The organism is Janthinobacterium violaceinigrum (assembly GCF_009208555.1).
In the GTDB taxonomy this organism is placed as follows: Bacteria; Pseudomonadota; Gammaproteobacteria; order Burkholderiales; family Burkholderiaceae_D; genus Janthinobacterium; species Janthinobacterium violaceinigrum.
Genome location: NZ_WFLI01000002.1, coordinates 1 through 55,383, shown reverse-complemented (window position 1 = coordinate 55,383; position 55,383 = coordinate 1). Strand labels below are relative to the sequence as shown.

At 63.0% G+C, this 55,383-nt stretch carries 53 protein-coding genes, 4 tRNA genes and 1 pseudogene (1 of these 58 only partly in view); 41 read left to right on the top strand and 17 right to left on the bottom strand.

Translation table 11 applies throughout. The features are described 5' to 3' along the window. The 15 genes from ispG to GCN75_RS01835 all read left to right on the top strand — a co-directional run. Positions 1-1,231 carry the 3' portion of a flavodoxin-dependent (E)-4-hydroxy-3-methylbut-2-enyl-diphosphate synthase gene (gene ispG / locus GCN75_RS01905; protein ID WP_152281113.1) on the top strand. 38 nt of this gene lie to the left of the window's left edge, so the window shows 1,231 of its 1,269 coding nt (coding positions 39-1,269); its start codon lies off the left edge, out of view; it ends in the stop codon at positions 1,229-1,231. A 32-nt stretch (positions 1,232-1,263) separates the two neighbouring features. Further along, on the top strand, positions 1,264-2,625 hold the full coding sequence (gene hisS / locus GCN75_RS01900; protein ID WP_077407312.1) for a histidine--tRNA ligase: 1,362 nt from the start codon (positions 1,264-1,266) through the stop codon (positions 2,623-2,625). Between the two features lie 54 nt (positions 2,626-2,679). Then, a complete protein-coding gene (locus tag GCN75_RS01895; RefSeq protein WP_152281112.1) occupies positions 2,680-3,348 on the top strand; it encodes a tetratricopeptide repeat protein in 669 nt (222 codons plus the stop codon). Positions 3,349-3,433: 85 nt separating this feature from the next. Next, positions 3,434-4,579 (top strand): outer membrane protein assembly factor BamB, encoded by a 1,146-nt coding sequence (gene bamB, locus GCN75_RS01890; RefSeq protein WP_152281111.1) that lies wholly within the window; start codon positions 3,434-3,436, stop codon positions 4,577-4,579. Positions 4,580-4,583: 4 nt separating this feature from the next. Further along, on the top strand, positions 4,584-5,930 hold the full coding sequence (gene der, locus GCN75_RS01885; protein ID WP_070221915.1) for a ribosome biogenesis GTPase Der: 1,347 nt from the start codon (positions 4,584-4,586) through the stop codon (positions 5,928-5,930). A gap of 249 nt (positions 5,931-6,179) precedes the next feature. Further along, entirely contained in the window at positions 6,180-6,416 is a 237-nt protein-coding gene (hfq, locus tag GCN75_RS01880; protein WP_008450615.1) for an RNA chaperone Hfq, read from the top strand. A 114-nt stretch (positions 6,417-6,530) separates the two neighbouring features. Next, complete coding sequence (hflX, locus tag GCN75_RS01875) at positions 6,531-7,754, top strand: GTPase HflX (RefSeq protein ID WP_152281110.1); 1,224 nt, start codon at positions 6,531-6,533, stop codon at positions 7,752-7,754. Between the two features lie 2 nt (positions 7,755-7,756). Then, positions 7,757-9,049 carry an FtsH protease activity modulator HflK gene (gene hflK, locus GCN75_RS01870; protein ID WP_152281109.1) on the top strand — a complete coding sequence of 431 codons (1,293 nt, stop codon included), beginning with the start codon at positions 7,757-7,759 and terminating at the stop codon, positions 9,047-9,049. Continuing rightward, positions 9,049-9,936, top strand: a complete 888-nt coding sequence (hflC, locus tag GCN75_RS01865) for a protease modulator HflC (protein WP_099667091.1) — start codon at positions 9,049-9,051, stop codon at positions 9,934-9,936. The genes hflK and hflC overlap by 1 nt, the downstream gene beginning before the upstream one ends. 270 nt (positions 9,937-10,206) lie before the next feature. After that, on the top strand, positions 10,207-11,367 hold the full coding sequence (locus GCN75_RS01860) for an ATP phosphoribosyltransferase regulatory subunit (protein WP_152281108.1): 1,161 nt from the start codon (positions 10,207-10,209) through the stop codon (positions 11,365-11,367). A gap of 3 nt (positions 11,368-11,370) precedes the next feature. Then, entirely contained in the window at positions 11,371-12,684 is a 1,314-nt protein-coding gene (locus GCN75_RS01855) for an adenylosuccinate synthase (RefSeq protein ID WP_086147765.1), read from the top strand. A gap of 66 nt (positions 12,685-12,750) precedes the next feature. Continuing rightward, complete coding sequence (locus GCN75_RS01850; RefSeq protein ID WP_034752020.1) at positions 12,751-13,296, top strand: phosphoribosyltransferase; 546 nt, start codon at positions 12,751-12,753, stop codon at positions 13,294-13,296. A 65-nt stretch (positions 13,297-13,361) separates the two neighbouring features. Then, positions 13,362-13,871, top strand: coding sequence for a GNAT family N-acetyltransferase (locus GCN75_RS01845; protein ID WP_152281107.1), 510 nt, complete (start codon positions 13,362-13,364; stop codon positions 13,869-13,871). Next, positions 13,868-14,794 carry a WD40 repeat domain-containing protein gene (locus GCN75_RS01840; protein WP_152281106.1) on the top strand — a complete coding sequence of 309 codons (927 nt, stop codon included), beginning with the start codon at positions 13,868-13,870 and terminating at the stop codon, positions 14,792-14,794. The genes GCN75_RS01845 and GCN75_RS01840 overlap by 4 nt, the downstream gene beginning before the upstream one ends. Next, a complete protein-coding gene (locus GCN75_RS01835; RefSeq protein ID WP_152281105.1) occupies positions 14,791-15,096 on the top strand; it encodes an NIPSNAP family protein in 306 nt (101 codons plus the stop codon). The genes GCN75_RS01840 and GCN75_RS01835 overlap by 4 nt, the downstream gene beginning before the upstream one ends. A gap of 19 nt (positions 15,097-15,115) precedes the next feature. Here GCN75_RS01835 and GCN75_RS01830 read toward each other — a convergent pair whose 3' ends face one another. The 3 genes from GCN75_RS01830 to GCN75_RS01820 form a co-directional block, all read right to left on the bottom strand. Further along, complete coding sequence (locus tag GCN75_RS01830) at positions 15,116-15,775, bottom strand: glutathione S-transferase family protein (protein WP_152281104.1); 660 nt, start codon at positions 15,773-15,775, stop codon at positions 15,116-15,118. 120 nt (positions 15,776-15,895) lie between these two features. Then, positions 15,896-17,329 carry a Dyp-type peroxidase gene (locus tag GCN75_RS01825; RefSeq protein WP_152281103.1) on the bottom strand — a complete coding sequence of 478 codons (1,434 nt, stop codon included), beginning with the start codon at positions 17,327-17,329 and terminating at the stop codon, positions 15,896-15,898. A gap of 71 nt (positions 17,330-17,400) precedes the next feature. Continuing rightward, positions 17,401-17,859 carry a hypothetical protein gene (locus GCN75_RS01820; protein WP_152281102.1) on the bottom strand — a complete coding sequence of 153 codons (459 nt, stop codon included), beginning with the start codon at positions 17,857-17,859 and terminating at the stop codon, positions 17,401-17,403. A gap of 475 nt (positions 17,860-18,334) precedes the next feature. On the opposite strand from GCN75_RS01820, the gene GCN75_RS01815 reads away from it, so the two are divergent. Genes GCN75_RS01815 through GCN75_RS01805 form a run of 3 tightly spaced genes read left to right on the top strand, consistent with a single transcriptional unit; the run spans position 18,335 to position 23,981 of the window. Next, complete coding sequence (locus GCN75_RS01815) at positions 18,335-20,458, top strand: tellurite resistance TerB family protein (RefSeq protein WP_152281101.1); 2,124 nt, start codon at positions 18,335-18,337, stop codon at positions 20,456-20,458. 2 nt (positions 20,459-20,460) lie between these two features. After that, a complete protein-coding gene (locus GCN75_RS01810) occupies positions 20,461-21,756 on the top strand; it encodes an ATP-binding protein (RefSeq protein WP_152281262.1) in 1,296 nt (431 codons plus the stop codon). Further along, entirely contained in the window at positions 21,753-23,981 is a 2,229-nt protein-coding gene (locus tag GCN75_RS01805; RefSeq protein WP_152281100.1) for a DEAD/DEAH box helicase, read from the top strand. Before GCN75_RS01810 ends, GCN75_RS01805 begins: the two co-directional genes overlap by 4 nt. On the opposite strand, the gene GCN75_RS01800 is transcribed toward GCN75_RS01805, so the two are convergent. Beyond that, the gene (locus GCN75_RS01800; protein ID WP_152281099.1) at positions 23,978-24,718 is read right to left on the bottom strand and encodes a hypothetical protein; all 741 of its coding nucleotides are present in this window, start codon (positions 24,716-24,718) and stop codon (positions 23,978-23,980) included. The genes GCN75_RS01805 and GCN75_RS01800 overlap by 4 nt on opposite strands. A 183-nt stretch (positions 24,719-24,901) precedes the next feature. On the opposite strand from GCN75_RS01800, the gene GCN75_RS01795 reads away from it, so the two are divergent. Then, entirely contained in the window at positions 24,902-25,528 is a 627-nt protein-coding gene (locus GCN75_RS01795) for a flavin reductase family protein (protein WP_152281098.1), read from the top strand. Between the two features lie 9 nt (positions 25,529-25,537). Here the strand turns inward: GCN75_RS01795 and GCN75_RS01790 are convergent, their stop codons facing one another. Beyond that, positions 25,538-26,350, bottom strand: coding sequence for a FadR/GntR family transcriptional regulator (locus tag GCN75_RS01790; RefSeq protein WP_152281097.1), 813 nt, complete (start codon positions 26,348-26,350; stop codon positions 25,538-25,540). Between the two features lie 189 nt (positions 26,351-26,539). On the opposite strand from GCN75_RS01790, the gene GCN75_RS01785 reads away from it, so the two are divergent. The 6 genes from GCN75_RS01785 to denD are packed head-to-tail and all read left to right on the top strand — an operon-like array spanning position 26,540 to position 32,571. Then, on the top strand, positions 26,540-27,868 hold the full coding sequence (locus GCN75_RS01785; protein WP_152281096.1) for an MFS transporter: 1,329 nt from the start codon (positions 26,540-26,542) through the stop codon (positions 27,866-27,868). 16 nt (positions 27,869-27,884) lie between these two features. Continuing rightward, entirely contained in the window at positions 27,885-28,784 is a 900-nt protein-coding gene (gene ltnD, locus GCN75_RS01780; RefSeq protein ID WP_152281095.1) for an L-threonate dehydrogenase, read from the top strand. Between the two features lie 21 nt (positions 28,785-28,805). Beyond that, positions 28,806-30,107, top strand: coding sequence for a 3-oxo-tetronate kinase (gene otnK / locus GCN75_RS01775; RefSeq protein ID WP_193317348.1), 1,302 nt, complete (start codon positions 28,806-28,808; stop codon positions 30,105-30,107). Then, positions 30,104-30,775, top strand: coding sequence for a 3-oxo-tetronate 4-phosphate decarboxylase (gene otnC / locus GCN75_RS01770; RefSeq protein ID WP_226941008.1), 672 nt, complete (start codon positions 30,104-30,106; stop codon positions 30,773-30,775). Before otnK ends, otnC begins: the two co-directional genes overlap by 4 nt. 18 nt (positions 30,776-30,793) lie before the next feature. Then, positions 30,794-31,585 carry a 2-oxo-tetronate isomerase gene (gene otnI / locus GCN75_RS01765; RefSeq protein WP_152281093.1) on the top strand — a complete coding sequence of 264 codons (792 nt, stop codon included), beginning with the start codon at positions 30,794-30,796 and terminating at the stop codon, positions 31,583-31,585. A gap of 11 nt (positions 31,586-31,596) precedes the next feature. Beyond that, positions 31,597-32,571 (top strand): D-erythronate dehydrogenase, encoded by a 975-nt coding sequence (denD, locus tag GCN75_RS01760; RefSeq protein WP_152281092.1) that lies wholly within the window; start codon positions 31,597-31,599, stop codon positions 32,569-32,571. Here denD and GCN75_RS01755 read toward each other — a convergent pair. The 4 genes from GCN75_RS01755 to GCN75_RS01740 all read right to left on the bottom strand — a co-directional run bounded on the left by GCN75_RS01755 (position 32,568) and on the right by GCN75_RS01740 (position 35,151). Then, positions 32,568-33,128 carry a S41 family peptidase gene (locus GCN75_RS01755; RefSeq protein ID WP_193317347.1) on the bottom strand — a complete coding sequence of 187 codons (561 nt, stop codon included), beginning with the start codon at positions 33,126-33,128 and terminating at the stop codon, positions 32,568-32,570. The genes denD and GCN75_RS01755 overlap by 4 nt on opposite strands. Before the next feature lie 21 nt (positions 33,129-33,149). Continuing rightward, complete coding sequence (locus GCN75_RS01750) at positions 33,150-33,668, bottom strand: hypothetical protein (RefSeq protein WP_152281090.1); 519 nt, start codon at positions 33,666-33,668, stop codon at positions 33,150-33,152. Between the two features lie 41 nt (positions 33,669-33,709). Then, positions 33,710-34,204 carry a MarR family transcriptional regulator gene (locus GCN75_RS01745; RefSeq protein WP_152281089.1) on the bottom strand — a complete coding sequence of 165 codons (495 nt, stop codon included), beginning with the start codon at positions 34,202-34,204 and terminating at the stop codon, positions 33,710-33,712. A gap of 95 nt (positions 34,205-34,299) precedes the next feature. Then, positions 34,300-35,151: an AraC family transcriptional regulator gene (locus GCN75_RS01740; protein WP_226941007.1), complete on the bottom strand. Its 852-nt coding sequence runs from the start codon at positions 35,149-35,151 to the stop codon at positions 34,300-34,302. A gap of 152 nt (positions 35,152-35,303) precedes the next feature. Between GCN75_RS01740 and GCN75_RS01735 the strand changes: the two genes are divergently transcribed. Next, positions 35,304-35,705 carry a DUF3224 domain-containing protein gene (locus tag GCN75_RS01735; protein ID WP_152281087.1) on the top strand — a complete coding sequence of 134 codons (402 nt, stop codon included), beginning with the start codon at positions 35,304-35,306 and terminating at the stop codon, positions 35,703-35,705. A gap of 35 nt (positions 35,706-35,740) precedes the next feature. Here GCN75_RS01735 and uvrB read toward each other — a convergent pair whose 3' ends face one another. After that, positions 35,741-37,828, bottom strand: coding sequence for an excinuclease ABC subunit UvrB (uvrB, locus tag GCN75_RS01730; protein ID WP_152281086.1), 2,088 nt, complete (start codon positions 37,826-37,828; stop codon positions 35,741-35,743). A 111-nt stretch (positions 37,829-37,939) separates the two neighbouring features. Here uvrB and GCN75_RS01725 point away from each other — a divergent pair, with 111 nt between their 5' ends. From GCN75_RS01725 to GCN75_RS01700, 6 genes are all read left to right on the top strand, one after another. After that, a complete protein-coding gene (locus GCN75_RS01725; protein ID WP_193317346.1) occupies positions 37,940-39,154 on the top strand; it encodes an amino acid aminotransferase in 1,215 nt (404 codons plus the stop codon). Positions 39,155-39,285: 131 nt separating this feature from the next. Then, positions 39,286-39,361 (top strand) — tRNA-Asn (locus GCN75_RS01720). 135 nt (positions 39,362-39,496) lie between these two features. Continuing rightward, positions 39,497-39,572 (top strand) — tRNA-Asn (locus GCN75_RS01715). 122 nt (positions 39,573-39,694) lie between these two features. Then, complete coding sequence (locus GCN75_RS01710) at positions 39,695-40,021, top strand: Dabb family protein (protein WP_193317345.1); 327 nt, start codon at positions 39,695-39,697, stop codon at positions 40,019-40,021. A 92-nt stretch (positions 40,022-40,113) separates the two neighbouring features. Beyond that, positions 40,114-40,189 (top strand) — tRNA-Asn (locus GCN75_RS01705). 199 nt (positions 40,190-40,388) lie between these two features. Continuing rightward, positions 40,389-41,150 (top strand): alpha/beta hydrolase, encoded by a 762-nt coding sequence (locus GCN75_RS01700; RefSeq protein WP_193317344.1) that lies wholly within the window; start codon positions 40,389-40,391, stop codon positions 41,148-41,150. 12 nt (positions 41,151-41,162) lie between these two features. On the opposite strand, the gene GCN75_RS01695 is transcribed toward GCN75_RS01700, so the two are convergent. The 4 genes from GCN75_RS01695 to GCN75_RS01680 all read right to left on the bottom strand — a co-directional run bounded on the left by GCN75_RS01695 (position 41,163) and on the right by GCN75_RS01680 (position 44,552). Beyond that, positions 41,163-42,194 carry an alpha/beta fold hydrolase gene (locus GCN75_RS01695; RefSeq protein WP_226941006.1) on the bottom strand — a complete coding sequence of 344 codons (1,032 nt, stop codon included), beginning with the start codon at positions 42,192-42,194 and terminating at the stop codon, positions 41,163-41,165. 98 nt (positions 42,195-42,292) lie between these two features. Further along, positions 42,293-43,327 carry a sulfotransferase gene (locus GCN75_RS01690; RefSeq protein ID WP_152281084.1) on the bottom strand — a complete coding sequence of 345 codons (1,035 nt, stop codon included), beginning with the start codon at positions 43,325-43,327 and terminating at the stop codon, positions 42,293-42,295. After that, positions 43,324-44,061, bottom strand: coding sequence for an aspartyl/asparaginyl beta-hydroxylase domain-containing protein (locus tag GCN75_RS01685; protein ID WP_152281083.1), 738 nt, complete (start codon positions 44,059-44,061; stop codon positions 43,324-43,326). Before GCN75_RS01685 ends, GCN75_RS01690 begins: the two co-directional genes overlap by 4 nt. Further along, complete coding sequence (locus GCN75_RS01680) at positions 44,037-44,552, bottom strand: GNAT family N-acetyltransferase (protein ID WP_152281082.1); 516 nt, start codon at positions 44,550-44,552, stop codon at positions 44,037-44,039. Before GCN75_RS01680 ends, GCN75_RS01685 begins: the two co-directional genes overlap by 25 nt. A gap of 157 nt (positions 44,553-44,709) precedes the next feature. On the opposite strand from GCN75_RS01680, the gene GCN75_RS01675 reads away from it, so the two are divergent. From GCN75_RS01675 to GCN75_RS01650, 6 genes are all read left to right on the top strand, one after another. Continuing rightward, a complete protein-coding gene (locus tag GCN75_RS01675; protein WP_152281081.1) occupies positions 44,710-45,699 on the top strand; it encodes an SAM-dependent methyltransferase in 990 nt (329 codons plus the stop codon). Positions 45,700-45,842: 143 nt separating this feature from the next. Next, positions 45,843-46,508, top strand: a complete 666-nt coding sequence (locus GCN75_RS01670) for a sugar dehydrogenase complex small subunit (protein WP_152281080.1) — start codon at positions 45,843-45,845, stop codon at positions 46,506-46,508. Further along, positions 46,505-48,163, top strand: a complete 1,659-nt coding sequence (locus GCN75_RS01665) for a GMC family oxidoreductase (protein ID WP_152281079.1) — start codon at positions 46,505-46,507, stop codon at positions 48,161-48,163. Before GCN75_RS01670 ends, GCN75_RS01665 begins: the two co-directional genes overlap by 4 nt. Next, entirely contained in the window at positions 48,160-49,620 is a 1,461-nt protein-coding gene (locus GCN75_RS01660) for a c-type cytochrome (RefSeq protein ID WP_319633274.1), read from the top strand. The genes GCN75_RS01665 and GCN75_RS01660 overlap by 4 nt, the downstream gene beginning before the upstream one ends. Before the next feature lie 140 nt (positions 49,621-49,760). Continuing rightward, on the top strand, positions 49,761-50,162 hold the full coding sequence (locus GCN75_RS01655) for a GtrA family protein (protein ID WP_152281078.1): 402 nt from the start codon (positions 49,761-49,763) through the stop codon (positions 50,160-50,162). A gap of 106 nt (positions 50,163-50,268) precedes the next feature. Then, the gene (locus tag GCN75_RS01650) at positions 50,269-51,567 is read left to right on the top strand and encodes an NCS2 family permease (RefSeq protein ID WP_152258817.1); all 1,299 of its coding nucleotides are present in this window, start codon (positions 50,269-50,271) and stop codon (positions 51,565-51,567) included. 121 nt (positions 51,568-51,688) lie between these two features. Here GCN75_RS01650 and GCN75_RS01645 read toward each other — a convergent pair whose 3' ends face one another. Next, complete coding sequence (locus GCN75_RS01645) at positions 51,689-52,396, bottom strand: GntR family transcriptional regulator (RefSeq protein ID WP_226941005.1); 708 nt, start codon at positions 52,394-52,396, stop codon at positions 51,689-51,691. Between the two features lie 407 nt (positions 52,397-52,803). On the opposite strand from GCN75_RS01645, the gene GCN75_RS01640 reads away from it, so the two are divergent. Beyond that, a tRNA-Asn gene (locus GCN75_RS01640) sits at positions 52,804-52,879 on the top strand. A 160-nt stretch (positions 52,880-53,039) separates the two neighbouring features. On the opposite strand, the gene GCN75_RS01635 is transcribed toward GCN75_RS01640, so the two are convergent. After that, complete coding sequence (locus GCN75_RS01635; RefSeq protein WP_226941003.1) at positions 53,040-53,426, bottom strand: hypothetical protein; 387 nt, start codon at positions 53,424-53,426, stop codon at positions 53,040-53,042. A gap of 335 nt (positions 53,427-53,761) precedes the next feature. Here GCN75_RS01635 and GCN75_RS01630 point away from each other — a divergent pair, with 335 nt between their 5' ends. Continuing rightward, positions 53,762-54,553: an alpha/beta fold hydrolase gene (locus tag GCN75_RS01630; protein WP_152281077.1), complete on the top strand. Its 792-nt coding sequence runs from the start codon at positions 53,762-53,764 to the stop codon at positions 54,551-54,553. Continuing rightward, entirely contained in the window at positions 54,550-54,927 is a 378-nt protein-coding gene (locus tag GCN75_RS01625; protein WP_152281076.1) for a VOC family protein, read from the top strand. Before GCN75_RS01630 ends, GCN75_RS01625 begins: the two co-directional genes overlap by 4 nt. 23 nt (positions 54,928-54,950) lie before the next feature. Here GCN75_RS01625 and GCN75_RS29060 read toward each other — a convergent pair. Continuing rightward, positions 54,951-55,383, bottom strand: a pseudogene (locus GCN75_RS29060) (hypothetical protein); the annotation flags it as partial.

The window sequence follows — 55,383 nt, the reverse complement described above, 5'->3', positions numbered from 1 at the left end:
CGGCCGGCGCGACAGCCGCAAGGTGCTGATCGCGCACGGCCAGCGCCAGATCTGGGTGGGCGGCGACGCCCCCGTGGTGGTGCAGTCGATGACGAACACGGATACGGCCGATGCCATCGGCACGGCGATCCAGATCAAGGAACTGGCGCGTGCCGGTTCGGAACTGGTGCGCCTGACGGTGGACCGTCCGGAAGCGGCTGCGGCCGTGCCCTACATCCGCGAGCAGCTCGACAAGATGGATATCGACGTGCCGCTGGTGGGCGATTTCCACTATAACGGCCATACCCTGCTCAACGATTACCCCGATTGCGCGCGCGCGCTGTCGAAGTACCGCATCAATCCGGGCAACGTGGGCAAGGGCGCCAAGCGCGACACGCAATTTGCGCAAATGATCGAAGCGGCGTGCCGCTACGACAAACCCGTGCGCATCGGCGTGAACTGGGGCAGCCTGGACCAGGCCTTGCTGGCGCGCATCATGGATGAAAACGCGGGCCGCGCCGAACCGTGGCCGGCGCAAGCCGTCATGTATGAAGCGCTGGTGACGTCGGCCATTGAAAATGCCGTGCGCGCGGAAGAACTGGGCCTGGCCCGCGACAAGATCATCCTGTCCTGTAAAGTGTCCGGCGTGCAGGACCTGATCGCCGTGTACCGCGAACTGGCCCAGCGCTGCGACTATCCGCTGCACCTGGGCTTGACGGAAGCGGGCATGGGCAGCAAGGGCATCGTGGCGTCCACCGCGGCCCTGGCCGTATTGCTGCAGGAAGGCATCGGCGACACCATCCGCATTTCGCTCACCCCGGAACCGGGCGGCGACCGTACGCGCGAAGTGATCGTCGGCCAGGAAATCTTGCAAACCATGGGCTTGCGCAAGTTCGCGCCCATGGTGATCGCCTGCCCAGGCTGCGGCCGCACGACGTCGACCACCTTCCAGGAACTGGCCGACAATATCCAGACGTATCTGCGCGAGCAGATGCCGGAGTGGAAAAAGTCGTATCCGGGCGTGGAAGCGATGAACGTGGCCGTCATGGGCTGCATCGTCAACGGTCCCGGCGAATCGAAGCATGCGAATATCGGCATCAGCCTGCCCGGCACGGGCGAGTCGCCGGCCGCACCCGTGTTCGTGGATGGCGAAAAAGTCGTTACCCTGCGCGGCGAACGCATCGTCGAGGAATTCCAGGACATCGTCTTGAATTATGTAAAGAGTCACTACGGAAAAACGGTTGCCGCCTGAGCCTGATCCGATCAAAAGCAAAGAAGAACACTATGTCCGAAAATAAGAAATTCGATAAAATTACCGCGGTGAAAGGCATGAATGACGTGCTGCCCGCCGACGCCCCGCTGTGGGAATTGTTTGAAAACACGGCGCAGTCCGTGCTGCAAAGCTATGGCTTCCAGCAGATCCGCACGCCGATCGTGGAAGAAACGAAATTGTTTGCGCGCGCCATCGGCGCCGTGACCGATATCGTGGAAAAGGAAATGTATTCGTTCACCGATTCGATGAACGGTGACAACCTGACCCTGCGTCCTGAAGGCACGGCCGGCGTGGTGCGCGCCGTGGTCGAGCACAACCTCGTCTACGAAGGCCCGAAACGCCTGTGGTACAAGGGCCAGATGTTCCGCCACGAGCGCCCGCAAAAAGGCCGCTACCGCCAGTTCCACCAGTTCGGCGTGGAAGCCATCGGTTTCACGGGCCCCGATATCGACGCGGAAATCATCATGCTGTCGCGCCGCCTGTGGGACGACCTGGGCCTGGAAGGTATCCGCCTGGAACTGAATTCGATCGGCGACGCGGCCGAGCGCCTGCGCCACCGCGCGGACCTGATCGCCTACCTGGAAAGCCACAGCGAGCTGCTGGACGAAGAAGCCAAGCGCCGCCTGCACAGCAATCCGCTGCGCATCCTGGACACCAAGAACCCGGCCATGCAGGACCTGGTCAATGGCGCGCCGAAGCTGCTGGACTACCTGGGCGAGGAATCGCTGGCCCACTTCCACGGCGTGCAGAAGATCTTGAATCACAACAATATTCCGTTCACCATCAATCCACGCCTGGTGCGCGGCCTCGATTACTACAACCGCACCGTGTTCGAGTGGGTCAGCGACAAGCTGGGCGCGCAAGGCACGGTCTGCGCCGGCGGCCGCTATGACGGCATGGTGGAAATGTTCGGCGGCAAATCGACGCCCGCCGTCGGTTTCGGCATGGGCGTGGAGCGCCTGGTGCTGCTGATGAAGGACGCGGCCGAACCGGAAGCCCCGGCCCAGTGCGACGTCTATCTGGTGCACCAGGGCGAGCAGGCAGGCTTGCAAGCCTTCGTGCTGGCCGAGCGGATTCGCGATGCGGGCCTCGACGTTGTGCTACATTGCGCAGCGAGCAACGGTGGCGGCAGCTTCAAGACGCAAATGAAAAAGGCCGATGCCAGCGGCGCGGCGTTTGCCGTGATCCTGGGCGACGATGAAATCGCCAACAATGTGGCCACGGTGAAAGCCATGCGCGAAGCCGATGCCGGCGCGCAGCAGAACACGGTGCCGTTCGACGATGTCGTCGATTACGTGGTGGACCAGATCATCGGCGACCACGATTGCGGCCATGACCACGGTCCTGGCGGCCACGTGCATCACCACCACTGATTTGCAGCAAGACCGTTGTACCCTCGATCAACTACTCATTCAAACTGACGACCCATGGCATACGATCACGAAGAACAAGAACAACTGGCAACCCTCAAGGCCTGGTGGCAGCGCAATGGCAATCTGACCTCCTGGGTCCTGATCGTGGCGCTGGCAGGCTACAGCGGCTGGGCCGGCTGGCAGTACTACCAGCGCACGCAGGCTGCGCAAGCGGGCCAGCTGTACGACGAACTGCAGAACGCCATCGCCGCCAAGGATACGGCCAAGGTGATGCGCGCGGCCGGCGACATGCAATCGCGTTTCAGCGGCACGGCGTATGCGCAGATGAGCGCCCTGTCCGCGGCGAAGGTGGCGTTCGACGCGAATGACCTGAAAACGGCCAAGACCCAGCTGCAATGGGTCGCCGAGCACGGCACGGAAGAGTACAAGGCCATCGCCAAGCTGCGCCTGGCCGGCGTCCTGCTGGATGAAAAAGCCTACGATGAAGCGCTGAAAGTGCTGGCGACGGCGACCGTGGCGCAATTTGCGGGCGCCGTGGCCGACCGCAAGGGCGACGTGCTGGTTGCGCAAAACAAGCTGGCCGAGGCACGCACGGCCTACCTGGCTGCGCTGGCCGCGACGGACAAGAACAATCCAGGCCGTCAATTGATCCAGGTCAAACTGGAAGCGATCGGCGGTACGGTACCGGAAGACAAGGCCAAGGCTGACAAGGCTGCCGCCTGACAGGAACACTGATGGTTTGGCCGCGCGGCGTGTTGTGCCGCCGGCCTAGCCCTTACAAGTACAAGAAAAAGGTTGGATAACACTTATGCGTGTCACTGAAAAGCTGGTAGCTGCAAGTCTGTTGGCCCTGATGGCCGGTTGCTCGTCGTGGAACCCGTTCGCCTCGAAAGATCCGAAAGTCGAGCCGGCCAAGCTGGTCGAGTTAAAATCGAGCATCGCCGTGCGCGACGCCTGGAAGTATTCGATCGGCAAGGCCGGCGTGTACGCGTTTACGCCTGCGCTGGCCGGCAACAGCCTGTACGTGGTCAATGCCGATGGCGCGCTGGCGCGCCTGGATGCGGCCAGCGGCCGTGAAACGTGGCGCGTCAAGGCGGGCAGCGACATCACCTCGAGCGCCGGCAGCGATGGCACGCTGGTGGCCGTGGGCGCCGCCAAGGGCGCCGTGCTGGCCTTTGATGCCGACGGCAAGCAGCTGTGGAAGGCGCAGGCGTCCAGCGAAGTGCTGACGCCGCCTGTCGTGGGCCAGGGCGTGGTCGTCGTGCGCAGCGTGGACAACCGCATCGTCGGCTTCGACGCCAAGACGGGCGAACGCAAGTGGACGGTGCAGCGCGCCACGCCGGCACTGACCCTGCGCAATGCGCCGGGCATGGTGCTGGGCGGCGCGAACGTGTATGTGGCCCAGCCGGGCGGCAAGCTGCTGGCACTGACGGCCGCCACCGGTGTGGTACGCTGGGAGATCGTCGTCAGCGAACCGCGCGGCGCTACCGAACTGGAGCGCGTCTCCGACATCGCCGGCACGCCGGTGGTGTTCGAAGGCGAAGTGTGCACCGTCACGTACCAGGGCAAGGCCGGCTGCTTCGATGCCGCCACGGGCGTGCCGCGCTGGACCAAGCCGATCTCGTCCGATGTGGGCGTGGCCGTCGACCAGCGTTTCGTGTTTGCAGCAGACGCCCAGGGCGCCGTGGTGGCGTTCAGCCGCGAAGGCGGCCAGAGCGCCTGGAAGAATGAGGCGCTGGCGCGCCGCCGCCTGTCGACGCCGGCCTCGTTTGGCCGCAGCGTTGCCGTCGGTGACTATCAAGGTTATATCCACTTCCTGTCACGGGAAGATGGCGCATTAATAGGTCGGGTCAGTACCGACGGCAGTCCGATTGTTTCGGCTCCCGTTGTTGCCGGTTCGAATTTGATTTTTCAAACCCAATCAGGGACAGTGACCGCTCTCGCGGTCGAGTAATACAATGAAGCCGGTAATTGCACTAGTAGGTCGACCCAATGTTGGGAAATCGACTTTATTCAATCGTCTGACCCGCTCGCGCGATGCGCTGGTGGCGGATTTGCCTGGGTTGACGCGCGATCGTCACTATGGCGAAGGCCGTGTCGGCGAACGTCCCTTCCTGGTCATCGATACGGGTGGTTTCGAACCCGTCGCCAAGGAAGGCATCATGCACCAGATGGCACTGCAGACCAAGCAGGCCGTGGCCGAGGCCGACGTGGTGGTGTTCATCGTGGACGGCCGCCAGGGCCTGACCCCGCATGACAAGACCATCGTCGACTTCCTGCGCAAGAGCGGCCGCCCGGTCTTGCTGGTGGTCAACAAGAGCGAAGGCATGCGCTATACGGCCGTCGTGTCCGAATTCTATGAATTGGGCATGGGCGATCCGTATGCGATCTCGTCGGCGCACGGCGACGGCGTCAACGACCTCGTCGAAGTGATGCTGGACCTGGCGTTCGCGCAGCGTCCGGATGAGCCAGAAGAGCTGGAAAAGACGGACCGCGGCATCAAGATCGCCCTCGTCGGCCGCCCGAACGTGGGCAAGTCGACCTTGATCAACACCCTGCTGGGCGAAGAGCGCGTGATCGCCTTCGACATGCCGGGCACGACGCGCGATTCGATCGAGATCCCGTTCGAGCGCGATGGCCAGCAATACACCTTGATCGACACGGCCGGTATCCGCCGCCGCGGCAAGGTGTTTGAAGCGATCGAGAAATTCTCGGTGGTGAAAACCCTGCAGTCGATTTCCGAAGCCAACGTGGTCGTGCTGATGCTCGACGCGCAGCAGGATATTTCCGAGCAGGACGCGCATATCGCCGGCTTCATCCTGGAATCGGGCCGCGCACTGGTGGTGGCCGTGAACAAATGGGATGGCTTGCAATCGCACCAGCGCGATGAAATCAAGATCGATATCGACCGCAAGCTCGATTTCCTGTCGTTTGCGCAGATGCATTTCATTTCGGCGCTGAAGGGCACCAACATCGGTCCGCTGATGAAGTCACTTAACGCGGCGTATGCAGCCGCCATGTGCGACCTGTCGACGCCGAAGCTGACGCGCGCCCTGATCGAGGCTGTGGAGAAGCAGGAACCGCGCCGCAAGGGCTCGATTCGTCCGAAGCTGCGCTACGCCCACCAGGGCGGCATGAACCCGCCTGTGATCGTTATTCACGGCAATGCACTCGACGCCGTTGGCGATCCATACAAGCGCTATCTGGAAAAACATTTCCGCGATACGTTTGCTCTGGTCGGCACGCCGCTGCGCATTGAACTGCGCACGGGTAAAAACCCGTTTGCACGCACGCCAAGCAAGTAAAATTGCGCTGAGTATTGTGCTGGATTAAGTATCAATTAAGGCGCCGCAGAGATAATGCGGCGCCGACAGCCAATTCAATGGCTCTTGCACGGAAATAATAAAGTGTTAATGCGCCATGCGCGACAGCGATCGCGAAAACAGGTTACAGTAGCTATGAAGCATCTTTCTCTCTTTGAAAGGTGTGAGAGCACTTGAAATCAAGCGAGTCGCCTCCAATTCTTACACAACAACATAAACAACGGAGCTGTTATGAGCAACAAAGGGCAACTGTTACAAGACCCATTCCTCAATGCATTACGCAAAGAGCATGTTCCTGTCTCGATCTACCTGGTCAATGGCATTAAATTGCAGGGCCATATCGAATCGTTCGATCAATATGTCGTATTGCTGCGCAATACGGTGACACAGATGGTGTACAAGCATGCCATCTCGACAGTGGTGCCGGCCCGTGCCGTCAATCTCAATATTGAATCTGAAGCGGAGTAAAGCGTTGAGCTTGACGGCCCAGCGCCTTTCACCCTCCATCGCCCCCGTCCGCGCCAGCGGCGCTGATGCGTTTGCATCGGCGTCGGCGTCCGCCGCAACTTATCTGATGCCATCATGCGCGCGGCACTAGTCGGGGTTGACTTCGGTCACAGCGACTTCGCCGCCAGCATGGAGGAACTCATGCTGTTGTCGCGCTCGGCTGGCGCGGACCCGATTTCCACCATCACGGCCAAGCGTTCCAGTCCCGATTCCGCGTATTTCGTCGGCAGCGGCAAGGCCGATGAAATTGGCGACGTCGTCGTCAACGATGGCCTGGAAATCGTCATCTTCAACCACGCCCTTTCACCTGCCCAGCAGCGCAATCTGGAAAAGCGCCTGAATGTGCGCGTGCTCGACCGTACCAGCCTGATCCTCGACATCTTCGCGCAGCGCGCGAAGAGCCACGAGGGCAAGCTGCAAGTCGAGCTGGCCCAGCTGCAGCATCTGGCCACGCGCCTGATCCGCGGCTGGACCCACTTGGAACGGCAAAAGGGCGGTATCGGCTTGCGCGGTCCCGGCGAGACGCAGCTCGAGACCGACCGCCGGCTGATCGGCGACCGCGTCAAGGCCTTGCGCGCGCGCCTGGAAAAGCTGCACAAGCAGCGCGAAACGCAGCGCCGCGCGCGCGGCCGCAATCACACATTCTCCGTGTCCCTGGTCGGCTATACCAATGCCGGCAAGTCGACGCTGTTCAATGCCGTGACCAAGGCTGGCGTGTATGTGGCCGACCAGTTGTTCGCCACCCTGGACACCACCTCGCGCCGGGTTTACCTGGGCCAGGACGTGGGCAATGTGGTGATCTCCGACACGGTCGGCTTCGTGCGCGAATTGCCCCATCAGCTGGTGGCCGCTTTCCGCGCCACGCTCGAAGAAACCATCCATGCCGATCTGCTGCTGCACGTCGTCGACGCCGCGTCGCCGGTGCGCATGGAGCAGATCGAGCAGGTCAACTTGGTCTTGAAAGAGATCGGCGCCGATCATATTCCGCAGATTCTCGTGTGGAACAAGATCGATGCGGCCGGGCTGGAGCCTTCGGTGGAGCGCGACGAATATGCTACGATCAGTCGCGTGTTCGTCAGTGCGCAGAAGGGCAGCGGGCTCGACCTGCTGCGCGATGCCATTGTCGAGATGGCCAGGAAGGCGCCCGGTTCGGCTCACCTCTATCAGCAAGGCGAAGCACAGCAGGAAGATCAGTTTGACGGTCAGTACGACCAGCACGATGGCGCCGCCCCGGACCAGGACGAAGAGCCTGGCGAGGACGATAGGTTTTCCACCCACTCCCAAGTCGGAACACGATAGTTATGCTTGTCTCCCTACTCAAAAAAACAGGCTTGAAGTTGTCCCTGAACGATCCCCGCTGGGGCAATCGCAAGGACGACGGCAAGAAAGCCCAAGAAGGCAAAAAGCCCGGCGAAGGTCCGCCGGACCTCGATCAGCTGTGGCGCGATTTCAATCAGCGCCTGAACGCCTTTTTCGGACAGAAGAACCGTCCCGACAACGGCGGCAATAACAACGGCGGCGGCAGCGGCCCGCGTCCCGACATGAAGGGCGCCGGCATCACCGCCGGCGTGGTCGGCGTGATCGCCGTCTTCATCTGGCTCGCCAGCGGCGCCTTCATCGTGCAAGAGGGCCAGAACGGCGTCGTGCTTACGTTCGGCAAGTACAGTCACACCACGCCGGCCGGTTTCAACTGGCGCTGGCCGTACCCGTTCCAGACCGACGAAACCGTCAACGTGTCGCAGGTGCGCACGGTGGAAGTGGGTTATCGCCAGTCGCTGCGCAACAAGCAGGCCAGCGAGTCGCTGATGCTGACGGACGATGAGAACATCATCGACATCCAGTTCGCGGTGCAGTACACCCTGAAAGACCCCGTGGCGTGGCTGTTCAACACGCGCGACCAGGAAGACACCTTGCGCCAGGTCGCCGAAACGGCGATCCGCGAAGTGGTCGGCCGCAGCAAGATGGACTTCGTGCTGTACGAAGGCCGCGAAAAAGTGGCTTACGATACGCAGCAGCTGATGCAGCAGATTCTCGACCGCTACAAGGTCGGCGCCGTCATCACCAACGTGACGATGCAGGCCGTGCAGCCGCCGGAGCAGGTGCAAGCCGCCTTCGACGATGCCGTCAAGGCTGGCCAGGACCGTGAACGCCAGAAGAATGAAGGCCAGGCCTACGCCAACGACGTCATTCCAAAAGCGCGCGGCGCCGCTTTCCGCCTGATGGAGGAAGCCGCAGCCTATAGCGCGATGGTGACCGAGAACGCGGCCGGTAATGCTTCGCGCTTCAAGCAGGTGCTGGTCGAGTACCAGAAGGCGCCGGTCGTCACGCGCGACCGCATGTACCTGGAAACGATGCAGCAAGTGTTCAGCAGTGCCAGCAAGGTCATGGTCGACGCGAAGACGGGCAGCAATCTGCTGTACCTGCCGCTCGACAAGCTGATCGCCCAGACGGCTGCCACCGATGCCGCCGCTACCGCCGCCCGTGCTGCCGCGACACCCGCAGCCAACACCGTTTTGCCACAGGAAGCCATGCCGACAGTAGAAGTCAATACGCGCCGCGACAGCCGCTCTTCGCGTGAACGGGAGAGCCGCTAATGAACCGTATCGTAGCCGCCCTGATCGCGGGCTTTATCGCGATCATGCTTTTGTCCTCGACCGTGTTCGTGGTCGACCAGCGTAAGTATGCGGTCGTCTTCGCCCTCGGCGAAGTCAAGGAAGTCATCAGCACGCCGGGCCTGTATTTCAAGCTGCCGCCGCCGTTCCAGAACGTGCTGTACCTGGACAAGCGCATCCTGACCCTGGATACGCCGGAGCCGGAACGCTTCATCACGGCCGAGAAGAAGAACATCCTCGTCGACGCCTACGTGAAGTGGCGCATCGCCGATCCACGGCTGTATTTCCGCAGCTTTGGCGGCGATGAAAAGCCGGCCCGCAACCGCATGTCGCAAATCGTCAAGGCGGCGCTGAACGATGAAATCACCAAGCGCACCGTGCGCGAAGTGATCTCGGGCCAGCGCGGCAAGGTGATGGAAGCGATCCTGGCCAAGGTGTCGGCCGAAGCCAAGGCCATCGGCGTAGAAATCGTCGACGTGCGCCTGAAACGCGTCGATTACGTCGAGCAGATCAACAACTCCGTGTACGAGCGCATGAAGTCCGAGCGCGTGCGCGTGGCCAATGAGCTGCGTTCGACCGGTTCGGCCGACTCCGAGAAGATCCGCGCCGACGCCGACAAGCAGCGCACGGTGATCCTGGCCGAAGCGTACCGCGAAGCCGAGAAGATCCGCGGCGAGGGCGATGCCAAGGCATCGCAGATCTATGCGGAAGCGTTTGGCAAGAATCCGGAGTTCTACAAGTTTTACCGTAGCCTGGAAGCCTACCGCGCCACCTTCAAGGACAAGGGCGACGTGATGGTGGTCGATCCGAGTTCGGAATTCTTCAAGTACTTCAAGGGCGGCGGCGCAGCCGGTCCGGCCAAGAAGTAAGGCAGCATCCAGACTGCGCCTGTCCGCAATGACGGGTGCGGCAGCAGCGGGGCCGGCGTGAATGCCGGCCCCGTTTTTTTGTGCCCGCCATGCTGTTGCGGGAAGGCGTAAAATGCGGTGTTTTTAGGGCTGTGCGGCAGCGTTTCGGACAACTTATCCCTAAAGGCCCGTGTTTTCGCGTAAAATATCAGGTTCGGCCTCTTGCCTGGCGCGCCTGCCGCTGCCTCGCATGATGCATTTTTTCAACTTTCTTCCGTATCTCGCTCCCTCATGCCGAATTGGCTTTTGCCCGAAAATATTGCCGATGTTCTGCCGTCGGAAGCGCGCAAGATCGAAGAGCTGCGCCGCCTCATGCTGGATAATTTCCGTCTGTACGGATATGAACTGGTCATGCCGCCGCTGCTCGAGTATCTGGAATCGCTGATGACTGGCGCTGGCAAGGATACCGACCTGCGCACGTTCAAACTGGTCGACCAGCTGTCGGGCCGCATGCTCGGCCTGCGCGCCGACATGACGACGCAAGTGGCGCGCATCGACGCCCACCTGCTCAACCGTGCCACCGTCACCCGCCTGTGCTACGCCGGCAGCGTGCTGCATACCCGTCCGTCGGGCCTGCACGCCACGCGCGAGCCGCTGCAGATCGGCGCCGAGATCTATGGCCACGCGGGCCTGGAAGCGGATGCCGAGATCCAGGAACTGGCGCTCGCCTCGCTGGCACTGGCCGGTTTCGACAGCGTGCGCCTGGATTTGTCGCACGTGGGCCTGTTGCGCGCTATCATTGCGCAAGACGCCGCTGCCGTGCGCGACGAGGCTGCGCTGTACACCCTGCTGCGCGCGAAAGATGCGCCTGGCCTGCGCGAGCTGACCGCCGGCTACGATGCCGTGACGCGCGATGCGCTGCTGGCCCTGCCGAACCTGTATGGCGACATCGACGTGCTGGCGCGTGCGCGCGAAGTGCTGCCGCCGCTGCCGGGCGTGCTCAAGGCGCTGGCCGAACTGGCCGCGCTGGCAGGCTCTGCGCTGGGCCGCGCCGAAGTGGCGATCGACCTGGCCGACCTGCGCGGCTACCAATATGAAAGCGGCGCGATGTTTGCGCTGTATGTACCTGGCTTGCCGAACGCGGTTGCGCGCGGCGGCCGTTATGACCACGTCGGCGAAGCGTTCGGCCGGGCTCGTCCCGCGACCGGCTTCTCGCTCGATTTGCGCGAACTGGCGCGCCTGTTGCCGACCGCGGAACGGAAGCATTCGATCCGCGCGCCGTGGGGCAGCGCGCCAGAATTGAAGGAAAAAATCGCCGAGTTGCGCAAGGCGGGCGAGGTCGTGATCCAGAGTATGCCGGGTCACAGTAATGAACAAGACGAGTTCGAGTGCGATCGCGTGCTGGTACTTGCCGATAATGGTAGTAGCTGGATTCTTAAAAACTTAGGTTGAGTGATGTCAAAGAAAATTATGGCAAAGAACGTTGTTGTCATCGGCACCCAATGGGGCGATGAAGGTAAAGGCAAGATCGTCGATTGGTTGACCGATCACGCCCAGGGTGTGGTGCGCTTCCAGGGCGGCCACAATGCAGGCCACACGCTGGTCATCGGCGGCGTGAAAACCGCGCTGCAGCTGATCCCGTCGGGCATCATGCGTCCAGGCGTCGCCTGCTACATCGGTAACGGTGTGGTCGTGTCGGTACCGGACGTGCTGCGCGAAATCGACAAGCTCGAAGCCGTCGGCGTCGAAGTCGCCTCGCGCCTGAAAGTGTCGGATGCCGCACCGGTCATCCTGCCTTACCACTCGGCACTCGACCTGGCCCGTGAAGCGGCGCGCGGCGCGGCCAAGATCGGCACCACGGGCAAGGGCATCGGCCCGGCCTACGAAGACAAGGTGGCGCGTCGCGCCATCCGCGTCGCCGACCTGCTGAACGAAGCCCGTTTCGCCGAAAAACTGGCGGAAAACCTCGATTACCACAACTTCGTGCTGGAGCACTACCTGAAGGCTCCGCGCATCGATTACCAGAAGACCCTCGACGACGCGCTGGCCTACGTGCCGCGTCTGCGTCCGATGGTCACCGACGTGTCGAGCGCGCTGTACAAGGCGCACAAGGCCGGCGCGAACCTGCTGTTCGAAGGCGCGCAAGGTTCCTTGCTCGACGTCGACCACGGCACCTATCCGTTCGTCACCTCGTCGAACTGCGTGGCTGGCAATGCCGCCGCCGGTTCGGGCGTCGGTCCCGGCATGCTGCACTACATCATGGGCATCACCAAGGCGTACACGACGCGCGTCGGCTCCGGCCCGTTCCCGTCGGAACTGCCAACGGATGCAGGCGTCGGCCATCACCTGGCGCAAGTGGGCCATGAATTCGGCACCGTGACGGGCCGCGCCCGCCGCTGCGGCTGGTTCGATGCTGCCCTGCTGCGCCGCTCCGTGCAGATCAACGGCGTGACGGGCATGTGCCTGACCAAGCTGGACGTCCTGGACGGTATCGAAACCTTGAAACTGTGCACCGGCTACACCATCGACGGCGTGGCCACGGACATCTTCCCATCGGGTGCCGAAGAAGCCGCCCGCTGCGTACCCGTGTACGAAGAGATGCCAGGCTGGACGGAAAGCACGGTCGGCGCGAAATCGCTGGCGGCTCTGCCAGCGACGGCCCGCGCTTACATCAAGCGCATCGAAGAACTGGTCGGCGTACCGGTGGACATGGTTTCGACCGGTCCCGATCGTGAAGAAACGATCGTGCTGCGCCACCCATTCGAGTAAGCTGCTGGACACAATCCGCCGCAAGGCGGATTTTTTTAATCACGCTAATAATAAGATTTCACTATCATGACTACCCCACAATCGAACGATCAACATCTCTGGGTCAACTGGGAAGAGTATCACCGCCTGATCGAGCGCCTGGCGCTCAAGGTCTACGAATCGGGCTGGAAATTCGACCAGGTATTGTGCCTGGCGCGCGGCGGCGTGCGTCCCGGCGACGTGTTCTCGCGCATTTTTGATTTGCCGCTGGCCATCCTGTCGACCAGCTCCTACCGCGAAGACGCGGGCACGGTGCGCGGCGACCTCGATATCGCCAAGTACATGACCATGACCAAGGGCCCGCTGGCTGGCCGCATCCTGCTGGTCGACGACCTGGCCGATTCGGGTGTCACCCTGGACAAGGTCACGCGTCACCTGAAGGAAAACTTCCCTGACGTGACCGAAGTCAAATCGGCCGTGATCTGGCTGAAAGGCTGCTCCGTCGTGCGTCCCGACTACTTCCTGGACGAACTGCCGCACAATCCGTGGATTCATCAGCCGTTCGAAGACTACGATGGCCTGCGCCCGCACCAGCTGGCGGCGTGGATCAAGAAGGGCGAAGCAGGCAAGTAATCGCGTGCGCTCTTGCAAAAAAAAGACGATCGTGTATCGTCTTTTTTTTCGTCCAAGGAAATGCGATGACCATACTGACGACGGCGCGGCTGCGCCTGGAACCGATTACGGCAGACCACTACGAGCGCATGCGCACGCTCAACACGGATCCCGAGGTGATGACCTACCTGAACGCAGGCCAGCCCGAGACGGAAGAGGATACGCGCGCGGCGGTTGCGCGCATCACGGGCCGCTGGGCCGAATGGGGCTACTCCTGGTGGGCGCTGATCCGCCTCGACGACGGCGAGATGGTGGGCATGGCCTGCCTGCAGCACCTCGATGGCGACAAGGCCAAGCCGCATGAAATCGGCTGGCGCCTGGCCCGTACGGGCTGGGGCCAGGGCTATGCCAGCGAGGCGGCGGCCGCCATCGTCGCGCATGCGTTCGACGTCGTCGGCGTGCCCGAAGTGGTGGCCGTGGCGCACCCGGACAACGCGGCCTCGATCAAGGTCATGACGCGCCTGGGCATGCAGTACGTGGGCATGGGGCGCCATTACGACCTCGATACCGTCGTGTACCGCCTGGCGCGCCCATGACGGCAAGGCCGAAGCCCTTGAAGCTGGGTTGCAGCTACGGCGTGCGGTTTTCGCCCGATGGCACGCGCCTGGCCGTGCTGGGACGCGACCTGGTCCTGTGGGACGTGGCGGCGCGCAGCAAACTGTGGCGCGGCAAGTTCATCGCGCACATGTCGGGCATGGCGTTCTCGCCCGACGGCAGCCGGATCGCCATCAAGAGCACGACGGGCCAGATGGCCGTGGTCGATGTGCAGTCGGGACAACTGCTGCTCAACTTCCAGAACAAGAAGGAGCGCGAAGGCTCGGACCCCGCGTGGTCGCCGTGCGGGCAGCATCTTGCCGACGGCGGCTGGGACGGGCGCCTGCGGGTGCGCGACGCGCAGACGGGCGAGGTGCTCTTCATGCAGGAGCATGCGGGCGAAATGCTGCGCGATGCCTGCGCCATCGATGGCGGGCGGCGCCTGCTGGTCCAGCATGGCGTCAAATCCGTGGACGAGGGGCAGGTGCAGCCGCCCGACTATTGCAGCGTGTGGGACTGGCCGCTGCAGGCGGGGGGCGGCCGCGTGGTGCTGTCGCTGCCCGGCATCATGTCCTGCGCGCCATCGCCGGACGGCGAACGCCTGGCCGTGCTGCACCACGCTGGCGGCGACGAGTACCTGTCCGTGCATGCGATCGACGATGGCCGCGTGCTGGCCACGGTGCTGGTGGAGGCGGGCGGCGGCACGGGCAATGCCTTGCGCTGGCTGCCCGACGGCAGCGCGCTGGGACGCATCGGCAAGGGCAAGCTGCTGTTTTATGGCTGGCCCGGTCTCGAGGTCCTGGCCGACCACGCCTTTACCTATCCCTGCGCGCTGGACTTTTTGCCTGGCACGCCACTGGCCGCCATCGGCTCGTGGGAAGCGGGCATGCTGACGGATTTGAACGTTCACAAGGAAACCGCATGATCACCTGTTATTTACGCTACATCATCGATCCGTACAAACTGAAGGAATTCGAAGCCTACGGCAAGCTGTGGATACCGCTGGTCGAGCGCTTCGGCGGCCAGCACCACGGCTACTTTTTGCCATCCGAAGGCGCCAGCAACGTGGCGCTGGCCATGTTCTCGTTTCCCAGCCTGGCCCTGTACGAGCAGTACCGCAGCGACTCGATGCAGGATGCCGAATGCCAGGCCGCCTTCCGCTACGCCGAGGAGACGCGCTGCATCGTCAGCTACGAGCGCAGTTTCTTCCGGCCCGTGTTTGCCTGAACAGGTTTACTGAACAAGGTCAGTCGCGCTGCGGTGCGCCCAGGGGGAAGAGGTGGCGGTACAGGCGCGCCTCTTCCACCGCGCGCGCAAACGATGGGCGGGCCAGCAGGCGCGCGCGGTAGGCGCGCAGCAAGGGCAGGGTGGCGGGAATCGGCTGCGTCCAGTCCGCATAGAACAGCGAGGGGGCGGCGGCGCAGTCGGCCAGGGTAAAGTGTTCGCCCGTGGCCCACGTCTTGCCGGCCAGGTGGTTTTCCAGCCAGGCGTAGGCGAGGTCCAGCTTTTCTCCCGCATGCGCGCGGCCTTCACGGGCCTTCACCGGGTCGCCGGTCAGGGCGGCGCCGACGGCATGCTGCACGGGCGCCATGACATGCAGGTCGAAGTAGCGGTCGAGAAAACGCGCGTCCAGCGCCTGCATCGGGTCGTCCGGCAGCAGGCGCAGCGGGCCGGGATGGGCCAGTTGCAGGTATTCGATGATGATGCTGGTTTCGGCGACGTTGCGCTCCCCGTCCACCAGCAGCGGGAACTTGCGCAACGGCCAGCGTTCCAGCCACTGCTGCAGATGCTGCGGCATGTCCGGCGCCAGGCAGCGGAAATCGAAGGGCAGGGCGTTCTCGTACAGGGCGATGAGCACCTTCTGCGTGTACGAAGAAAAAGGATGGCCGTAGAGGATGAGCGACACGGTGGAATCTCCTGTGCAAGGTTGGCAACACGCGCGTGCTGCAACGATAGAGCAATGACAGGAGCAATGCAAGCGGTCCGGGCCTTTCGTGCGCCTGCCTCCCGCTTGCATTCGTAATGCTTAGCCCAGGTTCGCCAGGTAGCGCAGTCCCGTGATGCTGGGGAAGAAGCAATACACGCCGCCACGCGTGATGACGCTGCGCGAAAAGTGTTGCAGTGTCTTGTTGCCGCTGCCCTTGGCGCCCACGCCGGGCAAGGTGAAGGAACTGACGGCGGGGTTGTTGATGCCCAAAAACACGTCCTGGCCGCTGATGTTGAACGTGGCATTGCCCGCCTCGGGGCCGTCCGGGCCGACGGCCGACTTGACGAAGGCATCGTCATTGTTCCACTGCTTCATCAGAAACTCGAACTGGTTGCGCAAGTTGGCATTGATGAAATAGCCGATGAGGCCCCGTTGCTCCGCGACGGGCGCGGCCGGATCGTATTCGCTGCCGTAGGGCATGGCGCGCCGCACGATGCGGTGGTTGCGGGCGGAGGTCCCCACGACGCCTTCGTCGCGCGGATTGTTGCGCCGGATATGCGAGCCGACCGGGCATTTCAGGCCCAGCGTGTCGTCCAGTGCCGGCTGGCTATCGACATAGTGAAAATGGTTCAGGCTGGCGTCCGGCAGCACGGGGCCGGCCTCGTCCGGACTGAGCACCAGCGGATTGCCGTTGCGCCAGCGCCCGCACATCTTGGCCGCCACCATTTCGGTGCTGAGCCCTGAACTGGCCGCGGCCTGGCTCAGGATGGTGTCGAACAGGGGCACGTCCTGTTCCAGGATGCGGAAGGCGGCATAGCTGCCATTGGTGGACAGCTGCGGCGGCTGGACCTGGTAGATGCCGCCGTTTTCATTCGGATAGCCGAGCAGGAATTCCCCCGTCTTGACCGTGTTGAGCGGGTCGGGATCATATGCGGGTTCGTGCTTGCGGGGCGGCGCGCCATCGACGTCCGGTTGGGCGATGTTGTCGCGGTAGCCGAAATGCACGCGGTTGCCTGGCAGGGCCACGCCGTCGTGCGCATACAGTTCACGCCAGCCGCCGGCAAAGGCGCGCCGCAGCGTGGCCGACGTCTGCTGCAGCACTTCCGTCGATTCGCTGACCCATAGGCTCAGCAGCGCATGCACCTGGCCACGCTGGGTAGCCGGCCCCAGGTTGCCGAGCCAATGTTCGGGGGCGCTGCCGTCCACGTCGCCCACGGCCGCGACGCTGGCCGGATCGGCCGCGCCCCGCTGAAATGCCTGGTCGAAAGTGGCCAGGTCGGCCGCGGCGACGCCCAGCGCCGCCAGGCCAGGAGCGGTAAAGCTGAGGTTCAGGAAGCAGGGCGGCTTGGGATGGATATGGCGCGCGGTGGTAATCGATGGCAGTCCGTCGCTGCCGTCGAGCAGGGCCGCGATTGTGCGCCGTGCCTGCGCCGCATCCGTGATGCTCAAGATGAAGTGGCGCGCCAGGTTGACGCGGTAGCCGCGCAGGATCGTGCCTTGCACGTCGTCGTAATCGATGCTGGAATCGGCCATGCTGTCTCTCCGGGGGCTGGGGCTGGCAAGGTGGCGGGGCGCGCCTGCGCGGCCCCGGCGCGGCGTGCGGCTCAGACTGAAGCGAGGATTTTCTGGACTGTTTGCGTATACGCGCTGTACATGCCGGTATTGGGCACGTGCTGCGCGGCGTCGTTGGCGCTGATGAACGCTTCAAATGCGGCCACGTGGTTGGCCACGGGAATCAGCGGCTTGCCGCCCTCGACAAACTGCAGCAGCGCGTCGAATACGGGACCCAGCTTGGCCACAAAATCCTCGATGTAGTCGTTGAAGTCGCCGTCATACTCGGTAATCACGCCGATGACGAGGGTGTCCGAGGGACCTGTCGATTTCACGTTGGGCAGCAGATTGGCCTGGGCGCGGTCAAACAGGGTGAAGCGGGCAAAGTGCACGGTACCGATGCTGGTGAGGGCCGCATTGATCTGCTTTTGGTATTCCTGCAAAGCGGCGGCGATGTGGATGGGATCGGTGCCGGGTAGTACCGGCATCATTAAGCACAGTGGATATGCCATGGCAGGCTCCTCATTACGTGGTTGTCGGGAGGACCGACACTACGCCGCGGCGTCCACTGCGTCAAAAACTATATTTTTGCGCTTGTTGCTAAATTCACACCATTGCAGCATGGTAATTCATGTGAAATGCGGTCTCATGTGAATAGTTGCTGAGGCTGGCTCGTACCGGCGGACGCTCTGCTGCCAGGCCACCCCTGCCTGTTTCTTGAAGCGCAAGGGGTGCCGCTGGTGGCATCATGTTCTGACGGTTTTATTAGGGAGATGTGACGCGATGCGGGGCCCCGGGAGCGCCATGCCGCCTTCCGCTACGCCGGAGCGACATGCTGTATTGTCGGCCATGAACGCAGTTTTTCCAGCCCGTATTCGCCTGAACTCATGTTAGCATGAGGAAATAATAACAGCCGACTTGAAAATAGTCACTGCAACATGAGTGCCATCCGGTACCGTAATAGTGCTGGACGAAACAACCCCTAACGTGAGCAAGACGACATCGATGGTGCAATACAGTTCAGATGATGCGTATTCTTCTTCCGAGGCTAGAGGCTTTCGCATTCCCGCACCACCCGCTCAGCCATGCCTGGCGCAATGGATCGCGCGCAATGAGGCTTTCGCCGTCGCCGGTTTATCGATTCCTTCCGGGATGGTGTATGTAGGCGAAGTTTTGCCAGGAAACGATGGTGCGCCCGATCCCTGTCTGATCGATCCCTTGAAAACGGTCGACTTGCGTGCCGATTACAACGAGGCACACACACATGGTGACTGGCCAAGTTATTCCGATGTTTCGCCGCGTGCTCGCGGTGCTTACTTGAAATGGCTCGCCGATGGACGCAGTGGCCCCGACGCTGATATTAGTAATGTCTGGATGTTTTTCTTTGGCCTGGAGCGCCGGGTCTTGCTTGACGGTAAATTTGACAAGATACTTGTTACAGAGTTGCCACTGATTGCCAAAGAATTACAGCGCCTCTTGAAGCATTACGGCAAAACATCGCCCTTGTTTCATCGGCATTGTAGTGATTTTCTGGAGATCGTCAATTTGTTGCAGGCACCGCCTCAACTTTACATGCAAGCCATTCCAGAGATACCTATCGGTACTGTATTGCCCATGTATCTGCGCCTTGCTATCGGTCAGGCCTTGGCTGACCAGCATCCGATTCCAGTGAGTCTGGCCTGGGCCTGGGTATTGCATGATCCTGCGATCGTGTTACGAACAGCATCGACACGTTGCAGCGAGCAATTTCATGCGCTCTTTTTAAAAACGTATGTGGCCAAGCATGGCGATCGTATCAGGATCCGGTCGACGGAGACCAAACTGAAATGTCGGTATATGCCTGCGTCTTGCGCCATGGGAGACACGCAAGGCATCGATGTCGAGATAGGCGATGTTCCTGATATCAGCGCCATTAACGGACCCGTCAATTTCCTGCAAAAAGTGGTGGACGAATGTGCCGCGGCACTCGATGCCTACAGCCGTTTTGTCGGGCGCTTTCCCGAGAAAAGCCATGCACTGGAAGCGTTGGTGCGTTTGCCGCTTGCCATCTGGCCGGCATCGGCCATGCAAGTTCTTCATGACATCAAGACGGTATTGGCCAGTGGTGCAATAGCGCTGTCGTGGGCGTCGCTAGCTAGCCGTTTTGATGCACAAACAGTGGTTACGAATGAGATTGTGCGCGCACTGACTCAGGTTCTGGCCTCGGTGCAAGTGGCAACTGAACCTGAGTTGCTGGCTCATGGCAAGCAAGGTGCAGGCCAGGTGGTGGCGCTGTTCCTGATGGCTGCCGTGAGTCCCGATGAGTATCCGCCGGTGGAAGACAGCATCGCATCGTTGGCGTTGGAATTGCTGATCATGCAAGCACAAATCAACGAAGTATTTACCGATGAAAAACTGGCGATACTTGACGAGCAGATAGCGTCGTGGATACATCTGAGCACACAGCAGCAGCGAAGGCTGATGGCGCGCTCGCGATTGTTGTTGCAAGAGCCGATGTCGCCTTCCACCCTGAAGCGCAAGGTACAAGCCGCCGGACAATCCACGCGTGAGGCGTGCGCCGCATTTATCGTACATATCGCAGGCACCGCTGCGCATGCACCACGTGCCGAAGTGGCGGTGTTGGAACGGCTGTATGGCTTCCTCGATGTTGATACCAAGAAGCTGTACGGCGCCCTGCATGGCACCGCAATGGCGCCGGCAACAAATCATGCTACCGTGTTCGACTCTACAACGGCTGGTGTGGTCACGCTCGATATCGCACGCATCGCCCAATTACAGAGCGATAGCGACAAACTGGCAGTGTTGCTTGGTAATATATTCGTCGACGATCCCTTGCCTGAGCCTGCTGTAACCATACCCACGCTCGAATCTCTGTCCGATGGCCTGGCTGGCCTCGATGCCTCGCACACGACGTTCATGCGCCAGCTTATTGCCCGTTCATCCTGGTCGCGCAGCGAGTTGGAAACACTGGCCAGCGGCCTGAGCATGATGCTCGATGGTGCGCTGGAACATATCAATGAAGCCTGCCTCGATACCTACGACTGCCTTTGTGCTGAAGGCGATGATCCGATTGATATCAATCTCGACATATACGAAAGAATCGCACCATGAGTTTGCCACCTATCCGCCCCAAGGACCGCGATGCCGTCCTTCAGTCCTTGCGTGCCGGTGTGGTGCCGCGTGTTGGGCAGCATTTGATACAGGTTGGCCGCAAGCGTGAGATAGAAACGCTGATGGCTGATCTGGACAGGCTTGCTGATGGCGGTTCGGCGATCCGCTTTGTGATTGGCGAATATGGCTCCGGGAAGACATTTTTCCTGAATCTGATACGCGCCGTGGCGATGGAAAAGAAACTCGTTACTGCCAATGCTGATCTGAATCCTGACCGGCGCCTGCATGCCACAGGCGGGCAGGCACGCTCGCTGTATGCCGAATTGATGCGTAACCTGTCCACGCGTACCAAGCCTGACGGCGGCGCGATGACAGGCATTGTCGAGAAATTTGTCTCGACGGCGAAAGCAGAGGCTGCGGCGCAGGGCGAAGCGACGGAAGTGGTGATACGCCGCAAGCTCGATCATTTGACGGAGATGGTCAATGGCTTTGATTTTGCCGATGTGATTGCCGCCTACTACAAAGGCTTTGAAACGGGCAATGAGCAATTGAAGGCAGACGCCATTCGCTGGCTGCGTGGGGAATTCAATACAAAGACCGAAGCGCGCCAGGCACTGGGCGTGCGTGCCATCGTTGACGATGCCTCGTTCTACGACCAGCTCAAGTTGTTCGCGCGCTTTGTCCGGCTGGCCGGTTTTGCTGGCTTCGTCGTCTGTCTCGATGAACTGGTTAATTTGTACAAGCTGGCCAATACGGCCGCGCGCAATGCTAATTATGAGCAGATATTACGTATCTTGAATGACACCCTACAAGGCAATACGGAAGGACTGGGTTTCATCTTGGGTGGCACGCCGGAGTTTTTGCTCGATACGCGCCGTGGCCTTTTCAGCTATCCCGCGTTGCAAAGCCGGCTGGCGGAAAACACTTTTGCCGCAGCCGGCCTGGTCGATTACAGCGGCCCTGTGCTGCGCCTTGCCAGCCTGACCCCCGAAGATTTTTATGTGTTGCTGCAAAAGTTGCGCAATGTCCATGCGTATGGCGTAGCTGAGAAATTCGCTCTGCCTGACGAGGCGATTCACGCTTACATGGAGCATTGCGCGCGTCGCGTCGGCGAAGTGTATTTCAGGACGCCGCGCACCACGATCACCTCTTTTGTCGGCTTGCTGGCGGTGCTCGAGCAAAATCCTGCGGCACGCTGGCAGGAGTTGCTGGAGGAGGTCGATGTGTTTGTTGATACCGGTGGTGTCGCCGATGCACAACTGGAGCCGGACGAAGATTTTGCCGGCTTCCGGATATGATCGTGCGTGCTGACGCAGAGCGCACATCGACCGCATTTGGCATGCTGGACCTACGCATCCAGCGCTGGATATGGACAGAAAAATGGAGTGTCCTGCGCGACGCGCAGGAACGCGCGATTCCTGCGCTGGTCGGCTGCGATCGCGATGTGCTGATTGCCGCCGCCACTGCTGCAGGCAAGACCGAGGCTGCTTTTTTTCCCATCCTGACGCATTTACTGGCCGATACCAGAGATACCGGTTTGTGTATTTATATCAGTCCGATCAAGGCGCTGATAAATGACCAGTTCATGCGCTTGGAGCGACTGTGCGAACAGCTGGAGCTTCCCGTCTGGCCCTGGCATGGCGATATTTCATCTTCGTCAAAAAACCGTTTTTTCAAGCAGCCATCGGGCGTGGTGCTCATTACCCCGGAGTCGTTGGAAGCGATGTTGTGCAATCGTGGCTTTCAGGCGCCGCAGTTGTTTGCCAAGCTACGTTATATTGTGGTGGACGAGTTACATGCTTTTATCGGCACTGAGCGGGGCAAGCAGTTGCAGTCGCTGATGCAGCGCATGGAATTGGCGGTGGGGCGCAAGGTGATGCGTGTTGGCCTGTCCGCGACCCTAGGTGACCTTGGAATGGCAGCTGAATTTTTGCGTGTGCGCGGTGGCAGTGCTGTCGAAGTCATCAACTCCAATTCCGATCCGGTGCGTCTGCAGCTCGAAATCAAAGGATATGTGGAGCCTTCGCATTTGCTGGCAGAGCAACAGGATGCCCCCGCCATCACGACCAGTTTCATCGTTCAAGATCTGTTCGACACCTTGTGCGGTTCAAACAATCTGGTCTTTCCTAATACACGCGGGCTGGTCGAGGAGTACGCGCATGCCTTGGGCCGGCTTTGCGAGCAGCAGCGTGTCACCAACGAGTTCTGGCCACATCATGGCAACTTGTCGCGCGATATCCGGGAAGAAACCGAAGCGGCGCTAAAGAACAAGGCCTTGCATGCGACCGCTATTTGTACCAATACGCTGGAATTGGGGATCGATGTTGGCGCCGTCAAAAGCATTGCCCAGATCGGATCGCCGCCATCGGTGGCCAGCATGCGCCAGCGCCTGGGGCGTTCCGGGCGGCGTCCCGGCGAGCCGGCCATCTTGCGTGGCTATGTCACAGAACAGGCGTTGGCAAAGGACTCCACACTGGATATTCAGTTGCGTACAGGGTTGTTTACTTTCGCTGCAATGGTCAGCCTGCTGGAAGAAAAATGGGTTGAACCACCGCAAACGAATGGTTTGCACTTTTCGACACTTATCCAGCAACTGCTTTCCCTGATTGCCCAGCGTGGCGGCGTACAGGCAGGTGACGCCTATCGCACGCTGTGTGTACAAGGTCCCTTTCCCGCCTTGGGCAAACCTGATTTTCTCGACATGTTGCGGCACCTGGGCAAGCTCGAACTGATACAGCAGGAGGCATCAGGTGTGCTGCTGCATGGCACAAAAGGCGAGCGCATCGTCAATCATTATTCTTTTTATGCTGCGTTTGCTGCGGAAGAAGAATATCGAGTGGTTTGCGATAGCCGCGTCCTGGGTTCCTTGCCTATCTCAAGCAGCGTGTCCATTGGCGACTATATCGTGTTTGCAGGAAAAACCTGGCGTGTCGAGACGATAGATGAAGAAGGAAAAACCATTTTGGTCAGTAAGACATCGACCGGCAAGGCTCCTGTTTTTACCGGCGGTAAAGGGCAGTTGCATGCAAAGATCAGGGAACGCATGCGCGAGCTGTACCGTGGCACCGGGGTGCCGCATTTTCTTGATGCCGCTGCAGTCCTCTTGTTGCAGGAAGGACGTGACAGCTATGCGCGTTGTCGATTGGATCAACGCGTCATGCTGAGCATGGGAAGCAATATCTATCTGCTGACCTGGCTTGGCGACAAGCAGAACGAAGCGCTGGCCGCAGTACTACGCAAAGCTGGCTTGAGTGTCTCGGCATCGGGTCCTGCAATCGAGATTTTCGCCAAGGAAACCGGCGAGCAGAGGATTGCGCACTGCTTGCGGGCATTTGCCAGTCAGCCGCCGCCCGACGCGCAGCAACTGCTGGCGGGTGTATTCAATCTGCGCAGGGAAAAATGGGATTGGGCTCTGCCCGAGCATTTGCTGAAAAAATCCTATGCCAGCTTGCAGATGGATGTGGCCGGAGCGCATGCCTGGGCGCAGCAATATGCGGCTGCCTCGCAGGAGCAGGATCATTAAAACCGGATGGGACAAGGCGCCGCAGTCCCTTCGCCAAAACCGGCGTAGCCGGAGCGCGCGCTGAGGTTCAGCGACATGCTGCCTTTGTCCGGTAAATAGATGCAGTATTCGCCGGCCGCCGTGATGATGCGGTAGATGCGCTTGGGGTCGTTTGGTGCGCTGAACAGCTCGATGCGGGCCGCTTCGAACCACTTCGGCTTGACCGCCGCATGCGCTTCCGCGAAGCCTTTCGCCAGGCGCGTGTGCGCCGTCTCGGGCGGCGCCGTGAACTCCTGCGGATGCTCGGCGCGCAGCTGGCGGTCGATGGCGCCGGCTGCCTGCAGGGCCTGCTGCGCCAGGGGGAGGGCGCCGGCCTTCGAAGCCGCTGGCGCCGCCTCGGCCGGCAGGGCGTCGTCTTGCGGCCGGTCCGGCATCAATGCCGGCGGCGTGGGGATGGCGGCATCCTTCGGTGCTGGCGCGGCCGCCGCACTGGCGGGGCGGGCAGGCAAGGAAGGCTGGGGAGGCAGGCGCGCAGGCGGTGGCGCGGCTTCGATGGGGACAGCGCCCCCTTTTGCTGGCGGCAATGGCGGCATCAGTTGCAGCCAGACGCGGTCGTCGTCCTCGGTTCCCGTGTGGACCGGCCGCGTGGCCGCCCAGAACAGCGCCAGGTGCAGCAAGCCGATTGCGGCGATATAGCGGCCCTGGGGGCGCCGGCCGATAGAAAAATCATGGTCCTGCCGCGCAAGGTCAATGCTCATCTGTTCCACGGTCCCCGTGATGAAGGTGTACCAGTATGCAAATTTGCAAGGGCGCTGTAAACAGCTTTCGCGCAGAATGCAGATTGCGCCACCGGCAGTACCGGAAAGCACGCCCGCGCGATGATTTTGTTAAGCTGTCACTCTAGGCGCGCTGGCGTGGGCGCCGTTATGACAGGAAGACGCATGGCCGAGGAAATGCATTTTTATGAACCTGCGCAAGGCCACGGCCTGCCGCATGATCCCTTCAACGCGATTGTCGGGCCGCGCCCGATCGGCTGGATCGCCACGCGCAGCAGCGCGGGCGTGCTCAATCTGGCGCCCTACAGTTTTTTCAACGCCTTCAATTACACGCCGCCGCTGATCGGTTTTTCCAGCATCGGCCGCAAGGACACCTTGCGCAATATCGAAGAGAACGGCGAATTCGTGTGGAACCTGGCGACGCGCCCGCTGGCCGATGCCATGAACGCCAGCTGTGCGCCAGCGCCGCCCGACGTCGACGAATTCGCGCTGGCCGGCCTGACCCCGCTCGCCTCGCGCATCGTCGCGGTGCCGCGCCTGGCTGAAAGCCCCGTGTCCTTCGAATGCCGGCGCACGCAGATCATCGAGCTGCAGGGATTGAATGGCGAGGGCGTCGGCAGCTGGCTGGTGCTGGGCGAAGTGGTGGGCGTGCATATCGCGCGCCATCTGCTCAGGGACGGCGTGTACGACACGGCGGCCGCTGCGCCGATACTGCGCGGCGGCGGACCGGCAGACTATTTTGAGATCGGTCCGGAGAGCCTGTTCCGGATGCGCCGGCCCAGCTATCCCTGAACGGGCAGGCTATTTCTGCATGATGGGATCGCGTCCCAGGGTGCGCGCCAGCGCGCCGCCGTCGCCGCGCCAGAATTCGCGGTCGGCCAGGCGCACGCGCTCGGCCGCGTGCTGCATGTGTTCCATGGCCGCCTGGCGCGCCCGCTGCGGGTCGCCGGCGGCGATGGCTTGCACGATCTTTTCATGCTCGCGCCGCACTTCGATGGAAAAGTCCGTGCGTCGCGCTTCATTCGCACGCGTCACCTTGACGGCCGAGCGGATCGGGTCGGCGAACATGGCGACGAATTTCGGCCAGTAGGGGTTGCCCGTCGCCTCGGCGATGCACAGGTGCAGGCGCACGTCTTCTTCCACGCCATCGACGCCGGCCGCCACCGCTTCCTCGATGCGCCGCAGCGCGTGTTCGATGTCGGCCAGCTGGCCCGGCGTGCGCCGCACGGCCGCCAGCGCGGCGATCTCCGCTTCCAGGCCTTGCCGCACCTCGATCAGGTTCAGCAGCGATTGCACCGATTGCTCCGTCAGCGCATCGCCCCGTTCGCCCGCCTTCGCGCCATCCTGCGCGCACACGAACGTGCCGCTGCCCTTGCGCGTGGCGACGATGCCGTCCGCCTGCAGCACGGCGATGGCTTCGCGCAGCACCGTGCGGCTGACGCCGAAGTGCGTGGCCATCGCCTGCTCCGATGGCAGGCGCGTGCCGCCGGCCAGGCCATCGTTGTGGATTTGCTGGCGCAGCCGCGCCGCCACCCGCGCGCCCAGGGTGCCGGTGGTAAAGCTGCCCGCGGCGGGCTCCGGCGGGGGAAGGGTAAAGCTGAACGTGCGGTCCATCGGGTGCATCCTTGTGCTAACGGTTCTCAAGTGGGCTTGCCTGCTTGGCATTATATGGAATATACAGCTTGACACACATAAAACACACACATAATATACATCCATACAAATTTTAGACAAGTTGCCAGCCACCTCCGGTGGACCATAAAAACCCGGCACGGTCGATCCCCCCGCGATCAGGAGACAAGCATGGAAGTGTCACAGACAATGCCGGGCCAGCCGGCCGGCACCGCCGCAAGCCAGAAAACCATCGACGACGCCGTCTACCGCAAGGTGACCTGGCGCATCATTCCCTTCCTCATGCTGTGCTACATCGTCGCCTATCTCGACCGCGTCAACGTGGGCTTCGCCAAGCTGCAGATGCTGGCCGACCTGCAGTTCTCGGAAACCGTGTACGGCCTGGGTGCGGGCGTGTTCTTCCTTGGCTACTTCCTGTTCGAAGTGCCCAGCAACGTCATGCTGCACAAGATCGGCGCGCGCGTGTGGATCGCCCGTATCATGATCACCTGGGCCATCATTTCGGGCGCCTTCATGTTCGTCACCACGCCGACGCAGTTCTACATCATGCGCTTCCTGCTCGGCATCGCCGAGGCGGGCTTCTTCCCCGGCATCATTCTGTATCTGACCTACTGGTATCCGTCCGAGCGCCGCGCGCGCATGGTGTGCACCTTCATGGCCGCCATTCCCGTGGCGGGCCTGATCGGCGGGCCGCTGTCGGGCTGGATCATGGAAACCTTCGCCGGCTGGCACGGCTATGCGGGCTGGCAGTGGATGTTCGTGCTCGAAGCGATTCCCGCCGCGCTGATGGGCGTGGCCGTGCTGCTCTACCTCGACAACAGCATCCGCGCCGCGAAGTGGCTGACGGAAGACGAAAAAGTCATCCTCGAACAGCGCATCGCCACGGAAGCGCAGGGCAAGGTATCGCACCCGTCGATCCGCGCCATGTTTGCCGACCCGCGCATCTGGGTCATGGCCCTGATCTATTTCTGCTGCGTGATGGGCCAGTATTCGCTGACCTTCTGGCTGCCCAGCCTGATCAAGGCGGCCGGCGTGACGGGCGTGCTCAATATCGGCCTGTTCACGGCGATTCCGTATTCGTTTGCCGTGGCGTCCATGATTCTGCTGGGGCGCAGCTCGGACAAGTACCGCGAACGGCGCTGGCACATGGCCATCCCGCTGGTGGTGGGCGCCGCCGCCATCGTCTGCAGCGCGCTGGCCGGCGCCCACAACACGGGGTGGGCCATCTTCTTCCTGACGATCGCCGCCGGCGGCATCCTGGCTGCCTCGCCCATGTTCTGGAGCCTGCCGACGGCCTTCCTGGGCGGCGTCTCGGCCGCCGCCGGCATCGCCGCCATCAATTCGGTGGGCAACCTGGCCGGCTTCGCGGCGCCGTACATGATCGGTTCCATCAAGGACCTGACGCAGTCGACCGACATCGCCATCTACCTGCTGGCAGCCATTCTGGTGATCGGCGCGGCCATCATCATGCGCGTGCCGGCCAAGCTGGTGAACAAATAAATATCTGGAGCAAACGATGAGTACAGCAATTGAAAAAGTGGGCGTGATCGGCCTGGGCGCCATGGGCATGGGCATCGCGCAGTCGCTGCTGCGCGCGGGCTTCGCCGTGCATGCCTGCGACGTGCGCCCCGACACCGTGCAAAAGCTGGTGGAGTCGGGCGCCCATGCGGCGTCCTCGCCTGCCGCGCTGGCGGCGCAGGTGCAAGCCTTGCTGATCGTCGTCGTCAATGCGCAGCAGACGGAAAGCGTGCTGTTTGGCGAGCACGGCGCGGCCAGCGCGCTGGCGCCGGGCAGCGTGGTCATCGCCTGCGCCACCGTGGCGCCGGAATTTGCCGAAGCGCTGGGCGCGCGCCTGGCGGCCATGGGACTACGCTTCATCGACGCGCCCATTTCCGGCGGCGCGGCCAAGGCGGCTGCCGGCGAGATGTCCGTGATGGCGGCCGGCTCACCCGATGCCTTCGATGCCTGCGCCGGCATCTTCGACGCCATCTGCGCCCGCCTGTACCGCCTGGGCGAACAGCCGGGACAGGGCTCGAAAGTCAAGATGATCAACCAGCTGCTGGCCGGCGTGCACATCGCCGCCGCCGCCGAAGCGATGGCGTTGGGCTTGCGCGCCGGCTGCGATCCGGATGCCCTGTACGAAGTGATTTCGAACAGTGCCGGCAGTTCCTGGATGTTCCAGAACCGCGTGCCGCACATCTTGAAGGGCGACTACACGCCGCTGTCGGCCGTGAATATTTTTGTGAAAGACCTCGGCATCGTGCTCGATTACGCGAAAAAAAGCGTGTTCCCATTACCGTTGTCGGCCACGGCGCACCAGATGTTCATGCAGGCGTCGGCCGCCGGTTTTGGCGGCGAGGACGATGCGGCCGTTATCAAGACTTTCCCGGGCATCGATTTGCCGGCGAAAGCGTAACTGAATCAGGAAGGAACAATCATGACCGTACTACTGGGATGTATCGCCGACGATTTCACGGGTGGCACCGACCTGGCCGGCATGCTGGTCAAGGCCGGCATGCGCACGGTGCAGCTGATCGGCGTGCCGCAAGGGCCGCCGCCGGCCGACGTCGATGCCGTCGTCATCGCGCTCAAGTCGCGCACGACTGCGCCGGAAGACGCGGTGGCCGAATCGCTGGCCGCGCTGGCCTGGCTGCAGCAAGCCGGGTGCCGCCAGTTCTACTTCAAATACTGCTCCACGTTCGACTCCACGCCGCGCGGCAATATCGGCCCCGTGGCCGAGGCGCTGATGCGGGCGCTCGACACGGACTTCACGATCGCCTGCCCCGCGTTCCCCGCCAATGGCCGCACCATCTACAAGGGCAACCTGTTCGTCGGCGACGTGCCGCTGGCCGAATCCGGCATGCGCGACCACCCGTTGACGCCGATGACGGATTCGAACCTGGTGCGCGTGCTGCAGCAGCAGGTGACGTCAAAAGTGGGCCTGGCCGATTTTTCCGTGGTGGAGAAGGGCGCGGCCGCCATCGCCCAGCGCTTCACGGAACTGCGCGGCCAGGGCTGCCATTTCGCCGTCGTCGATGCCGTGTCGAACCGCGACCTGGAAGCCATCGGCGCCGCCTGCGCGGACTTGAAACTGATCACGGGCGGCTCGGGCATCGCACTGGGACTGCCGCAGAATTTCCGCCAGCGGGGGCAGCTGTCGCCGTCGCATGCGGGGCAGGCGGGACGCTTGCCGCCGGCGTCGGGTTTCCGCGCCGTGATCTCGGGCAGCTGCTCGGTGGCCACGCAGCAGCAGGTGGCGCACCTGCGCGAGCACGCGCCAGCATTCCATGTCGATCCCCTGCAGCTGGCCGCTGGCGGCGAGGTGGTGGGCGCCGTGGTGGAGCAGGCGCTGGAATGGGCGGGCGCGCACCTGGCGCAAGGCCCCATCCTGGTCTATGCCACGGCCACGCCGGACGCCGTGCGCGCCGTGCAGGCGCAGCTGGGCGTGGAACGGGCCGGCGCCCTCGTCGAGGAAACCCTGGCCGCCATCGCGCAGGGCCTCGTGCGCCTGGGCGTGGGCCAGCTGATCGTCGCTGGCGGCGAAACCTCGGGCGCGGTGGTGAAAGCGCTGGGTATTGCTGGCTTGCGCATCGGCCCCGAGATCGACCCCGGCGTGCCCTGGACGCAAGCCTTGCCCGCGCTGGGCGACGATGGCGGGGCGCCGTTGGCGCTGGCGCTCAAGTCCGGCAATTTCGGCACGGTCGATTTCTTCAGCAAGGCCTGGCAGGTGCTGGCATGAGCACCGCCACCCCCGCCATCCACGCCGCGCCGGAAGAGATGCGCCAGCGCGAGCAGATCGTCGACTTCGGCAAGTCCCTGTTCGAACGGGGGCTCACGGCGGGCAGCAGCGGCAACCTCAGCGTGCGCCTGTCCGATGGCTGGCTGCTGACGCCCACGAATGCCAGCCTGGGGCGGCTGGACCCCGCGCACTTGTCCAAGCTGGACTGGGACGGCAACTTGATCAGCGGCGCGCCGCCGTCGAAGGAAGCGTTTTTGCACCGCGCCATGTATGAAGAGCGCGGCAGCGCCGGCGCCATCGTGCATCTGCACTCGACGCATTCGGCGGCCGTGTCCTGCATGTGCGGCTTGAACCATGACGACTGCATCCCGCCACTGACGCCCTACTTTGTGATGAAGGTGGGGCGCCTGCCCCTGGTTCCGTATCACCGTCCGGGCGACCCGGCGCTGGCGGGCGCCATCGGCGCCATGGCGCGCAAGCATTCGGCCGTGCTGCTGGCCAACCACGGTCCCGTGGTGTCGGGCAGCAGCCTGGAAGCGGCCGTGTATGCGGCCGAGGAACTGGAAGAGACGGCCAAGCTGTTCCTGCTGCTGCGCGACGTGCCCACGCGCCCGCTCGATGCGGCGCAGATCGCGGACCTGAAACACACCTTCAAACTCGACATATAAGAAATCCAGGAGATACGCATGCCCCGCTTTGCCGCCAATCTGACCATGATGTTCAACGAAGTGCCTTTCCCGCAGCGCTTTGCCGCTGCCGCGCAAGCGGGTTTCCAGGGCGTCGAATTCCTGTTCCCGTACGACCACGCGCCGCAGGAAGTGGCTGGCTGGCTGCGCGAGCACGGTTTGACGAATGTGCTGTTCAACCTGCCGCCGGGCGACTGGGCGGCCGGCGAGCGGGGCATCGCCTCGCTGCCGGGCCGCGAAGAAGAGTTCCGTGCGGGCGTGGCGCGCGCCATTGAGTATGCGCTGACGCTGGGCACCCCGCGCGTGCACATGATGGCGGGCTTGCTGCCGCAAGGCGCCGACCTGGCGCTGCACCGCGCCACCTACCTGGCGAACCTGCAATACGCGGCCAGGGCCGTGGGCGCGCATGGCATCGAACTGCTGATCGAACCCATCAACGGGCGCGACATGCCCGGCTATTTCCTCGTCACGCAGGCGCAGGGCCACGCGCTGCGCCTGGAGTCGGGCGCGCCCAACGTCAAGGTGCAGATGGATTTTTACCACACGCAGATCGTCGAGGGCGATATCGCCATGACGTTCAGGAACAACTTCGGCGGCATCGGGCATGTGCAGATCGCCAGCGTCCCGGCGCGCAACGAGCCGGATGATGGCGAAGTCAATTACCCCTATTTATTCAGCTTGCTCGACGACCTGGGCTACGAGGGCTGGATCGGCTGCGAATACCGTCCGCGCGGGCGCACCGGGGATGGCCTCGGCTGGCTCGCGCCCTACTTGAATCATTCGAACAAATAAGGAGACAGCACATGAAAGTATTGATCACCGGCGGCGCCGGCTTCCTGGGACAGCGCCTGGCGCGCCAACTGCTGGCGCAAGGCCGGCTGACGGACAGCAGCGGCCAGTTGCAGACCATCAGCGAGCTGGTACTGGTCGACGTGGTGGCCGCGCATGACTTCGGCGATGCGCGCGTCACCGTCGTCACGGGCGACATCGCCGATGGCGCCCTGATGCGCGCCACCGTCGATGCGCAGACGGCGTCGATCTTCCACCTGGCCGCCATCGTCAGCGGCCAGGCCGAAGCCGATTTCGAGCTGGGCATGCGCATCAACCTCGACGCCTCGCGTCTGCTGCTCGATATCTGCCGCGAACTGGGGCACAAGCCGAAGGTCGTGTTTACCAGTTCCGTGGCCGTGTATGGCGGCAAGCTGCCCGAGGTGGTGCTCGATACGACGGCCTTGAATCCCCAGTCGTCGTACGGCGCGCAAAAGGCCATCGGCGAATTGCTGCTCAACGATTACAGCCGCCGCGGCTTTGTCGATGGCCGCGTGCTGCGCCTGCCCACCATCAGCGTGCGCCCCGGCAAACCGAACAAGGCGGCGTCGTCCTTCGCCAGCGGCATCATCCGCGAACCGCTGAATGGCGAAGCGGCCGTCTGCCCGGTCTCCACCGACCTGCGCCTGTGGCTGCTGTCGCCGCGCGGCGCCATCGCCTCGCTGATCGCCGGCCATGAACTGGCGGCCGAAGCGCTAGGCGCCAGCCGCACGGTGAACTTGCCTGGCTTGAGCGTGAGCGTGGGCGAGATGATTGCCGCCCTCGAGGCAGTGGCCGGCAGCGAAACCGCGCAGCGCATCAGCTACGCGCCCGATCCCGCCGTCGAGCGCATCGTCAAGAGCTGGCCCGGCGCCTGGGACACGGCCCGCGCCGCAGCGCTGGGCCTGACGGCCGATGCGGATTTCGCCAGCATCATTCGCGCGTATATCGACGACGTCAAGGCGGGCTAGGATTCCTTGCCGATGGCGTCCAGGCGCTGCTTCAGGCGCTGCGTTTGCTGCTCGCTGCTTGCCGTCTTGAGCAAGTCGTTCAGCAGCGCCGTTTGCGCCACGCGCAAGGCATCCTTGGCCGCCGCTGCCACATCGGGCGCCACGCCCACGCCTTCCCAGTTGGTGTGGGTGATGGGGCTGATGGAGCGCCCGGTCGGCACGAAGGCGCCGAAATGCGCATCCAGCCGCACGACGCGGCCCGGATGGGCGCCGCCGCCCGTGGTCTCGCCCACGATGGTGGCGCGCTTCAGGTTTTTCATCGCGTAGCTGAAGTCTTCCGCTGCCGAAAACGTCCGCTTGCTGGTCAGGATGTACAGCGGCTTTTGCTGTCCAAACGGCTTGCCGGCGACGAAGGTGGTGCTCCAGTTTTGCTCCGTGAGGTCGTCGATGCGGTAGTAATTGTCGTTCAGGCGGGTGCGCTCGTCGAGCACATAGCTGGCCAGCAGCGCCACCGTTTCCGGGGAACCGCCGCCGTTGTCGCGCAGGTCGATGATCAGGCCGTCCAGGTTGGCCATCATCGTCATCGCCGCCGCCAAGGTCTAGCCCGCGTATTGAGCGGGCGCGAATTCATTCAACTTCAGGTAGCCGACATTGCAGGGCAGGCGTTCGACGCGTTCGACACCGTAATTGCGTCCGCGCATGTTGGCCGCCTGTTCCGCCATCACTTGCGGCGACGGCGTGCCGCCGGGGGGCAGTATGGGGAGGTCTTTTTCGCTGTAGCGGACACGCAGATGCAGGTCGCCCGTCTGCCGCCGTATTTGCGTGGTCAGTTCTTCTGCCAACTGGTTTGCGCTGGTGATGGCGGCATAGCCGGCGCTGCGCTGGTAGCGCTGCAAGGCTTGCTCGAGCTGCTTTGCTTTTTCCGGAAATACATAGCCGAGCTTTAGTTCCGCGATCAGCCGGTCGACGACTTGCTGGCGCTGCTCCTTGCTGATCTGCATGTCGGCTTGCGGAGGCTGTCCCTGGCCATGGGCCGGCATTGCCAGCAGCATGGCGCCCGCCAGGGGGAGTGCCAGGATGGTGCTGCGCAGACTGCGGAGGATCGTTTTACCGTGCATTGTGACTCCTGTGAAGGTGAGTAAGGCAACGTGGGGCGGGATTATCTGGTCTTGCGGCTTTCGGTGCCGTCTTCGGCGCGCACGGCGGCATCGCGGATGCGCGCGCCGAACGGTTGGTTGTCCAGCGCCGCGATGGCCTGTTGCAGCAGCTGCGACAGGGGATACGGCAAGTCGGTGTCGAGGCTGGCGGCGGCGCCGGCCGTCGCTTGCCAGCAGCGCTGGATGGCCGGCAGCATGGCGCGACCCTGTTCCGTCAGCTGTATCAGTTTCTGGCGTCCGTCTTCGGGGCCGGCGGAGGCGAAGACCAGGCCTTCCTTGATCATCAGCGCCACCGTCTGCGTGGCGGCCGGCTGTGTGATGCCGGCGGCGGCGGCGATGGCGCCGATGCTGGCCGCGTCCTGCGCCATCAGCACGCGCATCACGGGCGTGTAGCGGGGACGGTAGCGCAGGCCCGCCTCTTCATAGGCGGCACCGACGGCGCCGTCGAGCAATTCGATCAAGTGGCGTAGCTGCGTGCCCAGCGAAGATTTTTTCATGAGGAAATAATATCAGCGCTTATATAAGCAGTAAAGAATTTTCTCGGGGGTGCGTCCCGGCGGATGTCCGGGCCCGATGTGCGCCCGCTGGCCGGCTAGGCTGCCTTGACGGGGGCGGTCGCCTGCGAGCGGCGATAGTCGAGCGGCGTGCTGCCCACCAGTTCCGCAAAACTGCGGCTGAAATGGGCCTGGTCGAAAAAGCCCAGCTCCTGCGCCAGGCTGGCCAGGTCTGGCGCATCGGCCTGCGCCAGGCGCCAGATCGCCTCCTGCAGGCGGTAGCGCTGGATCACCCATTTCGGCGGCACGCCCACGTAGTTGGCGAACAGGCGTTGCAGCCGGCGTTCGCCGATGGCCATGCTGTCGCATAGCTGCGCCACATTGACCGGGCCGTGGTGGGCCGCCGCCGCGGCAGTCAGGCGGGCAGCCAGCAGGGCCGCATCATCGATCGGCGGCAGCTTGGCCAGCAGCAGCGCCTGTGCCTGCGCCACCATGGCCAGATCGTCGGACTGGCCTAACACGCGCGCCTCGGCTTCCCCTGCCGGCATGCCCAGCAGGGCGTCGGCAGCGAGGGTCGTGCCGGTGAACGATGACAGGGACTGGCTGATGAAGGGGCGCAGGCCGCCCGGCGTGAAGCGCACGCCCAGCACCTTGCCCGCGCCGGTCAAGGGCCGGTCGAAGGCGCCGCGCACGACGCCATGGATGGCGGTGCGCCCAAGGTCGAACACCAGGTGGGCATTCGGGTAGGGCAGCACGCGCTGCGTCTCGGGTGCGCAGCCCCGCCTGTCCCATTCGACCAGCCAGAAATACTCGACGAAGGGCGCCAGCGCGGCAGCCGGCGGATAGGTCGCCAGGCGCAGGCGGCGTGCCGCCGCCCGCGGGTCGACGATGCCTTTCGGTGCCTGTCCGCGCGCGGCGAGCAGATTGCGCGTGCTGTCGGCTTTATCCAATATCTGTCTCCTGCGCGGGACTAAGCTGGCCATCTCGCATCGATTGAAAGGGAATCATGAAATCACGCAGTTTGCCGGGCCTGATGCTGGCCGCGGTTTGTCTATCGGCGGCGCCAGCCGGCGCCGCTTCATTTGCAGGGGGAGATCATCGCATGCATGCGCACGCCACGGGAAGTTTCAGCATCACCATGCAGCCTGCCGCGGCGCCGCAGCGCGCGGGGCGCAGTTCGCTGGGAAGGGTGCTGCTTGAGAAGGTGTATGCGGGCGACCTGGTCGCCACGGCCACGGGCCAGATGCTCAATGCCGTCACCGACACCAGGGGCGCGGCCGGCTATGTCGCCATGGAAGCCGTCACGGGCACGCTGCAGGGCAGGGAGGGCAGTTTCGTGGCGCAGCATGCGGGCACGATGGCCGATGGCCAGCAGGCACTGTCCATCGTGATCGTGCCGCATTCGGGCACGGGCCAATTGACGGGCATCCGCGGCACGCTGGCCATCCGCATCGTCGATGGCCAGCATTTCTACGACATCGACTATTCGCTGCCGGAGCCGTAGGCGGACCCCGGCACGGCCTTGGCACGGCTGGCGGTTTATTTGCCCAGGATCGACGCCACGTTGTCCGTGCCGGGCGCGCCGAACAGCTGCTGCTTGAGGATGTGCAGCTGGTCGCGCACCTGCGCCGCCTTTTCGAATTCCAGGTTCTTGGCGTGGTCGACCATCAGTTTTTCCAGGCGCTTGATTTCCTTGCTGACCTGCTTTTCGCTCATGGATTCGAACTTCGCCGCTTCCTGCTCCACCTGCAGGGTTTCGCGCGCTTCCTGCGGGCTGTAGACGCCGTCAATCATTTCGCGGATCGATTTCTTCACGCCGATCGGGGTGATGTTGTTGGCCGTATTGAAGGCGATCTGCTTGGCGCGGCGGCGCTCCGTCTCGTCGATGGCGCGGCGCATGGAGTCGGTGATGCGGTCGCCGTACAGGATCGCCGTGCCGTTCAGGTTACGCGCGGCGCGGCCGATGGTCTGGATCAGGCTGCGCTCCGAGCGCAAGAAGCCTTCCTTGTCCGCGTCGAGGATGGCCACCAGCGACACTTCCGGCAAGTCCAGGCCCTCGCGCAGCAGGTTGATCCCCACCAGCACGTCGAAGGTGCCCAGGCGCAGGTCGCGCAGGATTTCCACGCGTTCCACCGTTTCGATATCGCTGTGCAGGTAGCGCACCTTGATGCCATGGTCGCCCAGGTATTCCGTCAACTGCTCCGACATGCGCTTGGTGAGCGTCGTCACCAGCACGCGCTCGTCCTTCTTGATGCGTTCGACGATTTCCGACATCAGGTCGTCCACCTGGCTGCTGGCCGGGCGCACGATGATCTGCGGGTCGACCAGGCCCGTGGGACGCACCACCTGCTCGACCACCTGGTCCGAATGGGTCTTTTCGTATTCGGCCGGCGTGGCCGAGACGAACACGGTCTGGCGCATCTTCTGCTCGAATTCCTCGAACTTCAAGGGGCGGTTGTCCAGCGCCGACGGCAGGCGGAAGCCGTAGTCGACCAGATTGGTCTTGCGCGAGCGGTCGCCGTTGTACATGGCGCTCAGCTGGCCCGTCAGCACGTGCGACTCGTCGAGGAACATCAAGGCGTCGGGCGGCAGGTAGTCGACCAGCGTAGGGGGCGGTTCGCCCGGCAGCGCGCCGGACAGGTGGCGCGAGTAGTTCTCGATGCCCTTGGTGAAACCGATTTCCGCCATCATTTCCAGGTCGAAGCGCGTGCGCTGTTCCAGCCGCTGCTCTTCGATCAGTTTATTCTCCTTGCGGAAGAACTCGAGGCGTTCGCGCAGCTCGTCCTTGATGGTCTCGACGGCGCGCAGCACGGTGGAGCGGGGTGTCACGTAGTGCGAACCCGGGTACACGGTGAAGCGGGGGATCTTTTGCCGCACTCTGCCCGTCAGCGGGTCGAACAGCTGGATCGATTCGATCTCGTCGTCGAACATTTCCAGGCGCACAGCCAGTTCCGCATGCTCGGCGGGGAAGATGTCGATGGTGTCGCCGCGCACGCGGAAGGTGCCGCGGCCGAAATCGACCTCGTTGCGCGTGTACTGCATCTGGATCAGGCGCGCGATGACGTCGCGCTGGGCGACCCGGTCCTTGACGCGCAAGGTCAAAATCATCTGGTGGTATTCGTTCGGGTTACCGATACCGTAGATGGCCGAGACGGTGGCGACGATGATGACGTCGCGCCGCTCCATCAGCGACTTGGTGCACGACAAACGCATCTGCTCGATGTGTTCGTTGATCGACGAATCCTTCTCGATGAACAGGTCGCGCTGGGGCACGTAGGCTTCCGGCTGGTAGTAATCGTAGTAGCTGACGAAGTATTCGACGGCGTTCTGCGGGAAGAAATCGCGGAATTCGCTGTACAGCTGCGCGGCCAGGGTCTTGTTCGGGGCGAAGACGATGGCGGGCCGGCCCATGCGCGCGATGACGTTGGCCATGGTGTAGGTCTTGCCCGAACCGGTCACGCCCAGCAGGGTCTGGAAGGCCAGTCCATCGGCAATCCCCTCCGATAACTGGGTGATCGCCGTGGGCTGGTCACCGGCCGGAGGGAAGGGCTGGTGCAGCTTGAAGGGGGAGTCCGGGAAAGAGATAATTGCGCTTTCCGCCTCGCTGGCGGTAGATAATTCGGGCATGTGAATCAGACCTTTGTTAGAATAGTGCTCTGCTGGCGGCCCTGGCGTTGTATTCGGGGCGCTGTCTACAACTCCGCTGTGAACCTGCTTCCAATCGAATCCAATCTTATCATGACGAACCCAACTGTTTCTGCCAGTCTGTTTAGCGCCATCGAGATGGCCCCACGCGACCCGATCCTGGGCATCACCGAAGCATTTAACGCGGACCAGAATCCCGCCAAAATCAATCTGGGCGTTGGCGTCTATTATGACGACAACGGCAAGGTGCCTCTGTTAGCTTGCGTACGCAAGGCAGAAGCCATCCTGATCGAACAGGCAGCCCCACGCACCTACCTGCCGATCGAAGGCCTCGCTGCCTACGACAAGGCCGTGCAAGAGCTCGTATTTGGCGCCGACAGCGCCGTAATTCAAGAGCGCCGCGCCATTACCGTGCAAGCCATCGGCGGCACGGGCGCGTTGAAGATTGGTGCCGACTTCCTGCAGCGCTTTGCGCCGGGCGCCCAAGTCTACATCAGCGATCCAAGCTGGGAAAACCACCGCGCGCTGTTCGAAAACGCCGGTTTCGTCGTGAATAACTACACGTACTACGATGCCGCCACCCATGGCGTGAACTTCGACGGCATGCTGGCCAGCCTGAACGCCATGCCGGCCGGCTCCATCGTCGTGCTGCACGCGTGCTGCCACAACCCGACGGGCGCCGACCTGAGCGTAGCCCAGTGGGACCAGATCATCAGCGTGGTGACGTCGCGCGGCCTGGTGCCGTTCCTGGACATGGCGTATCAAGGCTTTGCCAACGGCATCGCCGAAGACGGCGCCGTGGTGCGCCGCTTTGCCGACGCGGGCGGCCCGCTGCTGGTGTCGAACTCGTTCTCGAAATCGTTCTCGCTGTACGGCGAGCGCGTGGGCGCCCTGAGCGTCGTCGCTGCCAGCGCCGATGAAGCGGCACGCCTGCTGTCGCAATTGAAGCGCGTCGTGCGCACCAACTACTCGAACCCGCCTACGCATGGCGGCAAGGTGGTCGCCACCGTGCTGGCCACGCCGGAACTGCGCCAGCTGTGGGAAGAGGAACTGGCCGGCATGCGCGTGCGCATCCGCGAAATGCGCAATGCCTTCGTGGAAAAACTGAAAGCCAAGGCGCCAGGCCACGACTTCGAATTCGTGCGTCAGCAAATCGGCATGTTCTCGTACTCCGGTCTCACCAAGGAGCAGGTGGCGTCCTTGCGCGAGCAGTCGATCTACGCCGTCGACACGGGCCGTATCTGCGTGGCAGCATTGAATTCGCGCAATATCGACATCGTTATTGACGCGATCGCCAAAGTGCTTTAAGATCTTGCTTCTTCGGCGCTGCATGCAAGTGCGGCGCTGATGGCAGTAGAAAGTCGGTGATGGCCGTATGCGGCGAGATGCAGTTTGAGTCTTGCAAATATGGAATAAGCGACATATAATATTGCCTCTTTTCCCTGATAGCTCAGTTGGTAGAGCGACGGACTGTTAATCCGCAGGTCCCTGGTTCGAGTCCAGGTCGGGGAGCCAGAATTCGAAAGGCCACGTTGAAAAACGTGGCCTTTTTTGTTTTTGCGCCGCCGGCGCAAGCATGGCGGCAAGATAAGAATTTCCCTATGGGAATCTAGACATCCGCATGCTTGCCCTATATAATACGGCCTCTTTTCCCTGATAGCTCAGTTGGTAGAGCGACGGACTGTTAATCCGCAGGTCCCTGGTTCGAGTCCAGGTCGGGGAGCCAGAATTCGAAAGGCCATGTTGAAAAACATGGCCTTTTTTGTTTTCCAGCACCGCCAGCAGGGCCGGCCGGTGCGTTATCGCGTTTTGCGCTATCCTGAATGCATCACTTCAGGAGCCCTTCCCATGACTTGTACCTCTGCCTTGCGTCACATCGTCCTGTGCGACTTCCTTGAGGGCATCACGCCTGCCAAGCATGCCGAACTCGTTTATGAGTTTTCCCAGCTGAAACACCGGATTCCTGGCGTGCAGCAATTCGAATGGGGGCCGAACGTCAGTCCGGAAGGCCTCGACGACGGCTTTACCGATTGCTTCACCCTGACCTTCAACGACGCTGTCGCGCGCGACGTGTACCTGACCCATGCGGCCCACCTGGCCTTTGTCGAGCAGCTCAAGCCATGGCTGGGCCGTGTGCTGGTCTTTGACTACTATCCGCAAGAGCATCCCGGCTGACGGTCGGCCGGCATCGTGAACCCAGGAAAATACACATTTTTCGGGGGACATCTGGACATCGGAAAATTTACCCTATAGAATGCGGCCTCTTTTCCCTGATAGCTCAGTTGGTAGAGCGACGGACTGTTAATCCGCAGGTCCCTGGTTCGAGTCCAGGTCGGGGAGCCAGAATACGTAGCAGCAAAAAGCCCAGCCTTCACCGGTTGGGCTTTTTGCGTTTCAGGGTCCCGTTTGTCGGCGCCGGCTACCTTTGCTGCGCCGACGCTTGATCCAGCGCACGGCGCGCCAGGCGTCAGGCACTAAGCTGGAAGAACCGGGCGCGGGCATGTTGCCATCGCCCGCATTGCAACTTCCTGGGGAGGCTGGCATGGATGACATTACAAATGCTGGGTCGGCAACGATCGTGCTCGTGCATGGCGGCTTTGTCGATGGCTCGGGCTGGGAAGGCGTCTATCGGGCACTGCGTGACGAAGGCTGTCGCGTTTCCATTGTGCAAAATCCAACGCTGTCGCTGGCGGACGACGTGGCCGCGACGCAGCGGGTCATCGCGGCGGCGCCCGGGCCCGTGCTGCTGGTCGGCCATTCGTATGGTGGCGCCGTGGTCACGCAGGCGGGCAACGATCCCAAGGTCAAGGCTCTGGTCTACATTGCGGCATTCGTGCCGGATCAAGGTGAATCCGTCGATTCCTTGCTGAAGCATGCCCCGCCCGGCGCACCGGTACCGCCGATCTTGCCGCCACGGGATGGCTTCCTGTTGCTCGATGAGAAAAAATTTGCGGCAGCCTTTGCCGCCGATGTGCCTTGGGACCACGCCCGCTTCATGGCGGCATCGCAAGTGCCCTGGGGGATGCCTGCCTTGACGGGCGTGGTCGGCGCGCCAGCGTGGAGGAACAAGCCCAGCTGGTATCTGGTCGCCACCGAGGACAGGATGATTGTCCCGGCGATGCAGCGCGAGATGGCCGCACGCGCGGGCGCGAAGGTGGTCGAAGTTGTCGGCAGCCATGCCATTTACATTTCGCAAGTCCATGCGGTGGCGTCGCTGATCCGCCAGGCCGCGGCCGGCATGGCCGGCGACGAGGCCGGCAATGCGCCGGCCAGCGTGCCGGCTGCCGGAAACGGCGCCCGGTGACGGGGCATCGTGTCAGGACTTGGCCGTCGTATCCAGGGTCTTGATGATGGCTTCCTGAAACTTTACAGGCTCATCCTGGTGAATTTGATGGCCGGAATGGTCAAACAAGAACAGCCCCTTCTTTGGCGCCTTCAATGTCTCGAAATACTCTTGCGTGATCCTGGTCGAGGTCTGGATATCGTTTTTGCCCACGAAGAAATACACGGGGCAGTCAACGCTCTGCAAGGTCTTGGGCAGGTCTATCTTCATGACCTCGTTCCACACCGGCGACCAGGTTTGTGACCATTGAAGAAAGCCCGTCTTGAAAGCGGGGCTCGTGGCAAATTCCTTGCCGTCCTTGTAAAAAAGCCATTTCCGTAAATAAAACATGCTTTCGTCACTCGTGAACGGGAAGCTGATGCTGCCCAGTTCCTGGCTGGCGACGGCATTGTCCTTGAAATGCACTTTCAAGGCTTGCAGCAATTCTTTCTCGCTTTCCAGCTGGCTCACGACAGGATTGGAGGCGAAATAGGCATGCAGCAGTTCCGGGTGATTCCTGACGATATAAAAGCCCAGGACGTTGCCCCAGGAGCTGCCCAGCAAGTATATTTTTTCCTGCTTGAATTCCTTGCGCAGGAATTGTATGACTTGGTACGTATCCTGCTCCATCTGCGCGACGGACGGCTGGACGGGGGATGGATTCAGTTTCAATGTTTTCCCGGCATCGCGCTGGTCCCACTGGACCAGCGTGAATCTGTTTTTCAAGGCATTGGTAAAAGAATCGGCGCCCTTGATCATGGAGCTTCCCGGCCCGCCGGACAGGAACAGGAGGACGGGTTTGCTCACGTCGTCGGTCTTGATTTCCAGAACCTGCTTGATGCCGCCAATGTCGGGCGTCAGGGTGGTGGTGACTTCCGTGGCGGCGGGTTTCGCGTCCGGCATCGCTTGCGCCTGGCATCCGTAGAAGGGAATCAGGGCGGCAAGGAAAACTGCGTATGTCATTTTTTTTATCATGGTCTGATGATCAGTTTCAGGTTGGTTGCACTGGCGCATGACGCGCCGCATGGGAACAGCTGCAATGGCACGCCAGGCTCATCTGCCCGGCATGGTCTCCTCGGGTACGTCGAAAAACCTCCTCGCCAGATAGCTGGCCGTATAAAAAATCATGGACTGGCGCAGCCGTCCTGGCCCATGCGCAGCCGCAGCGCTTCCAGGGCCTGATAGCCGGGCTGGACCCGCGCGGCGATGGTTGCAAGGCCATCCGTTGCGGGTGCCGGGGGATCGCCGTGGAAGGCCGTGCCGTATTTCGCATGCAGGCCGCCGCGTGCGCGCATCGTTTGCAATTGCCCGGCCGCGGGAGCGATGCCGAGGCGGGGCAGCAAGTCGCTGAACAGGATGTCCGGCAATTGCTTGTAGTGCATTAACTGCAGCTGGCCGGCGGCCGCAGGGGGCCGGGCGGCGTCGAACAGGCTGGCCAGCACCAGGCCCGTGTAGCCGTCGAGGTCGCCGGGCGCCAGCTGGTGTGCGGGTAGCGGCAGCTGTGCCGGGTGCAGCATGCCGGGCACCATCTGCGGACCGCGCTGGCGCTGGTGCGAGGTCAGCACGGCCAGCGGTTCGCGGTACAGGAACAGGCAGGGCGTGCGGGGAAAGGCTTGCCGCAGCAGGTCCAGGCTGTGGATGTGCCAGCAGTCGAACTTGATGACAAAGTGCGTTTCCTCGCCGGCGCGGCGCTGGCCCAGGGCCAGGATGGCCTGGCGCAGCAGGGTGACGCAGGCGGCCGCGTCGCCGCTGTCGTGATACAGGCGCAGCAGCGAGTCGATGATGGGCGGCTCGGACATGACGATGCATTGTGGTAGCGAGGCCAGCAGTTGCGTCAGCAGGGTCGAGCCGCAGCGCGACACGTGAAAGATGAAGGCGTCGGGCGCCAGGCTGTCGCCGATGCTGGCCAGCGCCGAGGCGGGTGTGCGGCAGACGCGGCGCTCGCCGGGTTGCTGGCACTGGAGGGTGTTGACAAAGAACGCGTCCGTGAAGCGCTGCTGCCCCAAGTGGCGCCAGCAGATGGAGACGCCGCCCGTTTGCGCATCGCGTTCGGCAGACACGGGAAACCAGTGGCGCATCGCCATGCCGGCATGCCATGCCAGCGTTTCGCCCTTGGCCAGATATTGTTCCTGCTGGGCTAGACCGTACACGGCCGTCATGGGGCCGTTCCCGGGGCCAGTGCCGCCAGTTCGCTAGCCAGCGCCAGCGAGGCCGGCGTCGGGGCCGCGCGCAGCTGCGCAATGATGGCATGCACATTGCCGTCATGGATGTTGGCGTCGCCGTACTTGGGCAGTGCCTTCGGCACGAAACCGGCGGCAGCGAACAGCGCTTCCAGCCAGCCGTTGGTGATGCAGTCAAGCACGAGGTGGATGCGCGGCGTCATGCCCCGGTTGTGCACGGCGTGCAGGCAGCTGGCATCCATGTACCAGGCGTGCCCGGCCGTAAAATGCACGGTCTCGCCATCGATGCTGAACACCACCTGCGGCGACGTGTGGATGGGGATGTGGATGCGCGTCAAGCCGTCGGCCAGCGCCGTGCCCGCGTCGCGGTGCGCGCGGATGATGGCGCCCGGCTCGAGCGCCATCAGGCGCACGGCGCGCGTGTCGCACTCGAAACGGGCGAGCACTTCGCGCAGGTAGGGGCAGCGCCCCAGTTGCGGCGTATCCGCGTAGTGCGCGCCGTCGACGGGCACGATGTGGCCGGCGTCGCCACCGGGCGAGCGCAGCGGCACGCAGCTCCAGCCGCTGTCATAGGCGCCCGTGTTGAAGTGGCTGATCCAGTCGCTTGCCCCGAACTGGCTGCAGTCGTGCTGCATGCGCGCCACGTCGAATGCCAGCGGCAAGCGCAGCCAGGCGCTGGGCGTCTTGATCAGCGGCATGGCGTCGCGCTCCATACCAGATGCTCCTGCACCTCGTTTTCCCCCTGCACTTGAAATCCCAGCCGCAGATACAGCTTGCGCGCGCCCCCGTTGTTGCGGTTGACGCTCAGGTGGATCGCCAGTTGCTGCGCCTCGGCCAGCGCCTGCAGGCCGCGCAGCACGATGCTGGCTGCGCCCTGGCCCCGCACCTCGGGCAGCACGGCAATATCGACCAGGTGCAGCACCGCGTCGCACCGCTCGATGACGAGCCTGCCGATGGAGATGTTGTCTTGTTGCAACACCAGGTAGGCTGCTTGCGGAAAGCTCTGCCGGTAACCGTGCGACTGCATGCGCCGCTGCATGGCGATCAATTGTTCGATAAAGGCGGGCTCGGCCGGCATCTGGCGCAGGTCATCGCGCGTGGCGCCGTACAGCGCGGCGGCGAAGGCCTCGTCTTCCTCGTGCTGCAGCCGCAAGCGATAGGGGGCGGGCAGCGTGTCAAGGAGGGCTAAGGTCAGAGAGTGCATCGATGCTCCGCTTCATGGTGGATTGGTGAATATGCCAACGACGGCCACAGGCATTTACTTATTTGCTATGCTGCCAATTTTTAAGCAAGCTTGCAATCATTTCAAGAAAGATCGACATGCATCCTGTCTGCACCATCGTCCACCAGCGGGGTTGCGCATGACGCCGGCACAAGCGGAACTGGCCGCCATCGCTGCCGCCCTGTGCGATCCGCAGCGATCCCTGGCAAGCCTGGTCGGCGAAACGGTGCGCCTGCGCCAGCTCGTCGAGCGGCATTCGCGCCTGTCCATGGACGGCCAGGCCGGCTTGCGCGATGGCGAAAGCTTCCTGCCCAGCGGCTGGGCCATCTCGCCCGTGCAGGCGGGCATGTGCGCGCGCGAACCGTACCGCAGCGCCGCTTTCATCCAGGGCCTGGCCTTGGCCGTGCGCCAGCAGCCGGATAGCGGGCGGCCCGTGCGCGTGCTGTATGCGGGTTGCGGGCCGTTTGCCTTGCTGGCCTTGCCGGTGATGGCGGTGCTCGGTGCCAGCCAGGTGCAGTTTGCCATCCTCGACGTGCACGCCGAAACCCTGGCCTATGCGCGCGAACTGATTGCAATCCTGGGCCTGGAGGGCCATGTGGCGGACTACATTTGCGCCGACGCGGCCGCCTACCGCATTCCTGCCGGCGCCATGCCGGACGTGATCGTCAGCGAAACCATGAATACGGCACTGGGCAAGGAGCCGCAGGTGGCGATCCTGCGCAACCTGCACGCGCAAGCGCCGTCGGCGGTGCTTTTGCCGGCGGCCGTCACGGTCCACCTGGGCCTGGACCGGCGCAACCCCGGCGAGCCGTGTACGGACTGGGGCCGCGTGTTTGCCCTCGATGCGGACGCCTTGCGCGCCTGGCAGGACGAAGAGGGCGACAGCTTGCCGGCCGCCAGCATCCGCCTGCCCGATGTGCTGGAACAGGCGCCGCGCCTGCTGACGCGCATCCGCGTGCATGGCGACATCGTCCTGGGCGACCATGAGTGCAGCCTGAACCTGCCCCTGCCTTTGCCGGGCAAGCCCACCCTGGCTGGCGGCAGCGTGCTCGATTTCCATTACCGCCTGGGCGGGCAGCCGGGACTGGGATTTCGCCTGCGCGCAAACGGGGAATCAACGCCGGAATAGGCAAGGCGATTCCCAGTAGTAATACTACATTGGCAAACAATTTATTTATGTAGGATAATGACGAGACGAATTGCATTTGCTCAAATGCGATTTAACGCAACCATCCAAGTCAACAAAACAATAAGTCTTGCGGGAGTCTCGTCATGAACCATCCAGGCAGCGAAGCATCTGTAGCACCTGCAGCATCTCCCTCTCTTCCCCGCATCAGCCGCCGCCACGCCCTGATCGGCCTGGCCGCCTTGCTGGCGCAGGCCGGCTTCTGGAGCAATCCCCTGTCGGCCGCCATGCAGGCGCCGGCCAGCGTTCCTGCCAGCGGACCGGCGCCTGCCACCATGCTGTTCTACACGGTGTCGCAAACGATCACGGGCCACCGCGATCTGTCCGCCGACACGGCGGCCCGCATCGAGCAAGCCATGCGCACGAACGTGCCCGGCTTTGCCGAGCGCCTGCTGCAGCTGGGCGCGCTGCTCGTCACGGGCCAGGAAGCCAAGGCGCTGCTGGCCGCCGCCACTGCCGCCGATCCTGGACTGCGCGAGCTGACGCTGGCCATCGTGGCCGCCTGGTACACGGGCACCGTCGCCGGCAACGGGGCGCAGGGCACGAAATCCATCGTCGTCGCGTATGCGGAAGCGCTGATGTACCGCACGGTGGCCGATGGCCAGGTCGTGCCCACGTATTGCAACTACGGCCCCCTGTGGTGGCTGAAAGCGCCGCCGGCCGTGCGCGTCTCCACGCCCGTGGCGCCGAAACCCGTGCCCGCCCCGGCCACCACCGGCACTCCCGAACCGAAAGGCAAGCAAGCAAAATGAAATCACCGCAATTCAAGAGTAATGGCGACGTCGTCGCCGATGTCGTCATCGTGGGTACCGGTGTCGTGGGCGCCATGATGGCCGACCAGCTGGCCGCGCAGGGCCATTCCGTGATCATGCTGGAAGCGGGCTTGCGCATCGAGCGGGGGCAAGCCGTGGAAAACTGGCGCAACATGCCGTTTGAAAACCGCGTCGGTTCCGACTTCCAGGGCCTGTATCCGCAGGCGGACAACGCGCCCGCACCCCTGTATTTTCCAAAGAATAACTATGTGGAATTGTCTGGCCCCAGCGGCAGCAGTTTCCAGCAGGGTTATCTGCGCACGGTAGGTGGCACCACCTGGCACTGGGCCGCGTCGTGCTGGCGCCATTTGCCGAGCGACATGCGCATGAAGAGCGATTACGGGGTAGGGCGCGACTGGGCCATTTCCTACGATGAGCTGGAACCGTACTATTGCCGCGCCGAACAGGAAATGGGCGTGGCCGGCCCCAACGATCCCGCCCTGCAATCGCCCAGCGAGCGCAGCAAGCCTTACCCGATGGACATGGTGCCCTGGGGCTATGGCGACAAGCGCTTCGCCGAAGTGGTCAACCCGCACGGCTACCGTTCCGTGCCGATTCCGCAAGGGCGCTCGACGCGGCCATGGCAGGGGCGTCCCACTTGCTGCGGCAATAACAATTGCCAGCCTATCTGCCCCATCGGCGCCATGTACAACGGCATCCACCACGTGGAGCGGGCCGAGCTGAAAGGCGCTGGCGTGCTGGCCGAAGCCGTCGTCTACCGCATCGATACGGACCAGAACAACCGTGTGACGGCCGTGCACTGGTATGACGCGAAGAAACAGTCGCACATGGCGACGGGCAAGGCTTTCGTGATTGCCTGCAACGGCATCGAAACGCCCCGCTTGCTGCTGCTGGCGGCCAATCAGAACAATCCGAACGGCATCGCCAACAGTTCCGACCAGGTGGGCCGCAACATGATGGACCATTCCGGTTTCCACTGTACTTTCCTGGCCAACGAACCCATCTGGACGGGCCGCGGCCCGGCGCAGAGCAGCTGCCTCGTGGGGCCGCGCGACGGCGCCTTCCGCGCGCAGTATTCGGCCAACAAGATGATCCTGAACAACATCACGCGCGTGGGACCCGCCACCCAGCAGTCGCTCAAGCTGGGCCTGGTGGGCAAGGACCTCGACGATGAAATCCGCCGCCGCGCCGCGTTTGGCGTGGACCTGTCGATCAGCCTGGAACCGTTGCCCGAAGCGCACAACCGCCTGACCTTGAGCAAGACGCGCAAGGACCCGCTGGGCCTGGCCTGCCCCGACATCTATTACGACGTGGGCGACTACGTGCGCAATGGCGCGAAGGCCGCGCATGCGCAGCTCGAACACATCGGCAAGCTGTTCGGCGCCGTGGAATTCCATATCACCGACAGTCTGAACGCGAATAACCACATCATGGGTGGCGTCATCATGGGCAGTAACCGTCTTGACTCCGTGGTCGACGGCAATTGCCGCGCGCACGATCACGCCAATCTGTGGCTGCCCGGCGGCGGCGCCATGCCGTCGGCCAGCGTGGTCAACACGACCCTCAGCATGGCCGCGCTCGGTTTGCGCGCAGCCGACGACATCGCCCGCACCCTGGCAAGGGAGGCAGCATGATGCGCCGTTTGTTACTGAGTCTGGCGCTGGCCGCAGGCTTGCCGCTGGCCGCGCATGCGGTGGCGGCAGTTCCTCCCGTCACCCTGACGCCGGACCGTCCCGCCGCGCCGGCCCCGGCCAGCCCCGATGCGCGCCTGGAACGGGGCCGCTACCTGGCCATCGCGGCCGACTGCATGGCGTGCCATACGGCAGCAGGCGGCAAGCCGTATGCGGGCGGTTACGCCATCGATTCGCCCTTGGGCACGATCTACGCGACCAACATCACGCCGTCGAAGAAGGGCGGCATCGGCCACTACACGGAAGCCGACTTTGCGCGCGCCTTGCGCGAGGGCGTGCGCGCCGATGGCAGCCATCTGTATCCGGCCATGCCCTACACCAGCTATGCGCAGCTGACGGATGCGGACGTGGGCGACCTGTATTACTACTTCATGCAGGCCGTCAAGCCCGTCGATGAGCCGGCGCGCCAGACGGCCCTGCCATTCCCGTTCAATGTCCGCCTGTCCATGCTGGGCTGGAACACCTTGTTCCTGGACAACAAACGCTTCGTGCCGGACCCAACGAAAAGCGCGCAGATCAACCGGGGCGCCTACCTGGCCGAGGGCCTGGCGCACTGCAGCGCCTGCCACACGCCGCGCAACATGCTGATGGCGGAAATCGGCAGCCAGACCCTGGCGGGCGCGTCGCTGGGGTCCTGGCACGCGCCGAACATCACGTCCGACAAGGTCAGCGGCATCGGCGCCTGGACGGATGCGGAGCTCGCGGCGTACCTGAAGACGGGCCACGTGGAAGGCAAGGGACAGGCGGCGGGCGGCATGGCCGAAGCCATCCAGAACAGCCTGCAATTCCTGCGCGACGACGACGTGGCCGCCATCGTCGCGTGGCTGCGCACGGTGCCGGCCGTGCGCGCGCCAGGGCAGACCAAGGCCGCCTTCAGCCATGGCAGTGCCGCCAGCGAAGAAGCGGTGCTGCGCGGCATGGCCAGTTCCACCGAGCATCAATCGCTCAACAGCGGCGCCGTGCTGTTTTCCGGCTATTGCGCCAGCTGCCATTCGGCCAGCGGCGCCGGCAGCACGGGCCAGGCGTATCCTGCCCTGTTCCACAACACGGCGACGGGTGGCGCCACGCCGGCCAACCTGGTCTCGGCCATTTTGTTCGGCGTCGAGCGCAAGATCGACGGGGAGGAGCACGAAGCGTTCATGCCCCGTTTCGACCAGCGCTCGTACGTACAGCCCTTGACGGACGAGCAGATCGCCTCGATCGCCAACTACGTGCTGAAGCAGTACGGCAACCCGGACGTGTCCGTCACGCCCGCCTACGTGGCGCAGGCGCGCAGCGGCGGCGACAAGCCCGTGCTGGCCCGCATGCAACCGTTTATATTGCCTGCTGGCGCAGTGGGCGTGCTGCTGCTGATCGCGCTGTTCGTGGGGCTGCGCCGGCGCCGTCAGCGCAAGGCGTGAGTGCCGGAGCGGCGGCGAATATGAACGTTAGGCGCAACTTGCAGTAAAATGCAGGCTGAAAAATGGTTACGAGCAATCGTAGCCATTTTTTATTCTGGCCCGATCCCGGCGATTGTTTTCGTCTCATTTGAAAATTGACAATGTCCCATTCCCTGCATCACCAATTTCTACGTTTCGCCGCCGTCGGCGCTTCCGGCACGGCCGTGCAATACAGCGTGCTGTGGGGCGGCGTGGAATGGGCGGGCATCAGCGCCGCCGCCGCTTCCGGCATCGGCTACATCATGGGTTCCGTCGTCAACTACATCCTCAATTATTTTTTCACGTTCAAGAGCGACAAGGGACATGGCGAGGCGGCCAGCAAGTATTTCACCTTGCTGGGCATAGGCTGGTGCATCAATACGGGGCTGATGTGGCTGCTGGTACACCAGTTGGGCTGGTATTACTGGCTGGCGCAGGTGCTGGCCACGGGCATCGGGCTGGTCTGGAATTTTGCGGGCAGCCGCTGGTGGGCTTTCAAGCCGGCCGGCGCGCCGGGCAAGTAGCTAAGTGTAGAGTCCAAGTGAAAAGTTCAAGCAAAGAGTTGTTGCAAGAAAAAATGCGCATAGTCCAAGACCAGGCGCGCGGTTTTACCAAAACAAGGGGTTAATCATGCAGTTCCTGGAACGCTATTTCAAACTGAAGGACAACGGGACCAATGTGCGCACGGAGCTGCTGGCCGGCCTGACCACATTCCTGACGATGGCCTACATCATCTTCGTCAATCCCTCCATCCTCGGCGACGCGGGCATGCCGAAAGACTCCGTCTTCGTCGCCACCTGCCTGGCGGCCGCCATCGGCACCCTGATCATGGGCCTGTATGCGAATTATCCGATCGCGCTGGCGCCGGGCATGGGCTTGAACGCGTATTTCTCGTACACGGTGGTCAAGGGCATGGGCATGAGCTGGGAAGTGGCGCTGGGCGCCGTCTTCATTTCCGGCTGCCTGTTCATCCTCGTCAGCCTGTTCAAGGTGCGCGAGATGATCATCAACAGCATCCCGCCCGCGCTGCGCACGGCGATCACGGTCGGTATCGGCTTGTTCCTGGCCATCATTTCCCTGAAAAGCGCCGGCGTGGTGGTGTCGAATCCCGCCACCATCATCGCCCTGGGCGACTTGCACCAGGCGGCGCCCATCCTGGCCATCGTGGGCTTTTTCATCATCGTCGCGCTGGACCGCCTGAAAGTGCCGGGCGCCATCCTGATCGGCATTCTCACCATCACCATCGCCAGCTTCTTCTTTGGCGGCAACCAGTTCAACGGCATCGTCTCGGCGCCGCCCGCCATCGAGCCGACCCTGTTCAAGCTCGACATCATGGGCGCGCTGTCGATCGGCATCGTCAACGTGGTGCTGGTGTTTTTCCTGGTGGAGTTGTTCGATGCGACGGGTACCCTGATGGGCGTGGCCAACCGTGCCGGCTTGCTGAAAGACGGCAAGATGGAGCGCATGAACAAGGCCTTGCTGGCCGACAGCACGGCGATTGCCGCCGGCGCCTGCCTGGGCACCTCAAGCACCACGGCCTTCGTGGAAAGCGCGGCCGGCGTGCAAGCGGGCGGCCGCACGGGCTTGACGGCCGTGGCCGTTGCGCTGCTGTTCCTGGGCAGCCTGTTCTTCGCCCCGCTGGCGCACACGGTGCCGCCGTACGCGACGGCGCCCGCGCTGCTGTACGTGGCTTGTTTGATGCTGCGCGAACTGACCTATATCGACTGGGATGACAGCACGGAAAGCATTCCGGCCGCCATCACGGCCCTGATGATGCCATTTACGTATTCCGTGGCCAGTGGCGTGGCTTTCGGCTTCATCACCTATGCCGTGTTGAAACTGTTGACGGGCAAGGGCAAGCAAGTGTCGGTCGTGGCTTACATCATCGCCGCCATCTTCCTGTTCAAGTTCATCTACCTGGGCGAATAGCGGGGAGGGTAGGAGCCGCGCGTCCGGTGCTGTCACCGCAAAAAAAGCGGCAATCAAGAAGCGACAATCGTAAAAAGGCCGCCCGTGCATCCGCAGGGGCGGCCTTTTTTGATGGCGGGGCCTACATCAGCAGTGCCGCCACCAGGTCTTTCCTGTCGTCGCCGGCGCTGCCATCGAAGCGCAGGGCCGCTTCCACGTGCGTCAGGTGTTCCGCCATCAGGCGTGCGGCCAGGTCGGCGTCGCCGCTGCGCGCCGCCTCGAGAAAGCGGCCGTGTTCGTCGCATGAGCAGGCGGCGGCGTGGCCGGACTGGTACAGCATGGTGATCAGCGAGCTGCGCCCCACCAGTTCGCGCACGATGTCGCGCAGCACGGCGTTGCCGGCGATGTCGGCCAGCAGTACATGGAAGTCGCCCAGCAGTTGCGAGCGCAGCGGCGTCGCTTGCGCCAGCGCCAGGCGTTCCGCTTTCAGGTGGCGTTCCAGCATCTTGTAGTCGGCGGGTTTTGCCCTGGCGACGAATTCGCGCGCCAGGGCCGCCTCGATGACGCGCCGAGCGGCGAAGATGTCGTGCGCCTCCGCCTCCGTTGGCTGGCTGACGAAAGCGCCCTTGTCGGGCACCATGCGGATCAGCTTATCTTTTGACAAAATCAGCAGGGCGGCGCGGATCTTGGTGCGGCTGACGCCATACAGCCGGCACAGCGCTTCTTCGCGCAGCCGCGTGCCGGGTGGCAGCTGGCGCGCCACGATGGCTGCCGCCATATGTTCGGCAATTTCTACCGAGCTGTCGCCGCTGCCGGTTTTGTCCACCAAGGGTGCGCTTGATTCTGTCATGTCGGTGAGAGCAGTAAGCCAGGGGCAAGGCCGAACCTTGCAAATGCATGTCTGCGCGGCGGCGTGCTTGACGCCCCGTTGCCGGCATGCCGTTTTGCGCCGTCCGTGTGGGGACGGCCTGGCTATTCTACTATCTTGCGTGGCGCCGCGCAGACGGACGCAGCCGCAGCCCGCAGGCTTGCTCCGTTTGGCGTAAGCAGCCAGCGGCCCGTCCCGCGCATGCGCGCCATGCCACGGCAGCCCCATCCACATGGCGCTCGCGTGCTGCCGTGCTGCCGTGCCTGCGATGCCTTCGCATGATGCCCTGACATCTGGGCGAGGCAGTCAGCGGCAGGCGGCCTGTTTTAGTGCGCGATGCAGCAACAACTGGACATGGGAAATTTTGACGTATATAATTCGGCCTCCTTTCCCTGATAGCTCAGTTGGTAGAGCGACGGACTGTTAATCCGCAGGTCCCTGGTTCGAGTCCAGGTCGGGGAGCCAGAACAAGCAGTAGCAAAGGGCCACGTGGCAACACGTGGCCCTTTTGTTTTGCGCGCACGATTCCCGTTTTACGCTTTTTCTCTTTCCATCCCTTCAATGCACGGCCGATGCACGCAATGCCTGCCTGCCGGCCGCCGGGACCCGCCCAATGCTGTGCGGATCAGGGATCGACGAACACGTCGAAGCGGATATTGAGCGGGCTGCCCCAGGAAATTTCCACCCAGGCCAGGAAGCCACCGTTGTACGGGGCGATGTTATACACGGCCATGCGGGCGGCGCCGATGAAGCGGTGCTGGGCATCCGTGCTGAATTCGCTGATGTTGAGGAACACGCGCGAATTGGCAGTCACGTTGCCGTTGACGAAATTCACTGCGTGGAACACGCCGTTTGCCCGCCACGTGTAATACGTGGTGAAGGCATTACCGCTCAGGTTCAAATCCTTTGCGGCCGTCCCTTTCGCCGTTTTGCTTTCCTGTTGCACGGGCAAGTCGGTGAGTTCCTGTTCGGCCAGATTGCTGCCGGTCCTGTCTTCTACTTTCATTTCCATGATGTGCTCCTGATCGATAGTTTGGACGCCGCGCCTGACGTCGTGCGGCAAGACGCCGTATCTGTTGCCGTGACGGCCAGTGTCACGATCTGGCTGATAAGGTAGCCGTCTGCTCCAAGAGGGGAGGCACTAATTTTAGGCCCGCAGGCAGGTAAAAAGGGGCGATTCGGCCATGCAAAACGGCGGCCATTTGTGCTGGCGCAAACACCTTGCAGGCAAGCGTCAAGATCTTTTCCAGCAAGCTATTTTTATGGGGCGCCACGCATGCCGCGCAGGACAATGGCACAATAGGTCCAGCCGACCTGTCGATGCGGAAACCGTTGCGAGCCTAGCCCATGCCGATACTGAACCTGAGTGCCGAAACCGATATCTATTACGAACTGATCGAAGGCGACCCTGCCAAGCCCTGCCTGGTCTTCCTGCATGAGGGGCTCGGTTGCTGTGCGATGTGGAAAGATTTTCCCGCTCAGCTATGCCAGGCCACGGGCTGCCGCGGCTTGCTGTACGACCGCCACGGCTATGGCCAGTCGTCGCCGCTGGCAGCGCGCCGCCAGCTCCATTACCTGCACGATTACGCGCTGTGCGAGTTGCCGCAAGTGCTCGCGGCACTGCTGCCGGGACAGGACCATTTTCTCGTCGGCCATTCCGACGGCGGCAGCATCGCCCTCATTTATGCGGCCCAGCAGCCGCCCCGCTTGCGCGGCATCATCACCGAAGCGGCACACGTGTTTGTCGAGGGCATCACGCTCGATGGCATCCGCGTGGCGGACGCGGCGTTTGGCGCGGGCAAGCTGCGCGCGCTGGCGAAATACCATGGCGACAAGACGGAAACCATCTTCAAGGCCTGGTCGGATACCTGGCTCAGCTATGGCTTCCAGTTCTGGAACATCGAATATCTGCTGCCTTCTGTCGAATGCCCGGCGCTGGTGGTGCAGGGCAGCGAGGACCAGTACGGCAGCGCGGCCCAGGTCGATACGATCGTGGCGCAGGCGCTCAACGCCGTGCCCGCCATGGTCGAACAGTGCGGCCACACGCCGCACCAGGAGCAGCCGCAGGCATTGCTGGCGCTGATGGAAGGCTTTTTGCAAGGCCGCATGGACGCGGCCACTCACCCGAAAAATACATGATAGACCACCTCGATCACCTCGTACTGACCACCCGCGACAAGCAAGCCTGCATCGATTTCTATACGCGCGTGCTGGGCATGCAGCTGGAAACGTTTGGCGCGGGCCGCCATGCCTTCAAGTTTGGCGCGCAAAAAATCAATCTGCATGAGGCCGGCAAGGAATTTCTGCCCAAGGCGGCCTTGCCCACGCCCGGCGCGCTGGACCTGTGCTTCATCGCCGCCGTCCCGCTCGACGAATTCATCGCCCACCTGGCGGCGTTGGGGATTGCCATCGAGGAAGGCCCGGTGGCCCGCACGGGCGCCAACTGGCCCATCCGCTCCGTGTATCTGCGCGATCCGGACCGCAACCTGATCGAAGTGTCCGAACGCGCCTGACGCTCCATCCGGCGCGTCGGCGTTCAGTGGCAGGCGGGATCGCTGTCCCAGCGGCCCGAGCAGATGCGCGAGCGGCACAGCATGCCTTCGATCAGGCCCAGCTGCCGGCAGCGCTGCAAGAGTTCCGTTGTTTCTTCTTCTCGCTGACGCAGCACCACGTCGCGCATGGGCGCCGCCGTGCCATCTTGCCGGTGTGCATGGGCCACCATCGCCGTCAGCAAGGCGACGTCGCTGTCGCCGGGGGCGGCAGCCGCTCTTGATTCCTGCGCGCGCACTGCAGCCTGGCGCGCGGGCGGCGGGGCCTTGCGCGGCGCGCTCGCACCCGCCCCCGCGCTTGCTGCCGTGGCTGGTATTGCAGGCAAGGGTGGTCCCGCCGTATTGACGATGGTGGCCGCTTGCGCCGCATGCGCAAGCACTGCCGGCGCGGCAGGCGCTGCCAGTGCGGGCGGGGCCGTG

What these genes read in the sequence shown, in the direction of transcription:
- hisS (WP_077407312.1), top strand. Translation starts at nt 1,264, where the DNA reads ATGTCCGAAAATAAGAAATTCGATAAAATTACCGCGGTGAAAGGCATG.
- GCN75_RS01895 (WP_152281112.1), top strand. Translation starts at nt 2,680, where the DNA reads ATGGCATACGATCACGAAGAACAAGAACAACTGGCAACCCTCAAGGCC.
- bamB (WP_152281111.1), top strand. Translation starts at nt 3,434, where the DNA reads ATGCGTGTCACTGAAAAGCTGGTAGCTGCAAGTCTGTTGGCCCTGATG.
- der (WP_070221915.1), top strand. Translation starts at nt 4,584, where the DNA reads ATGAAGCCGGTAATTGCACTAGTAGGTCGACCCAATGTTGGGAAATCG.
- hfq (WP_008450615.1), top strand. Translation starts at nt 6,180, where the DNA reads ATGAGCAACAAAGGGCAACTGTTACAAGACCCATTCCTCAATGCATTA.
- hflX (WP_152281110.1), top strand. Translation starts at nt 6,531, where the DNA reads ATGCGCGCGGCACTAGTCGGGGTTGACTTCGGTCACAGCGACTTCGCC.
- hflK (WP_152281109.1), top strand. Translation starts at nt 7,757, where the DNA reads ATGCTTGTCTCCCTACTCAAAAAAACAGGCTTGAAGTTGTCCCTGAAC.
- hflC (WP_099667091.1), top strand. Translation starts at nt 9,049, where the DNA reads ATGAACCGTATCGTAGCCGCCCTGATCGCGGGCTTTATCGCGATCATG.
- GCN75_RS01860 (WP_152281108.1), top strand. Translation starts at nt 10,207, where the DNA reads ATGCCGAATTGGCTTTTGCCCGAAAATATTGCCGATGTTCTGCCGTCG.
- GCN75_RS01855 (WP_086147765.1), top strand. Translation starts at nt 11,371, where the DNA reads ATGTCAAAGAAAATTATGGCAAAGAACGTTGTTGTCATCGGCACCCAA.
- GCN75_RS01850 (WP_034752020.1), top strand. Translation starts at nt 12,751, where the DNA reads ATGACTACCCCACAATCGAACGATCAACATCTCTGGGTCAACTGGGAA.
- GCN75_RS01845 (WP_152281107.1), top strand. Translation starts at nt 13,362, where the DNA reads ATGACCATACTGACGACGGCGCGGCTGCGCCTGGAACCGATTACGGCA.
- GCN75_RS01840 (WP_152281106.1), top strand. Translation starts at nt 13,868, where the DNA reads ATGACGGCAAGGCCGAAGCCCTTGAAGCTGGGTTGCAGCTACGGCGTG.
- GCN75_RS01835 (WP_152281105.1), top strand. Translation starts at nt 14,791, where the DNA reads ATGATCACCTGTTATTTACGCTACATCATCGATCCGTACAAACTGAAG.
- GCN75_RS01825 (WP_152281103.1), bottom strand. Translation starts at nt 17,329, where the DNA reads ATGGCCGATTCCAGCATCGATTACGACGACGTGCAAGGCACGATCCTG.
- GCN75_RS01820 (WP_152281102.1), bottom strand. Translation starts at nt 17,859, where the DNA reads ATGGCATATCCACTGTGCTTAATGATGCCGGTACTACCCGGCACCGAT.
- GCN75_RS01805 (WP_152281100.1), top strand. Translation starts at nt 21,753, where the DNA reads ATGATCGTGCGTGCTGACGCAGAGCGCACATCGACCGCATTTGGCATG.
- GCN75_RS01800 (WP_152281099.1), bottom strand. Translation starts at nt 24,718, where the DNA reads ATGAGCATTGACCTTGCGCGGCAGGACCATGATTTTTCTATCGGCCGG.
- GCN75_RS01795 (WP_152281098.1), top strand. Translation starts at nt 24,902, where the DNA reads ATGGCCGAGGAAATGCATTTTTATGAACCTGCGCAAGGCCACGGCCTG.
- GCN75_RS01790 (WP_152281097.1), bottom strand. Translation starts at nt 26,350, where the DNA reads ATGGACCGCACGTTCAGCTTTACCCTTCCCCCGCCGGAGCCCGCCGCG.
- GCN75_RS01785 (WP_152281096.1), top strand. Translation starts at nt 26,540, where the DNA reads ATGGAAGTGTCACAGACAATGCCGGGCCAGCCGGCCGGCACCGCCGCA.
- ltnD (WP_152281095.1), top strand. Translation starts at nt 27,885, where the DNA reads ATGAGTACAGCAATTGAAAAAGTGGGCGTGATCGGCCTGGGCGCCATG.
- otnK (WP_193317348.1), top strand. Translation starts at nt 28,806, where the DNA reads ATGACCGTACTACTGGGATGTATCGCCGACGATTTCACGGGTGGCACC.
- otnC (WP_226941008.1), top strand. Translation starts at nt 30,104, where the DNA reads ATGAGCACCGCCACCCCCGCCATCCACGCCGCGCCGGAAGAGATGCGC.
- otnI (WP_152281093.1), top strand. Translation starts at nt 30,794, where the DNA reads ATGCCCCGCTTTGCCGCCAATCTGACCATGATGTTCAACGAAGTGCCT.
- denD (WP_152281092.1), top strand. Translation starts at nt 31,597, where the DNA reads ATGAAAGTATTGATCACCGGCGGCGCCGGCTTCCTGGGACAGCGCCTG.
- GCN75_RS01755 (WP_193317347.1), bottom strand. Translation starts at nt 33,128, where the DNA reads ATGATGGCCAACCTGGACGGCCTGATCATCGACCTGCGCGACAACGGC.
- GCN75_RS01750 (WP_152281090.1), bottom strand. Translation starts at nt 33,668, where the DNA reads ATGCACGGTAAAACGATCCTCCGCAGTCTGCGCAGCACCATCCTGGCA.
- GCN75_RS01745 (WP_152281089.1), bottom strand. Translation starts at nt 34,204, where the DNA reads ATGAAAAAATCTTCGCTGGGCACGCAGCTACGCCACTTGATCGAATTG.
- GCN75_RS01735 (WP_152281087.1), top strand. Translation starts at nt 35,304, where the DNA reads ATGCATGCGCACGCCACGGGAAGTTTCAGCATCACCATGCAGCCTGCC.
- uvrB (WP_152281086.1), bottom strand. Translation starts at nt 37,828, where the DNA reads ATGCCCGAATTATCTACCGCCAGCGAGGCGGAAAGCGCAATTATCTCT.
- GCN75_RS01725 (WP_193317346.1), top strand. Translation starts at nt 37,940, where the DNA reads ATGACGAACCCAACTGTTTCTGCCAGTCTGTTTAGCGCCATCGAGATG.
- GCN75_RS01710 (WP_193317345.1), top strand. Translation starts at nt 39,695, where the DNA reads ATGACTTGTACCTCTGCCTTGCGTCACATCGTCCTGTGCGACTTCCTT.
- GCN75_RS01700 (WP_193317344.1), top strand. Translation starts at nt 40,389, where the DNA reads ATGGATGACATTACAAATGCTGGGTCGGCAACGATCGTGCTCGTGCAT.
- GCN75_RS01695 (WP_226941006.1), bottom strand. Translation starts at nt 42,194, where the DNA reads ATGCGGCGCGTCATGCGCCAGTGCAACCAACCTGAAACTGATCATCAG.
- GCN75_RS01690 (WP_152281084.1), bottom strand. Translation starts at nt 43,327, where the DNA reads ATGACGGCCGTGTACGGTCTAGCCCAGCAGGAACAATATCTGGCCAAG.
- GCN75_RS01685 (WP_152281083.1), bottom strand. Translation starts at nt 44,061, where the DNA reads ATGGAGCGCGACGCCATGCCGCTGATCAAGACGCCCAGCGCCTGGCTG.
- GCN75_RS01680 (WP_152281082.1), bottom strand. Translation starts at nt 44,552, where the DNA reads ATGCACTCTCTGACCTTAGCCCTCCTTGACACGCTGCCCGCCCCCTAT.
- GCN75_RS01675 (WP_152281081.1), top strand. Translation starts at nt 44,710, where the DNA reads ATGACGCCGGCACAAGCGGAACTGGCCGCCATCGCTGCCGCCCTGTGC.
- GCN75_RS01670 (WP_152281080.1), top strand. Translation starts at nt 45,843, where the DNA reads ATGAACCATCCAGGCAGCGAAGCATCTGTAGCACCTGCAGCATCTCCC.
- GCN75_RS01665 (WP_152281079.1), top strand. Translation starts at nt 46,505, where the DNA reads ATGAAATCACCGCAATTCAAGAGTAATGGCGACGTCGTCGCCGATGTC.
- GCN75_RS01660 (WP_319633274.1), top strand. Translation starts at nt 48,160, where the DNA reads ATGATGCGCCGTTTGTTACTGAGTCTGGCGCTGGCCGCAGGCTTGCCG.
- GCN75_RS01655 (WP_152281078.1), top strand. Translation starts at nt 49,761, where the DNA reads ATGTCCCATTCCCTGCATCACCAATTTCTACGTTTCGCCGCCGTCGGC.
- GCN75_RS01650 (WP_152258817.1), top strand. Translation starts at nt 50,269, where the DNA reads ATGCAGTTCCTGGAACGCTATTTCAAACTGAAGGACAACGGGACCAAT.
- GCN75_RS01645 (WP_226941005.1), bottom strand. Translation starts at nt 52,396, where the DNA reads ATGACAGAATCAAGCGCACCCTTGGTGGACAAAACCGGCAGCGGCGAC.
- GCN75_RS01635 (WP_226941003.1), bottom strand. Translation starts at nt 53,426, where the DNA reads ATGGAAATGAAAGTAGAAGACAGGACCGGCAGCAATCTGGCCGAACAG.
- GCN75_RS01630 (WP_152281077.1), top strand. Translation starts at nt 53,762, where the DNA reads ATGCCGATACTGAACCTGAGTGCCGAAACCGATATCTATTACGAACTG.
- GCN75_RS01625 (WP_152281076.1), top strand. Translation starts at nt 54,550, where the DNA reads ATGATAGACCACCTCGATCACCTCGTACTGACCACCCGCGACAAGCAA.